Raw genomic sequence first — 57671 nt, 5'->3', positions numbered from 1 at the left:
TTTGAATAAACGTAACACCGATCTTGCACTTCGCCCATATCGTAATGTTTTGCCATAAAGGGTCACCCCCCAAGGTAAACGATATGCCGAGTGCTCAATTGACTCTTGAATTAGCAACTCAGAAATAGCACTTTGCATCGTATCGTCTAAAGCTTCGTCGGCATCGATAGACAACACCCAATCACCCGTAGCTTTATCCAAGGCTCTTTGCTTCTGTTTGCCAAAACCAGGCCAATCGGTAATAGTGATATTGTCAGTAAAGCGTTGGCAGATCTCAACAGTCTCATCAGTCGAGCCACTATCAAGCACAATAATTTCATCCGCAACACTCTTCACCGATTGTAAACAGCGCTCAACACGGTCAGCTTCATTCTTTGTAATAAGAATGACAGATAATGTTCTTTTACTCATTCGATTACCATTTCCAATAGCCTAACGACTTTCTAATTTTAATATTTCGCCATATATTCTTGGGCTTACGATCCCGCCAACCAGACTCTAACATCTCTGACACCGCCTTAAAAACCCTTGGTGCCGACTGGCCATCAAGATAGGGTGTAATCGATGGGCCATATGACGCAATTTGCTCTAACAGTTCAGAGGATGGACTTAGTGCTTGGTATATAGCACCTTCAAGCCCTTCCGCTTCTGTTATATTAATAAAGCTTGGCTGGACATCGCGGTTATTTACTGTGACTACCGGTTTCTGAAGTAGTAAAAACTCCTGAAAGATTGAAGAATTATCGCACACCATTACATCTGCACGATGCAGTAAATCAACCACATGACTGCTATCAAAAAATTGTAAATTCTCGTTTTCCAATTCACGGTATTTAACAACAGTCTCTGCTGCCATTTTGGGATGTAGGGTGATCAGCCAACGCCATTTATCATCTTGGCACAAAATCTTGAGTTGCTCATAGACAAGCTCCGCACAAGATAAGCTCGGTGTAAAAGTAGAGGCAAAAAGAATCTGCGGCCGCTGACGATCATCGGCTTCGCTCGTTTCGTGATTAAACAAGCTATCAAGCTTCAACCAACCAGTTTCAACAACGTTGAAATAACCGCGCTCCTCAGCCAATAATTGCAAAGTCCCCGTCCTTTCATGACCCTCGGTACAGTACAAGTCAAATAACCCGCGTTCAGGATAGGTATTTCCACGCTTGCTTTCATTGAGGCCATGAAAGACTTGAACTTTTAAGCCTGGAATAAATGCTGGGATCCGATCACCAGGCGCAAAAACAGCGTCAGGCATATAAGACACCGCTTCAGAAATTCCACTCAACCTATCTTCTTCTGGCAACAAGAAATCCTGAGAGACATCTTTACCAATGAGTAACCACTTCACCTCATGGCCGTGCGCTTTCACATAAGCTTGCAGTGGCCGAAGAATAGCAAACGAATAGTTTTGCTCAACATAGAACAAAAAACGATAAGGTTGAGTATTGTCCATATAAATATCTGCACCCTGATCCGTGAACTTCAGTATCAAGTAAATCCACGTTGGCTGTTGCGCCGAAAGCGATAATAATGCAGGCAATGATACCAGAAATTTAATCTTAACTTAGTTTTGAAGGTGAAAGTCACCTAAAAGACTTCAACTAATCACTGCATCCTTTAAACTGATACTGTTCTTACAACCGATATAATGGGGCGATATGCTTGTTCGTTGGATTTATACCCTACTTTTAACCCTCTCAGCTCCATTACTCCTCGCTGGTCTCTATAAAAAGAAGCCGGGTAAACCGACCTTTGGCTCTCGCTGGAAGGAGCATTTTGGTATGACTCCTGCCATCTCTGGTCAAAACCCTATTTGGATTCATGCTGTCTCTGTCGGTGAATCAATTGCAGCGATTCCAGTCATAAAAGCACTAAAAGCCCAATATCCAGAGCAAGCAATCATTGTTACCACCACCACCAGTACTGGTGCACAACAGGTAGAAAAGCTTGGTAATTTGGTTGAACACCGCTATATGCCGATTGACTTTGCCTGGTGTATCAAAGGGTTTATAAAAAAAGTAAAACCATCGGCAATGCTCATTATGGAAACTGAGTTGTGGCCAAACACATTAGCGACAGTACATCGCGCAGAAATTCCAGTTATCGTCATGAATGCCCGCTTATCTGAACGATCAGCCAAACGCTATGCTCGTTTCCAGACGGTGTTTAATCTAATCGCTAAACATATAGACCACTTCCTGTGTCTACATGCCGAAGATGCCAAGCGCTTTGAAAAATTAGGTGTACCTCAAGCACGGCTCAGTGTGACGGGTTCGGTTAAGTTTGATATCCAAATTGAGCCGCAGTTAGAGGTGCAATCACAACAACTTCGTCAGCAACTTGGCCAAGAGCGTCCCGTTTGGATTGCCGCCAGTACACATAGAGGCGAGGATGAACACATCCTTAATGCTTACAAAACCATGAAACCGCAACACCCAGACAGCCTACTAATTTTAGTTCCTCGCCACCCAGAACGTTTCGATGAGGTTGCTAAGCTTTGTCGCGATCAACAATTTAACTGTATACGCCGCACGACAGGACACGACGTCGACAGCAGTACTGACGTATATCTGGCTGATACCATGGGAGAGATGTTACTGCTAATGGGAGCGGCTGATATCACCGTCATGGGTGGCAGTTTTATTGGTGATAAAGTGGGTGGCCACAATATGCTAGAGCCAGCAGCACTCGCAAAGCCGATTCTTACCGGACCAAGTTTTTTCAACTTTACCGATATCACTCAGCAACTCGAAGCGGCAAATGCGTTAACTGTCTGCGCTGATGAGAATACACTCGCTCAACACTTATCAAGGTTATTCGCCGATCCTGCGCAATGCCAGGCGATGGGAGTAGCAGCACTGCAGGTCGTAAAACAAAACCAGGGTGCAGTCGCAAAAACACTCAAGATCCTTGAGCAACAACTCCAACGTTAACCCACACTATAGCCGTTTAGCAACCATTGCCAGCACTGCGCATCAAACGTGATATCTCGCTTGCCTTGCTCCTTAACAAAAGAGCGGTGCAAGCGGGATAGATTGTTCTGCTTCCAGTGTTCACCAGCCTGCTCATAGCATTTGTCAAAATCAATCAACCATACCTGCTGCTGACCGTCGAGCAGTATATTGTGGCTGTTCAAGTCTGTATGGCAAACTTGTAAGTCGTGCATCTTTCGGACCATTGTCCCAATCGCCCGCCAACTTTCTTCAGGCAATGCCGACTTCGCCAACAACGCAACCAAATCTTTGGCGTCAGCCACTTTTTCAACTAACAAATCAGCACGATAGGTTAGCCCTTGCCTGATAGCCCTTGCCGCAACAGGACGTGGTACCCTGACACCGCCTTGCGTCAATTTATTCAATAATTTGAACTCCTCAACGGCCCGGGTTTTATCCCAGCCAGTAAACCAGTAGGCGTCTTCCACCAATTTACCAAACAGACCACCACGGCGGTAATGGCGTAGAGCCATCTCAATATTGTCCCCTCGAACAAACCAAGTGGTCCCCCTCCCCTGAGCTGAACCAATAACCCTGCCTTGCTGCTGCCAAAAAGTTGGGTCGAAGCACTGTTGCGGATCTTCAGCCAATAATTCAGGGGCGAACCAGATCCTCTGGTTTCTAGTTGCTAACTGTTGCACGCTTTATCTCCAAGCTAAAGGGACAGAGTATTTTACAATCACTTGCTTCAACTGCATAATTTCCTATCAGAATCATTAACAGGTATTTGTCATGGCGCTTTTCAGCACCCCGCCACGCTCACTTTGTATTCTTAGGCTGTCTGCTATTGGCGATGTTTGCCATGCCATTGCCGTTGTCCAGGCAATTCAATCACACTGGCCAACGACTGAGATCACCTGGGTAACCGGTAAAATTGAAGCTCAGCTTATTGGCGATCTTCCCGGTATTAAGGTCGTTGTGTTTGATAAAAAAGCGGGGCTTGACGGAATGAAAGCCGTCTGGCACGCACTCAAAGGCCAGAAATTTGATGCGTTGCTGCATATGCAAGCCGCCCTACGAGCCAGTGTGCTTTCCCTAGGGATCAAAGCCCGATATCGGGTTGGTTTTGGTAGAAATCGTACCAAAGAGGGTCAATGGCTATTCACCAACCGCCACTTACCCAACACCGATAGCTTCCATGTTTTAGATAACTTCGCTGACTTTGCCCGCTACTTAGGCGTTCCTTTTGACAAGCCACACTGGAACATCCCACTGGACGATGAAGCACAAGCATTCGCCAAAGAGCAAACCCAAGGGCAACCCACACTGATCATCTCTCCTGCCGCAAGTAAAGACGAAAGGAACTGGCTAACAGAACGCTATGCCCAGCTAGCAGACTACGCAGCGGAAAAAGGTATACAGGTCATCCTTTGTGGCTCTCCTGCACCTCGCGAGCTGGCACTTGGGCAAGATATTGAGCAATTATCCAAACAACCGGTGACGAACTTGATCGGTAAGACTAGCCTCAAACAGCTGACGGCTCTACTTGGCGAAGCTGATGTTGTTGTCGCTCCAGATACAGGGCCAGCACACCTAGCAACCACACAAGGCACACCGGTTATCGGCCTTTATGCCCACAGTAACCCACAGCGTACAGGGCCTTATAATAGCTTGGATTTAGTCGCTAGTGTTTATAAGCAGCATGCAGAGAAACAGCATGGCAAAAAAATGGCAGCCTTGCCATGGGGAGCCCGAGTCAAAGGTGATAAGTTAATGCAAGATATCCAGCTGCATGATGTAACAGCTATGCTAGACAGAATTATTAATTAAGACTTTCAAATATTGGTGTTTTTTATGACAACCCGTGTTATCTACCCAGGTACTTTTGATCCTATTACCAATGGTCACCTTGATCTCATTGAGCGTGCCGCAGCTATGTTTGACCATGTCGTTGTCGGCATTGCCTATAGCCCAAGTAAGAAGCCGTTATTTGATTTACAGGAGCGGGTTGATTTAGCCAAGCAAATTACCCAGCACCTCGACAATGTCGAGATTGTCGGCTTTTCTGGTCTGTTGGTCGATTTTGCCAAAGAATATCAGGCCAACATACTTGTACGAGGACTCAGGGCAGTCTCTGATTTCGAGTATGAGTTTCAGTTAGCCAATATGAACCGCCGCCTGATGCCAGAGCTAGAAACCGTGTTCCTAACGCCGGCTGAAGAAAATTCCTTTATTTCTTCCACCATAGTGAAAGAAGTCGCGTTACATAAAGGCGATGTCAGCCAATTTGTTGACCCAATCATCACAGCAGCCTTACTGAAAAAATTAGGCAAAAGTTAATACATGAGATCAAAAAAGGAGGCTAAGCCTCCTTTTTCTCTTATCTAATAATTAAATCAAGCTTGATAGTAGTCGCGATACCAATCAACGAAAGCCTGTACACCCTCAGTCACCTTAACTTCAGGGGTGTAGCCTGTTGCATCAAATAGATCTTGCGTATCAGCATAGGTCGCATACACATCACCCGGCTGCATCGGCATAAAATTTTTCTTCGCCTCAATACCCAATGCTTTTTCGAGTGCATCGATGAAATCCATCAACTTAACTGGGCTACCATGGCCAATGTTATAGACGCGGTACGGCGCTGAACTTGTCGCAGGAGAGCCGGATTCAACTGTCCATTCAGGAGATGCTGTTGGAATCACATTCTGGATACGGATGATCCCTTCAACGATATCATCGATATACGTAAAGTCGCGACGCATGTCACCATTGTTATAGACATCAATTTGCTCACCATTGACAATTTTTTGGGTGAACTTGAATAATGCCATATCCGGACGACCCCACGGGCCATATACCGTAAAGAAACGTAGGCCCGTTGTCGGTACACCATAAAGATGCGAGTAAGTATGGGCCATCAACTCATTGGATTTCTTGGTCGCTGCATACAATGAAATAGGATGGTCAACGCTATCGGCAGTATCAAACGGCATCTTCTGGTTAAGCCCATAAACCGAGCTAGACGATGCATACACTAGGTGTTCAATTTTATGATGGCGGCAGCCTTCTAAAATCGTTAGGTGTCCAACCAGATTACTATCAGCGTACGCCATTGGGTTATCGATAGAGTAGCGGACACCCGCTTGGGCGGCTAAATGAATAACGCGGTCAAATTGCTGCTCGGCAAATAGGTTAGCGACACTGTCTCGATCGGCTAAGTCCAAAGCAATAAAGGTAAACTGAGGATGAGCAATACGAACGAGTCGATCTTGTTTCAAGGAGACATCATAATAATCATTAAGGTTATCGATGCCGATAACCTCGTGTCCCATCGCACATAAACGCTCAATAACAGCACTGCCAATAAAACCCGCTGCACCAGTAACCAGATACTTCATCATCTATCTACACCTTAAATTTATGCTAACTATAGCAATAAAAAATGCCATCTATGACAAGATCATAGCACTCACCCCCTATTGAGGACAGCTATCAACCACAAAAGCACCATCAATACCACTGAGCGCCAAGTTAAGAAATTCTGAACACTTAACGTCTTCTATTGCTGGCAGTTAGTACAAAAAACAGAAGCTCGCTGGCCGATCTTCATCTCTTCAAGCGGCTTATTGCACTTAGGGCAAGGCAGCCCAACTTTACCATACACTTGTAACTCTTGAGCAAAGTAACCCGGTTTTCCGTCGCTGTTCTTGAAATCTTTTAGCGTGGTGCCTCCTTGCTGGATAGCAAAAGCCAAAACAGCTTTAATGTCTTCGACTAAGAGCCTCAAACGCTCCGCTGAAATCGTCCCAGCGGCACATTTCGGGTGAATGCCTGCACTAAATAATGATTCATTGGCATAGATATTACCCACGCCCACCACGACATGATTATCCATAATAAATTGCTTTATCGTTGTTTTTTTACCTTTAGCTTTATTGAACAAATAATCACTGGTGAAAACATCACTTAAAGGCTCAGGACCAAGCTTAGACAGTACCGAGTGCTCACCCCCTTGTTCTTGCCACAACCATGCACCAAAACGGCGAGGATCGTTATAACGCAGCAACTCACCACTGGCTAAACACAAATCAACATGGTCATGTTTTTCAGGCGGGGTATCGGAAGGCAAAATGCGCAGGCTACCCGACATCCCCAAATGGACAATCGCGTAACCAATATCGGTCTCTAATAACAAATATTTTGCTCGCCGCGTAACATTACGGATCTCCTGCCCTTCAATCTGGCAGATCTCAGTCGGAATTGGCCAGCGAAGCTTTGGATTACGCACCACGATTTTACTGACTGTTTGACCGATTACATGCGGTGAGATCCCCATACGACTGACTTCAACTTCCGGTAACTCAGGCATAGTACCCTCTTCATTATTATTAAGTGATAATGGTGACTATCGCAGAATCAGTCCGCAACGGGAAACAAATAAGCCTCATTCACAGAAACCGCGAGCCATTTCCCTTGCCAGTTTTGAAGTAACCAAAACTTGGGTAACTGATAAATGGTCACTTGTGCAGGCTCTGGTTGTTGCTCGAACCAAACATCGACTTTTAGCGGTTGTATCAACTGTGGGGCAAGTTGATCCATCATCTCTGCAGTAACTGGCGTACCAGCCAATGTTCGCCAATGAGACACAAGCTCTGGTATATCAACACCAATTGCAGGCTCAGCAGCCCAGCCTGATAACTGTCGCTCAAGAGTGACGGTGGGCAGTTGCAATTTCACCACTTCAGCATCTATAGGCAATAATCGAGTCAGATTCTCATCATACGCAGTATCGACACTTGGCTCTGAACTTGAAAGCCGAGCTTTCAGCAACTCAGGCAGCTGGATTATCGCAATAAAACACACAACCCCAATGATAATGACGTTATTCCAGCCTCGGCGCGATAGCCTCATAGATACACTCCAATAAAAGACAAAATCATAGCATGGCAGTCATTCCACCACATGGCGATGTATACAGGCAATGCCACAGCAGATAACCGTGAAAAATATCTACAAGAAAGAGGTTGGTTTAGGTAGGAAACACAAAAAAAAGGTATAAAAAAACCCAGTTAGTAAACTGGGCTTTTATCAAAGGGCTGTAAATCAATTACTTGATTTTAGCTTCTTTGTACATAACGTGCTTACGAACAACTGGATCAAATTTCTTGATCTCAAATTTGCCCGGCATGTTACGCTTGTTCTTATCTGTAGTGTAGAAGTGGCCTGTACCAGCTGATGATACTAGACGGATCTTCTCACGAATGCCTTTAGCCATTCTTCAAATCCTCTTAAACGTTCTCGCCGCGAACACGCATCTCTGCAAGAACGGTATCAATACCTTTCTTGTCGATGATACGCATACCTTTAGCAGTAAGACGTAGTTTAACGAAGCGTTTTTCGCTTTCTACCCAGAAACGATGAGTTTGCAGGTTCGGCAGAAAACGACGCTTGGTGGCATTACGTGCGTGTGAACGGTTGTTACCCGTTACAGGACGCTTGCCAGTTACTTGGCATACTCGGGACATTACTGTCTTCTCCAAATCGTTTCAGCTCGATATCTACCATGATTAATTCAATGCGAAAAAGCTTTTCACATATAATCATAGCTATCAAAGGTCGCGCATTATACTAAGTCAAAACCAGTTGCTCAAGTCCCGAGCAGTCCTTTCTCAACTTTTTAAGCAAAATATGGCTATTTTATAGCCAACCTTGCTCTGCAAAAGAAGTGATTTCTCCGTCACCGACAACAAAGTGATCCAGAACCCGAATATCCACCAGCGCCAATGCATCACTGATGCGGCGGGTAATTCGACGATCTGCTTGACTCGGCTCAGCTACGCCTGACGGGTGATTATGCGCTAAAATGAGCGCGGCTGCATTAAGTTCCAGTGATCTTTTTACAACTTCTCGTGGATAAACACTCGCAGAATCGATTGTTCCTTCAAAAAGTACCTCTCCAGATAGCACCCTATGCTGGTTATCAAGAAATAAAACAAAAAAAGCTTCACGGTGACGATCGCGCAAAATACGGCTTAAATATTTTCGCGTAGACTCAGGGCTAGTCAGTGCATCCCCTTTTTTTATAATTTCTGCAAAATGACGCTCACTCATCTCCATTACCGCCTGTAATTGAACAAATTTCGCTGGCCCTAACCCTCGATGCTGACAAAACGCATCTTTATCAGCGCCTAATAATGCTCTTAACGAACCAAACTCATTAAGCAGATAGGTCGCCAATTCAATCGCATTCATCCCTGTTATGCCTGTGCGTAAAAAAATCGCCAACAACTCAGCATCTGACAATGCGCCAGCACCTCGTTCTAGCAGCTTTTCTCTCGGCCTTGATGCTACCGGTAATAACTTTAATGACATCGCACCCTTCTCGCCCTCTTCTTTATAGAAGGTTCAGCTCACGAGGAAAGTCGTTCTCAAACAAGTCGGCCTCATGGGTTTTCGAGCCCAGACGCAATAAATCAAAGTAAGGATGACGGATAACTAGCACGAACTGTTACTTCGTTCACACTTACTATTTACCTGCTTACCTTTCGTATTTCCCCTGAAGACGGAATACAGGGTTTATTTGGTGACAGGCTTTTTTTGATGGTAAAGTTTGCCGCAATGACATTTTGGATATCGATGAGCAGGCGGCAAGATGCAAACTTTGGCAGGAAAAAAAATACTTCTCGGGATCAGTGGCGGGATTGCTGCGTACAAATGCGCAGAGCTCACCCGACGCTTAATTGAACGTGGCGCTGAAGTACGCGTGGTCATGACCAAGGCGGCTCAAGAGTTTATTACGCCACTGACCATGCAAGCCGTCTCTGGCTATCCAGTCTCTGACAGTCTCTTTGATCCAGCCGCAGAGGCATCGATGGGACACATTGAACTCGCCAAATGGGCAGATTTAGTGCTGCTGGCTCCTGCAACCGCCGATCTTATTGCCCGTATTGCAGCAGGCATGGGCAATGATTTACTCAGCACCCTGTGCTTAGCCACCGACTCTCCAGTCGCTATCGCCCCCGCGATGAACCAACAAATGTACCGTAATGTCGCCACTCAAGAGAATATAGCAACCTTAGCACGCCGCGGTTATACCCTCTGGGGTCCGGCGAGCGGTGAGCAAGCTTGTGGTGATATTGGCCCGGGGCGTATGCTCGAGCCCATGCAGCTGGTTCATCATACTGAAGCGTTCTTTCAACCTGCTGATTGGCAAGGTATCAATATCACCGTTACCGCAGGGCCAACCTGTGAAGCTATCGACCCTGTACGCTACCTCACCAACCACAGCTCCGGAAAAATGGGCTACGCCATTGCTGAGGCCGCGGCAAAACGCGGTGCCAATGTAACGCTGATCAGCGGCCCTGTTAATCTTGCAACCCCGCAAGGGGTGAATCGTATTGATGTCCGCAGTGCCGAAGATATGCATCTCAGTGCCATGGCTCATGCGACACAAAGCGATATTTTTATCGCTTGTGCTGCCGTAGCGGATTTTCGTCCTGCCAATATAGCCGACCAAAAAATGAAGAAACAAGCCGGCGAAGACGAAATGATATTAAAACTGATCAAGAACCCAGACATTGTGGCTAGCGTGGCAGCACTCACGGATAACCGTCCGTTTACCGTCGGCTTTGCAGCAGAAACCCAAGATGTTGAACAATACGCGCGTGGCAAACTCACACGTAAGAACCTCAACCTGATCTGTGCTAATGATGTCTCACAACAGGGTCAAGGGTTTAATAGTGATAGCAATGCTCTTCACCTTTATTGGCCCGAAGGTGATAAAGCGCTCCCTCTCGCCAGCAAAAACCAACTCGGTCAGCAACTAATGGCGGAAATCGTTAGCTTGTACCAAAACCACAATTGCTAGCCTATTGCAGCGGTTCACCATCAAGTTGATGATGAATTAACCGAACAAGATCAAATATAAAGCCCAATCCTCAAGGTTGGGCTGTTTTTGTCGATAAAGAGATCACTATCAGTTAGCAACGCTTTTCACAGCAACAATCCACCGCTAAAATAAGCGGGTTTCATGCCCTCGGGTGGCAGTCTCAATTTGAAAAGGAACGGTTATTCATGGCTGGCAACAAGAAAAACAACCGCCGCGAAGAAATATTACAAGCACTGGCGCAGATGCTGGAATCAGCTCAAGGCAGCCAACGTATTACCACCGCTAAACTGGCTGCACAGGTCGGTGTTTCCGAAGCCGCTCTTTATCGCCACTTCCCAAGCAAGGCGAGAATGTTCGAAGGCTTAATTGAATTTATTGAAGATTCAATTACTACCCGCATCAACCGTATTTTAGATGACGAGAAAGACACGCTGAATCGCCTGCGTATGGTCTTACAGCTCATTTTGGGGTTTGCCGAGCGCAACCCGGGCTTAACTCGTATCATGACAGGTCATGCCTTGATGTTTGAGCAAGACCGCTTACAGGCGCGTATCAACCAGCTTTTCGAACGCATTGAAACCCAACTGCGTCAAATTTTGCGGGAACGAAGACTCCGTGAAGGTAAAGGCTTCCCGGTTGATGAAAGCATTCTAGCAGCACAGCTGTTGGGCCAAGTCGAAGGGAGTTTAAACCGCTTCGTGCGCTCTAACTTCAAACACAAACCAACGGCTAGCTTCGATGATTACTGGCGCCTGTTAAGCGCAGAGCTTGGCTAAGAGCAGAGGCGGGATCCTAGTTCCTAGAAATAGCGAACATAAAAAAGCGAGAGGTTTTCACCTCTCGCTTTTCTGTTTATGGTTCTGGCTTTTGCTTTTCCTAGGCACTAGAAACTAGGCTCTCGAACCTTACACGCCGTATTCAGCGCGGTATGCCTTCACCGCTTCAAGGTGTTCTTCCATACCCTGTTGCTCAGAAAGGTAGCTCACAACATCGCCCAGCGAGACAATCGAAATAACTGCACAACCAAAGTCGCGTTCAACTTCTTGAATCGCAGATAGCTCACCTTTACCTTTCTCTTGACGATCGATAGCCACCAACACACCAGCTAAGTCAGCACCATTCGCCTTAATGATTTCCATTGATTCACGAATGGCTGTACCTGCGGTGATCACATCATCAACCAACATGATACGACCTTCCAGTGGACTACCGACTAAATTACCGCCTTCGCCGTGGTTTTTCGCTTCCTTACGGTTAAAGCAGTATGGGGTATCAACATCATGGTGATCCGCTAACGCAACAGCAGTTGTTGTCGCGATTGGGATCCCCTTGTATGCAGGGCCGAACAGTACATCATAGTCAATTTTTGCATCCACCAAAGCCTCAGCGTAAAAACGGCCTAGTCGAGCTAAATCACGACCTGTATTGAATAGGCCCGCATTAAAGAAATACGGACTCTTACGGCCTGATTTCAGAGTGAACTCACCAAACTTCAATACACCTTTCTCTAGAGCAAATTCGATGAACTGACGCTGATATGCTTTCATGGTTTCTCCTTACATTTACGATAAAGTGCTTACAAACGCACACTAAATTTTTATAAAGCCACGGCACTTACAAAATTTAGACAAAAAAAAGCGGCTCCAATAGGAACCGCCTTAAAACTAACTAGCCAACGCTCGCTTCTGAACGTCGATAATGTCGTCAATGCCGCTCTTGGCCAGAGCCAGCATTGCCAATAATTCTTCATGACTAAAGGCTTCACCTTCTGCCGTGCCCTGAATCTCGATCATCTTACCTTCTTCGGTCATCACGACATTCATGTCGGTTTCAGCTGCTGAATCTTCTAGGTATTCAAGATCGCAGATCGGCTCACCGTTATAGATACCAACCGATACCGCAGCAACCATGCCTTTGAGTGGGCTTTTCTTGATCAGTCCTTTCTCAAGCATATAGCTAATTGCATCAACCAAGGCAACCATCGCGCCAGTAATCGCAGCAGTACGGGTACCGCCATCGGCTTGAATAACATCACAGTCAACCGTGATCATTTGCTCACCCAGCACTTCCAGATCTACCGCAGCACGTAAGCTACGAGCGATTAGGCGCTGAATTTCCATGGTGCGGCCACCTTGCTTACCACTTGCCGCTTCGCGGCGGTTACGCGAATGTGTCGCGCGCGGTAACATACCGTATTCTGCCGTCACCCAACCTTGGCCTTTACCTTTTAGCCAGCGCGGTACGTTTTCTTCTACGCTTGCCGTACAAATTACTTTGGTATCGCCAAACTCGACTAATACAGAGCCTTCGGCATGAGCTGTAAAATGACGAGTAATAGTAATAGGACGAACCTGGTTGGTACTTCTTCCGCTTGGACGCATCGGGGATTCCCTTTAGCTGGATGACATTAACCGGCGATTATAGCCACAACCGCTAGGTTGTGCACGCGAAACCCTTGCTCGGTTCAGCAAAGAGGCTGCCAATGCCGATTTTCCCACCAAGAAGGCAAGCGACCCTGAGATATCTTTTATAATCAATGGAAAGTATAATCAGCACTCCATAGAAACTGCGCTACCCGTTTTTTGTCATCGTTTAGGGGATCTCGCCACTAAATGAAATATGCAGTTATCTCACTTTTATTGAAAGGGCCATCAGCCAATGATTCATAGCATGACCGCTTATGCTCGTCGCGAAGTTAAAGGCGATTGGGGCACAGCCATTTGGGAAATCCGTTCGGTAAACCAACGTTACCTAGAAACTTACCTACGCATGCCAGAGCAATTTCGTAGCCTAGAGCCTGTTCTTCGTGAGCGTTTCCGTAAACGCTTAGCCCGCGGCAAAGTGGAATGTAACCTGCGCTTTGAAGCTAACCCTGCCGCTAGCAAAGAGCTAACGATTAATGAAGAGTTAGCCAAGCAAGTCATTAAAGCCGCAACATGGGTAAAAGACGCGTCAGGCGAAGGTAACATTGGTCCATTCCAAGTATTGAATTGGCCAGGTGTGATGGAAGCCCCAGAGCAAGACTTGGATGCTATCAATAAAGATTTACTTGTCGGCTTTGATGCTGCTGTTAATGATTTCATTGCCGCGCGAGCTAGCGAAGGCGAAAACATGAAAGATCTGATCGTCCAGCGTCTAGATGCTATTTCAGTAGAAGCCGCCACCGTACGCTCGATGATGCCAGAAGTCATTAAGTGGCAACGTGAACGCATCATGACTCGCCTCGAAGAAGCAAAAGTGGAACTTGATGCTAACCGCATTGAGCAAGAACTGATCATGATGGCACAAAAAAGTGACGTCGCAGAAGAGCTTGACCGTCTGGATTCACACGTAAAAGAAACCCAGAAAATCATGAAGAAAGGCGGGGCTTGTGGTCGCCGTTTAGATTTCATGATGCAAGAGTTCAACCGTGAGTCAAACACGCTGGCATCGAAATCAATCAATACCGAGATCACCGCAGCGGCTGTTGAACTGAAAGTTCTGATTGAACAAATGCGCGAGCAGATCCAAAACATTGAATAATTAGCACAGCATCGTGCAATCGAAAAAGGTGGCATCACGCCACCTTTTTCTTTTCAGCATCATGATTGGCATGAAATAGTGACAGAATCCATCTAGGCTTGATCTAACTGGCTGCAAAAAGATGAATTTTCAAGCAATCAGCCAATTTCAATTATGCGCAGTTCATGATAATCTGCGCGCCCTTCTATCACTGAGTGAAAATAGGCAATGAGCAAAGGTACTCTATACATCGTGTCGGCCCCAAGTGGCGCTGGTAAATCAAGTTTGATTAACGCACTCCTTGAAACTAATCCGACCTATGACATGAAAGTATCCGTCTCTCACACGACGCGTGGTATGCGTCCAGGTGAGAAGAACGGCGTTCATTACAATTTTGTCAGCGTAGAAGAATTTACTGAGCTAGCAGAAAAAAGTGCATTTTTAGAGCACGCTGAAGTATTTGGTAATTTCTATGGCACCTCTCGCCTTTGGATTGAAGAGCAGCTAAACAAAGGGATCGACGTATTCCTCGACATCGACTGGCAGGGTGCGCGTCAAATCCGCAAACAAATGCCACAAGCGAAAAGTCTGTTTATCTTGCCGCCATCAAAAGAAGAGCTAGAGCGCCGTCTAAATGCTCGAGGTCAAGACAGCGAAGCTGTTATTGCTCGCCGTATGCAAGAAGCGCGTGCAGAAATTTCTCATTTTAACGAATACGATTACGTGATCGTGAATGATGATTTCGATGCTGCCTTAATGGATTTTAAAGCCATTATTCGTGCAGAACGATTGAAGCAAGACAAACAAGCTGCTAAATATAACAGCATGCTAAATGCATTACTGGCGGAACAGTAAGTATTTTTGTACAATTTTCCCTCTTTATTTATAGATAACCACTGGAGTCCTCCATGGCACGCGTAACCGTTCAAGACGCTGTTGATAAAATTGGCAACCGTTTCGATCTGATCCAAATTGCTTCACGCCGCGCTCGTCAGATGCAAACTGGCGGTAAGGATCCATTGGTTCCAGAAGAAAACGACAAGTACACAGTGATCGCGCTTCGTGAAATCGAAGAAGGCCTAATCACTAAAGATATCCTAGATGCTCGCGAGCGTCAGGAACTGCAAGAGCAAGAAGCAGCAGAGCTAGCAGCAGTTAGCGCTATTGCAGGCGACCACCGTTAATTCAGGGAACCGGGCGAATTGTATCTTTTTGATAGCCTGAAAGAAGTCGCAACAGAATACCTGCCAGAGTCTCAAATTGAGGCTCTTAGGCAGGCCTATCTCGTTGCGCGTGATGCTCACGAAGGGCAGACTCGCTCCAGCGGCGAACCGTATATCATCCACCCCATTGCTGTAGCTCGTATCTTGGCGGAAATGCGCCTCGACTACGAAACGCTAATGGCAGCCCTACTCCATGACGTTATCGAAGATACTGAAGTCACCAAAGACGATCTCGATAGCCGTTTTGGCTCGACCGTAGCGGAACTGGTAGATGGTGTCTCTAAGCTGGACAAACTAAAGTTCCGCGACCGCAAAGAAGCGCAAGCCGAGAACTTCCGCAAAATGATCATGGCCATGGCCCATGATATTCGCGTTATCCTTATCAAACTGGCTGACCGCACGCACAACATGCGCACTCTCGGTGCCCTGCGTCCGGACAAGCGCCGCCGTATCGCCCGCGAAACGTTAGAGATATTCTCTCCGCTGGCGCATCGCCTTGGTATCCACAACATCAAAACCGAGCTTGAAGAGCTGGGCTTTGAAGCCTTATACCCAAATCGTTATCGGGTACTAAAAGAGGTCGTGGCTGCTGCAAGAGGTAACCGAAAAGAAATGATCAATAAGATCCACGCTGAAATCGAGGGCCGCCTCGAAGATGCGGGGATCATCGGCACGGTACTTGGCCGCGAGAAAAACTTGTATTCCATCTATAACAAGATGAAAAACAAAGAGCAGCGGTTCCATTCGATCATGGACATTTACGCCTTCCGCGTACTAGTTAAAGATCTGGATACCTGCTACCGCGTATTAGGACAAGTCCACAATTTGTATAAGCCTCGTCCAAGCCGGATGAAGGATTATATCGCCATACCAAAAGCCAATGGCTACCAGTCTTTGCACACCTCACTTGTTGGCCCTCATGGCGTTCCAGTTGAAGTACAAATTCGTACTGAAGACATGGATCAAATGGCAGATAAAGGGGTCGCGGCACACTGGGCGTATAAAGATGGCGAAAGCTCAAGCACCACAGCGCAAGTTAAAGCACAACGCTGGATGCAAAGCCTGCTTGAGCTACAGCAAAGTGCGGGTAGCTCATTTGAGTTTATCGAAAACGTAAAATCCGATCTGTTCCCAGACGAAATTTATGTCTTCACCCCAAAAGGACGCATTGTTGAACTGCCTGTTGGCGCAACAGCCGTCGACTTTGCCTATGCGGTACATACCGATGTCGGTAATGCTTGTGTAGGGGCGCGTGTTGAACGCCAACCTTACCCATTAAGCAAACCACTCAAAAACGGCCAGACCATTGATATTATCAGCGCACCGGGTGCTCGCCCGAATGCCGCGTGGTTGAACTATGTCGTCACCTCACGCGCACGGACCAAAATCCGTCAGGTGCTGAAAACCATGCGCCGCGAAGAATCAGTGACGCTTGGCCGCCGCCTGCTCAATCACGCATTGGGTGAGCTTAGTATCGATCAGATCGACGCTGACAACTTGCATCAAGTGTTGACTGACTTGCGCCTAGAAAACCTTGAAGATCTCTTAACAGAGATTGGCTTGGGTGAACTCATGAGTATTGTCATTGCCCGTCGTTTATTGGGTAGTAGCGATGAACTCTCAGAAAAAGAAACCGATCACCACTTGCCAATTCGCGGTGCTGACGGGATCTTGCTAACGTTTGCTAATTGTTGCCACCCGATTCATGGCGATCCGATTATGGCACACGTTAGCCCAGGCAAAGGCTTAGTGATCCACCGTGAAGAATGTTCCAACATTCGTGGTTATCAGAAAGAACCTGATAAATACATGGCGGTTGAATGGAGTGAAGACTTCGAGCAAGAGTTCGTCACCAACCTCAAAGTGGATATGCAAAACCACCAAGGTGCTCTAGCCGATTTAACCAATACCATTTCGGCAACTGGATCAAACATTCAAGGCTTGGCTACCGAAGAAAAAGACGGCCGCCTCTATACCATTACGGTAAGGCTCACCACCAAGAGTCGTATCCACTTGGCCGAAATTATGCGTCGGATCCGAGTTATGCCAAATGTGGTTCGCGTTTCTCGGCAGAAAAACTAACTAACGAAAGAGGCTTACATCTCTTTCGAACATCTACTCAAACGCCCGTTTTCGGGCGTTTTCTTTATGGCAGAAAGCAACACTATGACACCTGATCGCTTCGAACGAATTCAATCTGTTCTTGTTACTCGCCAGCCAGATCTCACGGTCTGCATGGAAGAAGTCCACAAACCTAATAACGTTTCAGCCATCATTCGTACGGCCGATGCCGTTGGGGTTCATAAAGTCCATGCAGTATGGCCGAAAGATGGTATGCGAGTCCTCAGCCACACCTCAGCAGGTGCTCGTAATTGGGTCGAACTCGAGACCCATGATTCAATGGTCAATGCTGTTAGCACGCTCAAAGCACAAGGCATGCAAGTACTCGCGACTAACTTATCTGACACCGCGATTGATTTTCGTGAAGTGGATTACACCAAACCGACTGCGATTATCTTAGGCGGCGAAAAAAATGGGATCACCGCTGAAGCCCTGTCGATGGCCGATCAAGATATCATCATCCCTATGGTTGGCATGGTACAGTCGTTAAATGTGTCTGTGGCCAGCGCATTGATCTTATATGAAGCACAGCGCCAGCGCCAAAATGCTGGTATGTATAACTTGGAAAAGACCCAGTTGTCGGATGAGGTCGTCCACCGTATTCTATTTGAACGCGGTCATCCCGTATTGGCGAAAGTTGCCCGCCGTAAGGGCTTACCTTACCCACCACTTGACGAAGCTGGCCAAATTGATGCCGATGAGCAATGGTGGAGCATTATGCAGGCAACGGAACCAAAGAAAACCAAACATTTACCCTAGATGGAATAAGTCATGAGCGGACAACTACTTGATACCATAGCCCTAACGGAATTATCTGGGGTCGGTGCCAAAATGGCAGAAAAGCTGGAGAAAGTGGGTTTGCACACCGTGCAGGATTTACTGTTCCACCTGCCGCTCCGCTACGAAGACCGCACGAGGATCTGGCCTATCGCCAGTGCCATGGCAGGTCAACACCTAACTATTCAGGGTGAAGTGCTCAACAGCAGCATTACTTTCGGCAAGCGCCGTATGTTCACCGTGAAAATAAGCGATCAGACCGGCAGTGCCACCCTGCGTTTTTTCAACTTTAATGCCGCAATGAAAAACAGCTTCGCAGACGGCAAACAAGTCAAAGCCTATGGCGAAATCAAACGCGGCAAGTTCGGTCTTGAAATTATCCACCCAGATTACAAAGTATTTTCCGAGCCCACCGAACTCAGTGTAGAAGAAACCCTAACCCCCGTTTACCCAACTACCGACGGTTTACGCCAGTTGACCTTGCGTAGCCTGACCGATCAAGCGTTACGACTACTCGATAAATCAGCCGTTCGTGAACTGTTACCAGAAGGGCTTTATGATCGCCAAATGACGCTTTCACAAGCGCTGCACCTTATGCACCGCCCTACGCCCGACGTATCGCTCGACCAACTAGATGAAGGTAAGCACCCTGCGCAGCAGCGATTAATCATGGAAGAACTACTGGCGCAAAATTTATCCATGCTCGCCGTTCGCCATAACAGTCAACGTCATGCTGCTTGGCCGCTTGCAAATAGTAATAAGCTAAAACAACAACTACTCGATAGCTTACCGTTTAGCCCGACAGGTGCTCAGCAACGCGTAGTCAATGATGTTGAAACCGACTTGCTTCAGCCTCACCCTATGATGCGTCTCGTCCAAGGTGATGTCGGCTCGGGCAAAACGCTCGTAGCAGCCCTTGCCGCTTTGAGAGCCATTGAGCATGGCTATCAGGTGGCGCTTATGGCGCCAACGGAACTCTTAGCAGAACAACACGCCATCAACTTTGCCAACTGGCTCAACCCAATGGGGATCAACGTGGGCTGGCTCGCAGGCAAGCTAAAAGGCAAGGCACGAGAGCGCGAGTTGGCGAACATCGAAAGCGGTGAAGCCAAAATGGTGGTCGGCACCCATGCTTTGTTTCAGGAGCAGGTGGTTTTTAATAATCTCGCATTGGTGATCATCGACGAACAGCACCGCTTTGGTGTACACCAACGATTAGAGCTACGTGAAAAAGGCGCCAATGATGGCCGCTTCCCACACCAGCTGATCATGACGGCGACCCCTATTCCACGCACATTGGCAATGACCGCCTATGCTGATTTAGAAACCTCAGTCATTGATGAATTACCGCCGGGACGTACCCCGATCCAAACCGTCGCACTACCCGACTCACGCCGCCAAGAAATCATCGAGCGTATTCGTGGTGCCTGCCTGAATGAAGAGCGCCAAGCCTATTGGGTCTGTACCCTCATTGATGAGTCAGAAGTTCTGGAAGCACAAGCAGCCTCAGATACAGCTGATGAGCTGACCGCACAGCTACCCGAGCTGAACATTGGCTTAGTTCATGGCCGTATGAAACCAGCAGAAAAGCAGACAGTCATGAAGCGCTTCAAAGACGGTGAACTGCATTTACTGGTCGCAACAACGGTGATTGAAGTGGGCGTCGATGTACCAAACGCCAGTTTAATGGTCATTGAAAACCCTGAGCGCCTTGGCCTTGCCCAACTCCACCAGCTACGAGGCCGTGTTGGACGAGGTAGTGTCGCTAGCCACTGTGTACTGCTCTATCATGCCCCGCTGTCAAAAACTGCCCAGAAGCGCCTAGGAGTATTGCGTGACAGCAGTGATGGTTTTGTTATCGCTCAGCGCGATCTCGAAATCCGAGGCCCAGGCGAATTGCTTGGTACTAAACAAACCGGTATTGCAGACTTTAAAGTGGCGGATTTAATTCGTGACCAGCACCTGATCCCTCAAGTGCAAAAGCTCGCTCGTTATCTACACGATAATTACCCAAGCAATGCGGCAGCCATTATCGACCGTTGGCTGGGCCAGCGCGACAATTACTCAAATGCTTAGCCTCTTTACGTCATTCAGTCGCAAATAAATATCAACAAAAAAGCCAGTGCATTACTGCACTGGCTTTTTATATAGTGAATCAATAAGCTACCAACAATAAACTAGCTTAGTTTCTTACCGCTAGTACTCACCAACGGTAAGCTCACTTGTACTTTTAAGCCACCTTGGCTGCGATTGGTCACTTGAATGCTGCCTTCGTGTTGGTCAATGATACGCTTCACGATAGCTAGCCCAAGCCCTGTACCTTCATTATCAGATCCCCTCGCTGAATCACCCCGAGTTAACGGCTGAAACATCTTTGCGACCTGATCAGGCGCAATGCCCGGACCATCATCCTCAACACAGTACCACGCCATTTTACGATCGGCGGTAACACCACTGGAAATTTTCACCCAGCCATTGCCATAACGCAGTGCATTCACCACCAAATTAGCAACAGAACGTTTAATAGAAACACCGTTGGCCTGAATAAAACCCTGAATTTCAGCAAGTTCAAGCTCAATTTTACGTTCGTAGCCACCTTCGGTTTCGGCGATCTCTTCCAGTAAAATATTAAGGTTAAGCTCTTCTTCCGCCTGCTTCTTGGTTGATTTCAGATATTCCATAAACTGACTGATGATCTCATTACACTCTTCCGTGTCTTTGATCATGCTCTCTGCCAAATAACCATCTTCCGGTGACATCATCTCTGTTGCCAAACGAATACGGGTCAAAGGCGTACGCAAGTCATGGCTAACACCTGCCAGTAGTAAAGCACGGTCGTCTTCGAGTTGCTTGATCCCTTCCGACATATGATTAAATGCCTTGGTTACCGCTCGAATTTCCGATGCACCACGTTCAGGTAACACGGGAGGCGTTTCGCCACGTGCTACTTGCAAGGCCGCATTTTCCAAAGCAACTAATGGCCGATTCTGAATTCGAATAAACAGCCACCCCCCCGCAATCACCATAAAAGCAATGATCAGGCTGTAATGAAACAGCGGAGAGAAGTCATCTTCTTGTAACTCTGATAGCGGGATCCGCATTAAGTAGCCAGGAATCGCGTCGCTTTTCATCCAGAGTACATAACTCTCGGTCCCGAGCACCAACCGCACCTCAGTCGGAGAATCAAGTTCATCCGTCATTTCATCACTGAGGTACTCAATAACCGTCGCCTTAGTAAACTCTTCGAGATCAACATCATGCTTCGGATCTGATCCGTCTTCAGCGTGTAATGTTACCCCTAGCTGCTCAAGTAACTGGCGTCTTAATGGCGTATCGAGGTGAAAAGAATGTCCGTCAGCAAGCTGAACATCTTCTTTGAGCATTAACCTGACTTCGTAGGCCAATATTCGATTAAATTGTTGAAGGCTCGGTAATAGCGCGTAATTTAAAACCGCCAGATACGAGAAAATCTGGCTTGAAATCAACAAGCCAGCCAACAAGATCAGCGTACGGGTGAAGGTACTGCGGGGCGAAAATCGCATGGCTTACGCCTCGCTACCATCCGGTACAAATACGTAGCCCAAGCCCCACACCGTCTGGATGTAGCGTGGACGACTTGGATCTTCTTCAATCATTCGGCGCAAGCGTGAAATCTGAACATCAATCGAACGTTCCATTGCTGAATATTCACGGCCTCGAGCCATGTTCATCAGCTTATCACGCGACATAGGCTCACGTGCATTGGTAACTAACGCTTTTAGGACAGCAAATTCGCCAGAGGTCAATGGCATCGATTCTTCGCCACGGAACATCTCACGCGTACCTAAGTTCAAGCGGAAGTCACCGAACTCGATCACTTTACTGTCAACACTTGGTGCACCTGGTGCTTCAATAGTTTGACGTCGTAGTACCGCACGAATACGGGCAAGTAACTCACGCGGGTTAAATGGTTTCGGCAGATAATCATCAGCACCGACTTCTAACCCAACAATACGATCAACCTCATCGCCTTTCGCGGTAAGCATTAAAATAGGCAGCATGTTATTGGCGTTACGCAAGCGGCGACAAATAGACAGGCCATCTTCACCTGGCAGCATCAAATCCAACACCATCAAGTGGAAAGTTTCACGCGATAATAAGCGATCCATCTGCTCACCATTGGCCACACTGCGCACCTGAAAACCTTGCTCAGATAGGTAGCGCTCAAGTAGCGCACGTAGACGCATATCGTCATCAACAACCAGAATCTTATAATTTTCCTGCATATATCACCTTACTTGCATCGATCTACATTATCGTGCTTTGTGCGTATTCTACTCGACACACCCATCGGTTAGCTGAAAATTGCCGCTAAAATAAGCGCAAAATTGTTACCGATTATGTCCAGCACGTCGGCATAACTGATATCACGATCTTATTACTTCACCGCGACAATATATCTTCTACCTATTAAACTAACTTAAATTCAACGAACTATCCAAAACAATACGTGTTACAAGCCCGAACTATTGATCTCTGTAACCCTTAGGTAGAGTATGGTGCATCTTTCATTTCTGTTCAGCTTTCACCCATTCAACAGGATCCGAGCCCAAGTATGAAAACCAATTTAATCACCCGTGAAGGTTACACCAAACTCAAAAAAGAGTTGGACTTCCTTTGGCGAGAAGACCGACCAGAAGTCACCAAGAAAGTGACTTGGGCCGCCAGCTTGGGCGATCGTTCTGAGAATGCCGATTATCAATACAATAAAAAACGCCTGCGTGAAATTGACCGCCGTGTTCGCTATCTTCGTAAACGACTCGAACAGGTTCAAGTTGTTGATTACTCGCCTCAACAAGACGGCAAAGTCTTTTTTGGCGCATGGGTCGAGATTGAAAATGAAGACGGTGAAAGCATGTCATTCCGCATCGTTGGACCTGATGAGATTTACGGCCGTAATGACTATATTTCAATAGACTCTCCAATGGCGCGTGCGCTGTTGAAGAAAGAAGTCGATGACGAATTCGAAGTCAGTACACCAGCAGGCAAAAAAGAATGGTTCGTCAATTCCATTCGCTACACCGATGCCCAGGCAATTTAAAGAAGCTCGACTCAACGAGAAAGTGCCGACTCAGTAACTGACAGGCTTCTAACACACCACTCCTTGTCTACGATAGAAACCCTCGTAGAATGGTTCCCTCAATAACAACATGAGAAACAAGCGGATGAGCAACACGATCAACCAGATGATTGCCAGTGAATTAAATGTTCGCAATGAGCAGGTCACGGCTGCAGTCACGCTGCTCGACGATGGCAACACCGTCCCTTTTATTGCCCGTTACCGTAAAGAAGTGACCGGCGGATTAGATGATACCCAACTCCGTAACCTTGAATCACGCTTAGGTTACCTGCGAGAGCTAGATGACCGCCGTCAGGTAATTCTAAAGTCCATTACTGAACAGGGTAAAATGACCCCTGCACTTCAAGCAGAAATTCATGATGCCGACAGTAAAACTCGCCTTGAAGATCTGTACTTGCCTTATAAGCCTAAGCGCCGTACCAAAGGACAGATTGCCATTGAAGCGGGTTTAGAGCCACTAGCAAACTCGTTATGGAATGACCCAAGCCAAACGCCAGAGACACTAGCAGCCCAGTATATTAATAGTGACAATGGTATTGCTGATACCAAAGCGGCCTTAGATGGTGCGCGTGCCATCTTGATGGAACGATTTGCTGAAGATGCAGCATTACTCGAAAAAATCCGCCGCCAGCTACAAAACAATGCAGAATTAACCTCTCGCTTGGTCGATGGTAAAGAACAAGAAGGTGCCAAGTTCAAAGACTACTTCGAATACAGTGAGGCGCTGAAGAATGTACCCTCTCACCGCGCGTTAGCACTCTTCCGAGGTCGTAATGAAGGTGTCCTGCAGGTTTCATTGAATGCAGATCCACAGCAAGAAGAAGGTGTCCGTGGTTCGTACTGCGAAATCATGATTGCCAACCACTACGGTATTACATTGGGCAACCAACCAGCCGATGCATGGCGCAAGCAGGTGATCAGCTGGGCATGGCGGATCAAAATTCTGATGCACATGGAAACCGAGTTGATGAGTGCATTGCGCGAAAAAGCCGAAGACGGTGCGATGCAGGTGTTTGCAGATAATCTCAAAGATTTGCTGATGGCTGCCCCTGCAGGTCCACGAATTACGCTGGCACTTGACCCTGGTTTACGTACTGGCTGTAAAATAGCTGTGGTAGACCAAACAGGTAAACTGCTTGATTTCGCAACTATTTACCCTCATACAGCACGCAGCCGTATTGCCGAAGCTGAAGCGACTCTGCTAGCACTCATCACCAAACATGGCGTTAACCTTATTGCGATTGGTAACGGTACTGCTTCACGTGAAACAGACAGTTTCGTGGCAGATCTGCTCAAAGACAATAACCTCAAAATACAAAGTGTCATGGTGAGCGAGGCAGGGGCATCGGTCTACTCTGCATCAGAGCTTGCCGCCAATGAGTTCCCGAACCTTGATGTATCAATTCGTGGTGCGGTATCTATTGGTCGCCGCCTGCAAGACCCACTCGCCGAGTTAGTGAAAATAGACCCTAAATCGATTGGCGTGGGTCAATATCAGCACGATGTCAGCCAAAGCATGCTTGCTAAACGCTTGGATGCGGTAGTTGAAGACTGTGTAAATGCCGTTGGCGTTGATGTAAACACCGCGTCATCAGCCTTACTCACCCGCGTGGCAGGTTTAAGTACCACCATTGCACAGAACATCGTCAACTATCGTGACGAAAACGGCCGCTTTGAAACGCGTACGACATTGAAAAAAGTCGCTCGTTTAGGGCCTAAAGCCTTTGAGCAATGTGCAGGCTTCCTCCGAATTATGGACGGCAAGAATCCATTAGATAGCTCTGCCGTTCACCCTGAGTCTTACGCGGTGGTGAAAAGCATTGCCGCAGCCAATAGCAAAGCGGTCGATGCCATTGTCGGCAACAGCGATTTCTTACGCAACCTCAAAGCGGCAGACTACACCGACGATAAATTCGGCCTGCCAACCGTCACTGATATTATTAGCGAGCTTGATAAACCAGGTCGTGACCCCCGCCCAGAGTTTAAAACTGCGACCTTTGCAGAAGGTGTTAATGAGGTAAAAGATCTGGTTCCAGGCATGGTACTAGAAGGCGTGATCACCAATGTCACCAATTTTGGTGCTTTTGTTGATGTGGGCGTCCACCAAGATGGGCTGGTCCATATTTCTGCGTTGTCTGATAAATTTATCTCAGATCCGCGTGAAGTGGTTAAGGCTGGTGATATCGTCAAAGTCAAAGTCATGGAAGTCGACTTACAGCGTAAGCGCATTGGTATGTCGATGCGACTGAACGATGAGCCTGGGCAAGAGAAACCCGCACGCAAACCACAAGGTCAACGCCAAGAAGCGCGCCAACCAGCACCGAAACCACGCAACGAGCGAACACCAAACGCATCAAATCCACCTATGGGCGGTGCCTTTGCAGCCGCTTTTGCGAATGCGAAACACAAGAAGTAGTCACTCGTAGCAAAACACGCTATCAAACGCAAAGAGCCAGCAAACATGCTGGCTCTTTTTGTATCTTTGCTTGCAGCTGGTATAAACGACTACAGCACAACTAAGTACTCAGTGGGCGGATTCGGTACTGTCGATTGCGCATATTTATGAGCAATCACCCCTTTTGTTCGTTCGGTAGTACTGATCTGCTCAAGCGCTTCAAGTACCTCTCGTGGCAACTTGATGTGCATCGAATAACCCAACTCAGTCACATCAGCCATATAAGTACCGGCCGAGAGTGCCTTAACTAACTGCTCAAATTCATCTTGATAACCATACTGTTTTTCCGTAGTGGCAAGATCATGATAATCAGGGTGCTCACTCGGATCCCATGCTGGTTTCTTGAGTTGCTTTTCTTCGCTACTGAAAGGCTTTTCACGAGCGGAAGCAGCCATTTCTGCGGGAGGAGTAATTTTATCACGTACACGATTATCCCGCGCAGCCTGTTCGGTTGGCGGATTGATCGAAGGTGCTATAGTGGGTGCACCGACTTGTACGGGGGTTACTAGCATGCTGATGCATTTCTCCGAACATCAGCCAATGGTAAAAAATCTAGACGATGGCCAATAATACCGTTGCGACTGTACCGATCGCAGAAAGCACCTGCCCGGCGGTATAGAAGTCATCAGTGTTATCTTTTACTTCATCAGGATGATCCATCCCTAGTACGCCATAGGCAAATGACTCGGTTTTACTGCCCTCGTCATTATCTGAACCATCAGCTTTTATCGCTTGTTGTGCTACGTCTTCTGCCTGCTTTTGTTTAGCTTCTTCAGAAATGGAAACCGTTGTCTGTGCGACTACAGGCTTCGCTTCACCCTGAGCACCTTGCCCAACTCGAGTGGAGGCCGCCGATGCCTTCAGGCTCGACGGCGTATACGTAGCGTTATTATTGATATTTCCAATTGTCATTATGGCCTCTCTATCCTAGAGCAACTCCATTTTTAAGTTATCGGCAACACTTCGCTAAAGTTTAAAAAAATGTTACCAACATGCCACACATGACGTCTCGCTAAATCTAACTTAGCGGATAAATCCCTTTAATACCTGAATAAATTCATCAGGATGTGAAATAAACGGTGCATGAGATGCAGAGGCAAAAATTTGCCGCTGAGACTCAGGGGCTAAATCATCCAGCGCTTTTGCAATTTTCACCGGCACCAAGCCATCAAGCCGACCATAAATACGTAGCCAAGGTTGGGTAATACCTTCAAGCTGATCACGTAAATCAACCTCTTCCAGCATCTTCAACCCCATAGCCAATGCCTCACGGTTTGGGGCAGGTCGCGATAAAACGGCCTCTTTCAGCCGCTTGATATCCTGCCTTGCCGTCGGGCTACCCATCGCTTGTAGCGCCAAGAAGCGCTCAACCGTTGCCTGAAAATCTTGATCCAGCTGACGTCTAAAATCCGCTAACACCTCGGGTTTGATCCCACGCCATGTGTGTTGTGCTGCAAACCGTGGTGAGCTCGCGACAGTGATCAGTTGGCCAACACGTTCAGGGGCAAGCAATGCCGCCTGAGTCGCAACCAATCCCCCCAATGACCATCCGAGCCACGTTGCAGACTCCGGTGAATTATCAAGCAATTGGCGTGCCATTCCTTCTACATCAGTCGCAGGTAGTTCATGGCTATGGCCATAACCCGGTAAATCGACAATATGTAACCGGTAATGCTTCGCCAGTGTAGGCACAAGCTGTTGCCAGGCCGCACCATTCATTCCCCAGCCATGAATGAGAACCAGATCGGAACCTTGACCTTCCGTTTGCCAGTAAAGCTTGGCTGTCATTTATATTTCCTTTATTTCAGCCTCAGGATAGTGGAATGGTATCGCCAATCACCAAGATAGCCAACACTCTGCTTACACCTCCATACTGCCAACTCTGCCGACTCCCCATCCCAAATGGAGGAAAGCTCTGGTGCCATCATTGCCGACAGCGGTTTCAACAAACCCCTTACTGCCAGCGGTGTGGCTCCAATACCCTCACCATGACCCCACATTGCGGACGATGCCTAACCAAGCCGCCACCGTGGCAACATTTTGTTCGGCTCGGTGAATACCAATTTCCATTGCGAACGCTGGTCCACCAGCTGAAATTTGAGCGTAAATTTTGGCTGGCACAACCGCTTGGCCATTTATTGGCAGCACAAATTCAAACTCCTGCCCCTGTTGTTATCCCCGTACCTTTGCATCCGCTTCGCCGGCTTTATCGCAGCTTTAACCAAAGTACGCTGCTGGCTGACGCCATTGCCGAGAAAACCCACAGCAATTGCTTGCCACAAGCGATCCGTCGCAAGCTATATACTCAACCACAGCACCAGCTAAGCCGGCAGCAACGACAGCGTAATCTGCACGGGGCATTTATACTCAAAGAACAGAGCCTTCCAAACCATGTGGCGATTGTTGATGATGTGGTGACCACAGGCAGTACCGTTGCCGCTATTGCAACCCTGCTACAGCAAAACGGCGTCGAACAAATCGATATCTATTGCCTGTGCTTCACTTCAAAAGTGGAAAGTCATAAAACACCACAAGAATCAGACTGAAATCATAGATTTTCGATTAGGGGGTGATAGATAGGGCATCAAAGAGTAGAATAGAATTAATCTTACTAATTAAGTCAGGTATTACGTCGTGTCTATGATTACTATTACTGATAATGCTCAACAGCATTTCGGCAAACTTTTGGCTCAACAACCAGAAGGTACAAACATCCGCGTATTCGTGGTTAACCCTGGTACTCAAAGTGCAGAGTGCGGCGTGTCGTACTGTCCGCCAGAAGCGGTAGAAACCACCGATACAGAAATCAAACTGGATCTATTCTCAGCTTATGTTGATGAGCTAAGCCTACCTTTCCTTGATGATGCTGAGATCGACTTCGTTACCGATAAAATGGGATCACAGCTAACACTGAAAGCACCCAATGCAAAAGTGCGAAAAGTGTCTGATGATGCAACATTGATGGAGCGTGTTGACTATGTGATCCAAACACAAGTTAACCCTCAACTAGCAGGCCACGGTGGTAATGTGTCTTTAGCTGAAATCACGGAAGACGGTATTGCAATCCTCCAGTTTGGCGGTGGTTGTAACGGTTGTTCAATGGTTGATGTAACGCTAAAAGAAGGTATTGAGAAAGAACTGCTTGCACAGTTTGTTGGTGAGTTAACAGGCGTTCGTGATATCACCGAGCATGCTCGTGGTGAACACTCTTACTACTAATCGCTAGCCAGTAAAAAGCCAGATACTAAAAAGCCAGCTGATGTTATCTCTTTCGAGTAAATAACATTCAGCTGGCTTTTTGCGTAATACCAATCTGAAAAGTAACCGTTCTGTTCACCATCATTCGGTCACAAAACGATTATTTTCAGGTTAGCTCAAATTACGTTTCAACCACGGTGATCGTCACACTACGACGACCCCAGTTGCGTGCAGCCTGAATATCTTTACCCATATAGATATCGATTTTCTTCGTCCAACGCTTGTTCATCTTGTCCATCACGACATATTCGCCCGGCAGACCTGAGATTTTCACTTTTGTGCCGTGCTTAAAGCCCATGCCCAGCAAATCTCGCGAGACAGCAATGACCTTCATACCCGGTTTCAGCCTGTCTCCCCAAGCCGCAATCGACGGGTTGGCATTGGTTTGTGCGCGGACGGAATTGTACGCCGTCGCGGTTACTTTAAATGTCTGTCCCTGGATAGCAGCACTTGCTGGCACACCCCAGCTCACCGCCATTATGGTCAATAAAATACCAAAAAATGCTTTCTTCATCTGTACTACCTATGCAAAAACTGCTCGTATTTTAAACAGATCCCAATTGCAATGGGTAGTTTTTTTTACCACAAAAATGGCATAACTTAGATGAAAAAACCTAACTATTTGTTTACACAGGCAGGTTCCAGAAAAATATTTTTTTGCCACTGATAGGCAAAAATAGCCGCAAGCCCAATCCCTCTTACCGCCATAAATCCCAGCATCGCCCCCCACAAGGCATGGTTACCAAAATCAGCTAACCACCACCAAATGACAAAGAAACTGCAGGTGGCAAAAAACATGCTGTTACGCATTTCGCGACCACGTGTGGCGCCAATAAAGATCCCATCAAGGAGAAAACACCACATCGATACCAAAGGTACAGCAGCCAGCCACGGTAAATAAATGGCGGCCTCTTGCTGCACTGCGGGAATATCTGAGATCAATCCAATAATCTCATGCCCAAACACGGTAAAGGCGAATGTAATGAACAAGGAAATCATCAGACTCCAAAACGTTGTGCCGATCATGGTTCGGCCTAATTCTTCACGGTTACGCGCCCCAATCGCTTTGCCCACCATGGCTTCCATTGCATAAGCAAACCCATCCATCGCATACGAAACCAACATCAAAAAGCTCATCAGTACCGCGTTGGCGGCAACGACATTGTCGCCTAAGGTCGCACCTTGGAAGGTCATAAAGGTGAAGGCAAGCTGTAAACACAGACTGCGTAAAAAGATGTCGCGGTTAAGCTTCAGTAACCGCCCGGCTCCCTGCCATACCGAGCTCAATTTCGTTTTTACCGCCGGAAGAGATTGGGCAAGCCATTGACGTGACACAAACCATAAACCAAGCAGTAACCCGCTATACTCTGCAATCACAGAAGCGGCGGCAGCCCCTTGCACTTTCCAACCGAAGCCAATCACAAATAATATATCCAGCACGATATTGACCACGTTAGTGATTATTAGCAGCCACATAGGTAACTTGGCATTTTGTGTGCCGAGCAGCCAGCCCATAATGACAAAATTCGCCAAAGCCGCTGGCGCTCCCCAAATACGGATAGAAAAATACTGCTCAGCGTAGGTTTTCACCTCATCACTCGCACTGCTGAATTGGAAGATCAATTGCGAAACAGGCTGGTGGAAGACAATCAAAATCAGCGCCAACAACCATGCCAAAGCGATGCCCTGAATAAAGACCGTAGCTTGGGCATCTTTATTTGATGCACCATACGCCTGTGCGCTTAACCCTGTGGTCGCCATGCGTAAAAAGCCTAGCAGCCAAAATGTCACATTGATCATGGTGCCGCCTACCGCGACACCACCGAGGTACCAAGCATAATCGAGATGACCAATCACCGCCGCATCAACCAGGCCGAGTAATGGTACGGTTATGTTTGATAGCACCATCGGCAGCGCCAGTGCAAACACCTGACGATGCAAAGAAATATCCCGTAATGCTTTAAACACAACCACCTCGACTCACGCTATATGCAAACCGCGATTATCTGGTTATTGCCCGAAAATAGAAAGCCCCCGCACCGATTGATCCGTTGCGGGGGCGAAAAAAGGCATGAAACGCAATAGGGATTACAGTGCTACTCAAGTAAGTTGATCAGCCAGTGGTCAGCAAGCAGCACCACGAATAGCGCTAGCAAATGCCATATTGAATACTTAAATGTTGCCCATGCATGTCCGGGTTGGTCGGCAAATTTCAACTTAAGAGCGTAACCGATAAAGCCAAGGTTAATCACGCTGCTACCCACGAGGTACAGCAAACCATTCATCCCTGTCAGCCACGGCAGTAAACCAACTACGGCCAGAATTACGGTATAGAGTAGAACCATGGTTTTGGTAAATTCAATACCATGCGTGACAGGAAGCATCGGTATACCGGCCTTGGCGTAGTCATCTTTCCGGTGTATCGCTAACGCCCAAAAATGCGGCGGGGTCCACGTAAACACTAACATAACCAACAGCAACGCATGGGGATCTAGCTGTCCAGTGACGGCAGTCCAACCTAGTAACGGAGGAGCAGCCCCAGCCAAACCGCCGATAACGATATTTTGCGGTGTCGCATGTTTTAACCACACCGTGTAGATCAGCGCATAGCCAATCAGACTGGCAAAAGTAAGCCAAGCGGTTAGCGCATTTAGCTGCCACAGCATGACAAAACCCACCACCATCAGTGCCGTGGCAAAGATCACCGCTTTATATGTTTCTACTCGACCCTTCGCTAACGGGCGATGGTACGTTCGGGCCATTTTTGCATCAAAACGTCGGTCTAAAATATGGTTGAAAGCCGCCGCCGCTGCCGATTGAAAGCCTATCCCCAACAACCCCAACACGACTGCCTTTAAAGGAGGGATCCCCGGTACCGCTAAACACATCCCCACCAAGGCGGTGAGCAGTAACATCGCAACCACTTTCGGCTTGGTCATCGTTAGGTAGTCTTGCCAGACTGGCACCCACCCCCGCGTTGTAACACGTGGTTTAATACTGCCTTTAGCAGTCAATTGTCCTTTTTCCATGGTTTAGCTCTCCCTTGCCTCTGAGCCAGCAGTCGCTCGGTGCCAGCCTGACCTTGTTACTCGTAAACAATAGATACGATAGTTAACAGCAACCATCATCAACAACAGCACGACCCCAACCACGTTATGTCCAACCGCAACAAACAGCGGCAAGCTGGCTAACACATTGGTGATCCCTAAACAGACTTGAACACTTAGTATTCCGACTGTCATCACGGCAGCAGCACGCAACTGCGCCTGGCACCACAACCGCCATGCCAAGATCAACAACAACACACTGGTTATTATCGCCCCAATCCGATGCACGGCATGGATTGAAACGCGTTGTTGAAAGTTAAGCACCCCATACTGATAACTGTCATGTTTCGGCTGAATGAGATGAAAAGCACTGGCATCAAATTGCTGGAGCCAGTTAACTTCACAGATAGGGAGCTGGGTACATACCAATGCCGCGTAATTGGCTGCAGTCCAGCCACCGAGTGCAATCTGGCATCCGACCACAAACAAACAAAACGCGGCAAAGAATTGAAGCCCTTTCGTGGGGTGATTAGTTTGAATAAGTGGCCTTGGCTTTTTCTGTAATCGCAGCACCAATAACAACAATAAACAAGCGGTGGTGAAGCCTCCTAGCAGGTGCCCCATCACAACCACGGGCATCAATACCAGAGTGACGGTCCACATACCTAACAATGCTTGAAAGATCACCGTCACCAGCAGTAAAGCAGGCAAAACCCGAGGACGCCCAGGCTTACGCCATGCCACGATATTAATCAGTAATATCAACAGCCCTAACGTGCCAGCAATGTAGCGATGCAGCATTTCATTCCATGCTTTTTCAGCCTCAACAGGCAAATCAGGAAATAACGCTGACGCCTTGTCCAATTGCTCCGCCGTTTGCGGGACCGCAGCAAAACCATAGCAACCCGGCCAATCGGGACACCCCAACCCCGCTTCGGTCAAGCGGGTATAAGCCCCCAATGCAATCACACATAGCGCGAGGGCAAGGGTGAATTTGACCAAGGACTGAAAACCTAACCATTTCATATCCAGCCCTCCTTAACCGATTTTAGAAATTTTTAGCAACCGCTTGAGATCCCGCAGCAAGTCTTTACCTTGTGCGAGAATTTCCACTTTCCCCTTAACCAAAGGGTATGCCATCATCACATTACCCAGCGGATCAGCGATATAGATTGCCTTCGCACCGTACTCAAGGGTTTTAAGTTGAGTAACCACATGCTCAGGCACTTGCCGCTGCTCGACCCCTTCAACTTGCTGGCGGATGTTATCTGGTTGTGTCGACAAGCTTTCTGCTGAGACCAATAACAAGCTACTAACTCTGGATTGCTCTGCGCCTACCGCTTGTGGAATTTGGCGTAGGTTAAACAACGCGCCAGAACACTGTTCATCGCATTGTTCTGGAAGCAGGTAAATTAATTGCCATTGCTCAGTTTCACCAAGCCATTCAGAGGTCAATGGGCTCTCCAGCAATTCACCACGATTGGTAACCCCTCCTTGATACCAATTAAGGTCAAGAACTAGCTTCGCCAATATCACAGGCAGTGCAAACGCACCAAGCAGTAATAACAACGTTCCATGTTTCTTCATACCTTGTTGCTCCTTTTTAACCACCACAATGCCGAACCAGAGACAGCTATCGCCAGCAAAAACCATTGCAAGGCATAGGCGTAATGTTTTTGCGGCCCCATCACAACGGGTTGCCATGTTTGCTGTAATGCAACAGGACTATCAGGTTCAATTTGCAATATCCACGGCTTGAGTGGCAGTGACATTTTTTCCCCGAGTGTTGCCAAATCTAAGTTTTGTACTCGTGCTGGCCACTGCGTCCCCCATTGTTCAGGCGCCAATTCCAGTAGGTTTGAAGGGGGAGCAATAATACCGGTTACCTTCAGTTCGCCGTGGTGCTCAGGTAACGTAGGGATTTGATCACGATAGGTAGGAGCGGCTATCCAACCAAGGTTAACCAAAACCCAGCCATTATCAGCCGCAAAAGGATACAAAACGTGATAACCGGGTCGACCTCGGTATAGCTGGTTATCCAGCAGTACCGCTTTACTATGGTCGAATTCACCAACTAACGTCAGGCTGTACCAGCGAGGGTCGCGGGGTAAACTCGCCAGACTGTAATAGACCTGCTCACTGCGGAACTTAAGAGCATGACTTAGGCTTTCTTTTTCCTGTGCGCGTGACATTTGCCATAAGCCAAGCTTGACCAATGTCACGAGTACCGCCAAAGTAAAAAGTATGAAACCGATCCTTCGCATAACCACCTATCAATTTCTGGAGGCTGTCCATGTTGCTAAAAGCCCTAATCGTCTGCTTATTGGTATTCATCATCTTTAATTTATTCAGATCATTACCGATGATGTTAACGGGTAAACAAACCCAGCCGATGTCGCGCTTTCTCGGCCGCCGTATTCTCTTCTCGGTGCTACTGTTTGTGCTTTTACTATTAGCATTGGCGGGCGGTTATATCACCCCGAATCCCCGCCCCTACTAATTGGCCCCCTCGCTAAGGTTTACGCTGCTTCCGGTTAAAGGATGTAGACAAAGACAAACAAGCCCAGCCACACCACATCAACAAAATGCCAATACCACGCGCCAGCTTGAAACGCGAAATGTTTCTCTGGGGTGAAATGTCCACGCAAAACCCGCAGCCACACAATAAACAGAATCAACGTTCCTAATGAAACGTGTATCCCGTGGAACCCAGTTAGTAAGAAGAAAGTATTCCCATATACCCCTGAATCTAACGTTAGCCCCATATCTTGATAAGCGTGAATATATTCCACCCCCTGCAGATACACAAACAAGCACCCGAGCAGAACGGTCAGTAACAAAAATAACTTTAAGCGTGGGCGATTATCTTGCTCTAGCGCTGTATGCGCAAAATGAACGGTGACCGAAGAGGTGAGCAGAATCAGAGTGTTATATAAAGGAAGTCCAATCGGACCCATTGCCTGAGTGACGCCCCCATCAGGGGTGGTGACTAATGGCCATTGGGCAATGAATTCGGGCCACAGTACTGCATGGGTCATTTCATTATTGCCAGCCCCCCCTAGCCAAGGCACTGCAATCATTCGGGCATAGAACAGCGCCCCAAAAAAGGCAGCAAAAAACATCACCTCCGAGAAAATAAACCAGCTCATTCCTTGCCGAAAAGACCGATCCATCTGGTGGCTATACAGTCCCCCCATCGACTCGGTGATCACATCTCGAAACCAGCCAATGAGCATCAGTAATAGCAAACCAGCGCCAGTTAATAACAACCACGGCCCTTGTCCATTAAACAAATTACCAACAGTTGCTCCCGCCCCCATGGCAATCAGAAATAGTGCGATAGCCCCCACAATTGGCCATGCACTGGCCTCAGGAACATAGTAGTGCTCATGTGGAGTTTTCATTGATTCATCGTGTTCAGAATATGGATTCGCCATTATTCAACCTCATTGTGTTTTCGCCGTCACAACCGGCTTGGCGTTGTATAAGGTATAAGCCAATGTCAGGGTATTAATGTCCTCAGGCAGCTCTGGGTCGACATAAAACACCAGCGGTAAGCTGGCTGTCTCTCCAGCCGCTAAAGGCTGATGATTAAAGCAAAAGCATTCAATTTTATTGAAGTACTTCGCCCCTAAACCGGGGCTAACAGAAGGCACTGCCTGACCAATCGTTTCGATTGCCGTCAGGTTGCGCGCTTTGTAATTAATGGTGTGGGTTTGGCCGGGATTAACGACCACCGACTTGATTTCAGGCTCAAATGTCCACTTCATGCCGGGATTGATATAAGACACGAACTCAACGGTCACTTCTCGGCTTCTATCAACGCGATCGCTACTTTCAACCGCTATATTTGCTGTTTTACCGTTAATACCCGTAATGTCGCAAAACACGTCATACAGTGGAACAAGTGCAAACGCAAAGCCAAACATCAGCACAGACATCAACACCAGCGACCATACCGATCGCTGTTTGTTTTTCGCCGTAGTACTCGATTTAGATGCCATAACACCATCTCCTAATCAATTTTAGGGGGCGTTGAAAATGTATGGTGTGGCGCAGGTGATGGCACGGTCCACTCCAGCCCTTCTGCACCATCCCACGGTTTCGCTGCGGCTTTTTCACCGCCACGAGCACACTTAATCACGACCGCAAGGAAAATAAACTGAGATAAGCCAAACATGAAACCACCGATACTCACCACCGCATTAATATCAGCAAATTGCAGTGCATAATCGGGGATCCGACGCGGCATACCCGCTAACCCTAGGAAGTGCATTGGGAAAAAGAGGATATTGACTGAAATGATTGAGCACCAGAAATGCCATTTCGCCAATTTCTCATCAAACATATAGCCCGTCCACTTGGGTAGCCAGTAATAGGCCGCGGCCATAATCGAGAAGATGGCCCCCGACACCAGCACGTAGTGGAAATGTGCCACGACAAAATATGTATCATGGTATTGGAAGTCTGCAGGTGTAATTGCCAACATCAACCCAGAGAAACCGCCGATGGTAAACAACACAATAAAGGCGATGGCAAACAGCATAGGCACTTCAAACGTTAACGAGCCACGCCACATCGTCGCGACCCAGTTGAACACCTTCACCCCTGTTGGCACTGAAATAAGCATGGTGCAATACATAAAGAACAGCTCTGCGGCCACAGGCATTCCGGTGGTGAACATATGGTGCGCCCAAACCAAAAAGCTCAAACCAGCAATGGATGCTGTGGCGTACACCATTGAGCTATATCCGAAGAGTTTTTTACGTGAAAATGCGGGGATAATCGCTGAAACAATACCGAAGCTCGGCAATATCATGATATAGACTTCAGGGTGACCAAAGAACCAGAAAATATGCTGGAACATCACCGGATCACCCCCACCAGCCGCATCAAAGAAGCTGGTGCCAAAATACTTATCGGTCAGTACCATGGTTACTGCCCCGGCCAGCACCGGCATAACCGCGATAAGTAAAAAGGCAGTAATAAGCCATGTCCAAACAAACAAAGGCATCTTCATGTAAGTCATGCCCGGCGCACGCAGGTTCACAATTGTGACAATGACATTGATCGCCCCCATGATGGAGCTTATTCCCATGATATGGATAGCAAAAACAAACAAGCCTGTACTTTCAGGGCTGTACGTCGTCGATAATGGCGCATAAAAGGTCCAGCCAAAGTTTGGACCGCCACCCTCCATAAATAACGAAGCTAACAACATGCTGAAAGCAAAAGGTAAAATCCAGAAGCTCCAGTTATTCATTCGTGGCAACGCCATATCCGGCGCACCAATCATCATTGGGATCATCCAGTTTGCCAAACCGGTAAATGCAGGCATAACCGCACCAAAAACCATGATCAGGCCATGAACGGTGGTCATTTGGTTAAAAAAGTTAGGTTCCACTAATTGCAATCCAGGCTGAAACAACTCAGCACGGATCACCATCGCCATTGCCCCACCAATCAGAAACATGGCAAAGCTAAACATTAAATACAGTGAACCAATGTCTTTGTGATTGGTGGTAAACAACCAACGTTTTAAGCCTGTTTGGTGGTGATCGTGATGCTCATGCTCGGTCTGGGTTTCCTCGACCTCGGTTTGCTCACGTAACATATCCGTCATTGTTACTCTCCCTAAAAGTCTTCACCGTCCATAACAGCTTGCACTTCCGCAGCTTGGATCGTTTCACCCGTATTATTTCCCCACGCATTACGCTCATACGTGATCACTGCCGCCAACTCCTTCAAACTGAGCTGAGGCCCAAAGGCCTGCATGGCCGTTCCTTGACGACCATGGACGACCACACTGACATGCTCTAACTTAGCCGCAGGGTCGATAGACACCCCTTCTCCAGCCAATCCAGGAAAAGCACCCGGTATGCCCTGACCATTGGCCTGATGACACATCGCACAACGGGTGTTATAGACTTTTTCACCCAAATCCATCAGCTCTTCCATCGACATTTGCATTGACAGCAAGCGTTGTTCTTCTTCTCGTGCTTCATGCTGAGCCACTTTGGTTATTTGTAACCAATCGTCATAATCGCTCTGAGATTTCGCGATAACGACAATCGGCATAAAGCCATGATCTTTACCGCACAACTCGGCGCATTGCCCGCGATATATCCCCGGCTTATCAATACGGGTCCACGCTTCATTAATAAAACCTGGGTTTGCATCTTTCTTCACCGCAAAATCTGGTACCCACCAGGAGTGAATAACATCTTGCGATGTGATCAGAAAACGGACTTTCTTACCAATGGGCAGTACCAACGGACGATCAACCTCTAGCAGGTAATTCGTGCGTTTTTCACGTTGATTGGTAATTTGTGCTGAAGAGGTGGCGAGGTGTGAATAAAATTGGACGTCTTCTTCGAAGTAGCTGTAATGCCACTTCCATTGTGAACCCGTGACTTGCACTGTCATATCCGCCTTTGAGGTATCTTCCATCGCTAGCAGCGTTTGCGTGGCAGGCACTGCCATCACAATCAGGATGACAAACGGGATCACCGTCCAGAGAATTTCAACTTTGGTACTTTCATGAAATGAAGCGGCTACCGCTCCTTTGGATTTACGGTGATGAATAATGGCCCAAAACATCACCCCAAACACCACCAAACCAATCACTACACAAATGTAGAAAATGGTCATGTGAAGTTCAAACACACGCTGACTGACCTCAGTTACCCCTTGAGTCATATTCAGCGTCATAGATTGAGTTTCGGCGTACAACGGCACAGCAAATAAAGCGCCCAAAACGCAGATCAATTGGCGAATCATCATCACCCGGATCCCTCCTGTCCTTTCCTGTTTTTAAGCACCTCCAACACTAGGAGGCGAAAAATCGCACAGCTTAATTAACACTCTGTTTACAATTAACTTAGGACAGGTTTGACGTAATACCAATAAATTAGCAGGAAAAAAACATGATTCAGGTCATGAAAGAACCCAACATGATAGTGATAGATATGGAGGGTAAGTAACTCTATAGATGAATGTGCATAAGCGTGGGTAATAGACGGTATTTCAAGCTAGGAATTTTCGCGATCCAACGCTGCCACGACCGCCAGCGAGAGCACGGATTATCTAATGGACTATAGCGGCTGACCGACGCCGCCCACGGTAACCAATCTAGTAGCTGCCGTTGTGGGTCGACGTAACCATGTAAATAATCACCACCCCCCATTTTTTTAGCCAATGCCGTGTGGTTCAAGCTTCCAGCCAACACCACACACACTTCAGCTTGGCCGTAATGACAACCAACGGTCTGCAGAAAACGGGATACCGCAGCATGATCACAGTGTAGTAATGCTTGGTCGCATAAGATCAGCACTGGCGTCGCTGCAGTATTAGGTAACTCATTTAGCCAAGCCAGATCGGTAATAGAACCCGTCACCATTCGATAACGCTCACTGCGATGGAATAATCGCTGCCGCCAAAGTAGGTTCTCGGTGATATCAATGTCGAACCATCGGCATAAACCATTATCAATTCGGTAGAAACGGGTATCTAAACCGGCACCGATATTAATGATGCGGCCATTTGGATGACGGCGAAGAAAATGCTTAACCTGGCGATCACACAGTCTGGCCAAACTCGCATGCAGTAATTGCTGTTCCGAAATATAGCCAGAAAGGCAGTCAGGCTTGAGGCTGCACTGACGGCATGCAACAGCCGCGACAGGATCATAGATCAAACGATCATCATCCAAGCTCTCGCGGCTACGGAGCCAAAGAGGTTGGAGCAGGTCGGATGGGATATCGTAGCGTGTGGGATCTGTCATCATCATCTCCTAGCAAGTAAAGAAGATGATAATGACTATCATTACCAAATGCAAAGTCTGGACATAACATTCTTACGACCCACTACACATTCAGCATAAAATGCTGTGTGGTAATTACATCCAGTCGGTATTGCGGATCACCCCAACAGCAATGCCTTCAATACTCAAATGCTGAGCATTTAGATCAACCACTATCGGTGAAAAGTCGTCGTTTTCAGCATGTAGCAACACTTGAGAACCATTTTTCTCTAGCCGCTTCACCGTCACGTCATCATCGACACGCGCAACAACAACCTGCCCGTTATGGACATCCTGAGTCTTATGCACAGCAAGCAGATCGCCATCCATAATACCAATGTCTTTCATGCTCATGCCATTTACGCGAAGCAAGAAATCGGCACGAGGCTTGAATAAAGTGGGGTCAACCTCGTAATGGGTCTCTACGTGCTCTTGAGCCAAAATGGGCTCACCGGCAGCAACTTGGCCAATCAATGGCAAGCCAGACTCATTAGTTTCATCGTTATTAACCAGTAAGCGGATCCCTCGAGAGGCTCCTGGGATAATCTCGATGACTTCTTTACGGGCCAAAGCCTTGAGGTGCTCCTCAGCGGCGTTGGCAGAGCGGAAACCTAATTCACGGGCTATTTCAGCACGTGTTGGCGGCATTCCAGCATCTTCAATTTTTGCTTTGATTAAATCAAAGACTTCTTGTTGGCGCGGCGTTAACGGCTTCATATCCTACCCTGTCTTTTTATACAGTCCACTGTGAGTATATCCAGTGTTAAGTCGCTTGAAAAGGCCATTGTTTAGGAAAACAGCAATTTTAGCCGGAATGCAGGCAAAGCCAGCAAACTCAAAATACATAATCGGTTACTATTTGACACCAAACATAAAATAGCTAAAAACGATCTTTAAAATGATATTTCCCTATCAAGATGTGCTATTTCGCTGCTTATAGCCTCTCTTTTTCTGCTATCCTTGCCTCGCATTAAGAATTCGAGGCTAATACAAAATATGTCAAGTTGGCAGAAAATCTATCAAAAAATACTGGATTTGCCGCTTTCTCTGCTGGTTAAAACCCATTCAATCCCCGCAGATCCGGTTACCGACCTAGAGCTTGATTTAGAACGACCGATTGTTTATATCCTGCCGTTCCGCTCCAATACCGATCTGATGACCTTGCGCAGTAGCACCATAAAGCTAGGCTTACCTGACCCTTTGTCTCCTCTTGAGATCGGCGGTCAACTTTACACTCGCTATGTCTATATTTCAGACGGCCCAAGTGTTTTTGGCTCTAATAGTGAATTACCGCAGGCATCTATCGAGCTATTTACCGCTCTACTGGAGCAACATAAACAAGACAGCGAGCTTGATATTCAAGTCGTGCCAGCCTCTATCTTATGGGGCCGCAAACCGGGCAAAGAAGATAATCACCGCCCGATCCTACGACCGCTGAATGGCCCTGAGAAACTCTTTACCATCTTGGGCCACGGCCGCGATTGTATGGTGCGTTTAAGCCCATCCGTTTCACTACGCTATATGGCAGACCATCACGGTACTGATGACTCAATTGCCAACAAACTCGCACGTGTTGCACGCATTCACTTTTCACGTCAACAACTTGCCGCATCGGGGCCAAAACTGCCTGATCGCCAAGCCCTGTTCAAACGCTTATTGGCATCTAAAGCCATCGAAAAGGTCGTTGCAGAAGAAGCAGCTAACCGAGATGTGCCAATAGAGAAAGTGCGTAAAGAAGCCATCGATATGATGGAAGAAATTGCGACAAACTTCTCATACCCACTGATCAAGCATGGTGAGCGCTTCCTTGGCTGGTTATGGAATAAGCTCTATCAGGGGCTTAACATTAATAATGCCCAGCGAGTACGTAGACTGGCACAAGATGGTCATGAAATTGTTTATGTTCCGTGCCATCGTAGTCACATGGACTACCTACTGCTGTCTTATGTTTTATACCGCGAAGGACTTGTGCCGCCACATATTGCTGCTGGTATCAACTTGAACTTCTTCCCCGCAGGGCCAATTTTCCGCCGCGGCGGTGCGTTCTTTATCCGCCGTAGCTTCAAAGGCAACCGCCTGTATTCAACGGTTTTCCGTGAATACCTGGCCGAACTGTTTGCTAAGGGTTACTCGGTAGAATACTTCAGCGAAGGTGGCCGTTCTCGTACCGGGCGACTATTGCCTGCCAAGACTGGCATGCTATCAATGACCATTCAGGCGATGTTGCGAGGCCTTAACCGCCCCGTGACATTAGTACCGGTTTATATCGGCTACGAGCATGTTATGGAAGTCGCCACGTATGCCAAAGAGCTGCAAGGCAAACGAAAAGAAAAAGAAAATCTTGGCCAAATTGTCCGTATGTTGCGTAAGCTACGTAACCTTGGTCAAGGCTACGTTAACTTTGGTGAGCCTATCCCACTCAACCACTACCTTAACGAGCACGTGCCAGAATGGCATAAAGACATCAACCCTATCGAGCCTCAGCGTCCACAATGGTTAAACCCTGTGGTGAACGATTTAGCGGTGAAAATGATGACTCACATTAATGATGCGGCGGCGACCAACGCCCTCACCCTGTGTGGTTTGGCATTGTTATCATCGCGCCAACGTGCGTTAAGCCGAGAAGAGCTGGAACAACAAATTGACTGTTACCTACAGCTGATGCGCCATGTGCCGTACTCTGATCAATTCACCGTGCCTGATGAAGACGCCAAAACGATGGTTGAACATGCTATCGAGATGGATAAGTTTGTGGTTGATCGTGACAGCCTTGGTGAAATGGTGTCACTAAATCGCCAGCAAGCGATTCTGATGACCTATTACCGTAACAACATTATTCACTTGTTTGCGTTGCCATCATTGATCGCCAATATTGTGATCCAGCATCAACGACTGCCTGCGCGCGCGATTGTAGAGCAAGTAACACTGCTCTACCCGTTCCTAAAAGCAGAGCTATTCCTGCGCTTTGATGACAGCGAACTTGACGCGGTCATTAAATCACAAATCGAAGAGCTGGTTCGTCAACGTTTAGTATTACGTGACGGTGATGACATCGCGCTTAATAACGCGCGTATCGGCCCACTGCATTTGCTGGGGCGTACGATCACCGAAACATTACAACGTTATGCAATCGCACTGACACTGCTTCGTTCTGAACCACAGCTAATGAAAAGTGACTTAGAGCAGCAAAGCCAGATGATGGCGCAACGACTAAGTCGATTACACGGCATTAATGCGCCGGAATTCTTTGATAAAGGCGTATTCTCCACGTTAGTAAAAACATTGCGCAGCGAAGGCTACCTCAACGAAGATTGCCACGCGGTGTCACAACCTGTGGAGCACCTTGCCGATTTACTCGCAGCCCTGGTTTCACCGGAAGTTAAGCTGACAATTCAGGCAGTCATGAACCGTGAAGAGCGTATTGAAGAGCATGATACCAACGCTTAATGCTGGCTTCTCCGTAACATAAAAAGACGAACGGGCTGCCTTGCAGCCCGTTTTTATATCTATATCAAGCTTAAAAGTATTACCGCTCTACATCTTTCGGCACGGCAAAGTGCATCACTCATAAAAAAAGCGCCCATAGGCGCTTTTTTCAATATGAACGAGGGCGTTTACCAACACACACTAATTGCAATCCCGATACACACCAGCATACCGACATAGTTATTGTTGAGGAACGCTTTAAAACATGGCTCACGCTCACGACCACGGATCAGCATTTGTTGATAGACAAACAATGAAGAAGCCAATAACAATAACCAGAAATATATCTGCGGTAAGGCAAGTAGTGCGCCAATAATAATCAACAACACGACGGTTCCCAACTGAAGCAAACCGACAATCATCTTATCGAAACGACCAAATAAAATTGCAGTCGATTTGATCCCGACATTCAAGTCATCATCACGATCAACCATTGCATATAACGTGTCGTAGGCAATCGTCCATAAAATATTCGCAGCAAACAACAACCAAGCGACCAAAGGCAACTCACCCGCTTGAGCGGCATATGCCATCGGGATAGACCAACCAAACGCTATGCCCAGCACCAACTGAGGCAAATGGGTATAACGCTTCATGAACGGATATGCTGCGGCCAGCACTAACCCGACGACAGAGAGCATGATCGTCAAGGTGTTCATGGTTAACACTAGCAAGAAAGACACTAGCACTAACAAGCCAAACAGGGCCAGAGCCTCACGTTCAGAGATCTTACCAGAAGGCATTGGTCGCTTCGCCGTGCGTTTAACATGACCATCAAAATTTCGGTCGGCAAAATCATTGATGACACAACCTGCCGCTCGCATGAAAATCACACCAAGTACAAATACCACCAGCACATGCGGATCAGGAATGCCATCAGCGGCTAAAAATAACGCCCACAGTGTCGGCCACAGTAACAATAAACTCCCGATCGGGCGATCAAAGCGTGCTAACTGCCAAAATGCTTTCGCTTTGGTCATTTCCAATGTTGAGTCTCCTTATACATAGGTGCATCCTGCAAAAATAATTCGGCCACCAGCATGGGTTTATCATTGATCCATAAACGAGAGCGACGCGCCCACAGCGGGTCTGGACCAGTGCTGACATTCGCAACCACCAAGGCATCTCGGCGGGCAGTGCGATCAGTAAAAATACGAAAGCCCAACGGCATTTCACCGAGCTGAGCTAAATCTTGTTCTTGCCCTGTTAATGTTGTTACAGGGATCAAAGTACGAGCAAACACCCAAGGTTGCCCGTCACCCAACAGCACAACTTTACGGAGCAAACAGGCACTATCGCCAATTAATGCTCGCTCATCTGGTTGAAGCTGTTCTTGTTCTATTTTTACCTGTTCAATCAATGACACTGTAAATTGAGTACAATGTCGCTCAAAACGACGGGATAACGAATCAAGTTCAAGCAACCAATGCCCAAACTCAGTCCCTTCTATAGCTGCTTCGTGCGGTGCTTGCCATTGGGCACCATCCAGCAAGGGCTTGTACAACTGCTTGAATTTCGACATTTTTCCAATAAAAACTCGACCAATAACAGATCAAATGCTTGGTAGAATCCAGTTAATTTATTACCATGAAGAAACACTATTGTAGCAAGCTGTAACGTGTACGAATATCGTTACGATCGAAAGATGGCAATTCATCACCAGAAAAACATGTAACCCAATGAGTGTACTAATGAAATCAATTCTCTCTAGCATCATGATACTGTTTGCAGCATTTACGACCTCTTTACCTGTTTGGGCAGAAACAAGCGCCCCTTCAGCACAGTACACTTACTACACCCTTGCCCCAGATATCACCACCAATTACATCACGCAAGGTAAAACGCTGGGGTACTTGCGTCTACAAGTTGATTTAATGGTTGCCGATCCCCAGTTGGTTAAATATGTTGATCACCATGCCCCATTAATCCGTGATGCCATAATCAGTATCATAAGTCAGCAATCGGAAGCCCGTGTTAAGTCACTGGCAGGAAGAGAAGAAATTCGTCAGGCATGCTTGGCGAAAGTCAATGAACTGCTGATCACCGAAACTAACCAGAAAATTGTTACCGAGCTGCTATTTACCAAGTACCTTTACCAATAAGACTCGCAGAACCAGTCTCTTAAAAACAACAAAGGCGCTTAAAAGCGCCTTTGTTGTTTTTGACTTGGTATCACACACCGTTAAGCTGCTGGTTGCCGAGCCGCACGTTGGGATTCAATATATTCAGCCACTGCCAGCTTTTGCTGTTCATTGAGATACAGTCCGACCTTGCTGCGGCGCCATAGGGCATCTTCGGCATCGCACACAAACTCATGCTCAATCAAGTAATCAAGCTCACGCGCATAAAACCCTTCGCCAAAATGCAGACCCATATCCGACTCCTGCTTCACCCCAACCAAGAGTGGTTCAGTTCGGCTGCCATAGTTTGTGACCAAGCGTGTTGCCGTTAGCGATGTCATCCATGGGTAGGTACGTGTGAGCATTTTGATCCGCCATTTGGCGTCAAATCCAGCTTCACCACCGGGCAAAAAGCTATCAGCAGTCCAAGGCTGTTTCATCGCCGGGAAGAAAGGATTTAACTTACTCATCGCGCTTTCCGCTAGCTTACGATAAGTCGTTAGTTTGCCACCAAAAATCGACAACAATGGCGCTTCATTGCCTTGCTGTTCAAGATCCAGCGTGTAGTCACGGGTAATGGCTTGCGGAGAGTCTGACTCATCATCGCATAGTGGGCGTACCCCGCTGTAAGTCCAAACAACATCTTCACGCGCTAGCTTACTCATGAAATGGTGATTATAAACATCAAGCAGATAGCCGATTTCAGTTTCATCAATCGCGACCTCTCGTGGATCGCCCTGATACTCGACATCCGTGGTGCCGATAATAGAAAAGCGATCGAGGTACGGAATAACAAAGACAATACGGTTATCTTCATTTTGCAAAATATACGCCTGCTCCTGCTCATGCACACGAGGCACAACAATGTGCGAACCTTTAATCAAGCGGATATTGCGCGGCGAAGGGGTGTCTAAGCTTTGATCATAAAATTCTTTAACCCAAGGGCCCGCGGCATTTACCAGAGCGCGACTACGTCGCTCAAGGACTTCTCCCGTGAGCATATCTCGCAGCGTTACCAGCCAAAGATCATCTTGGCGCACTGCCTTTTCAACCTTACAGCGGTTACGTACTTCACCACCACGCTCTGCCACTTCCATCGCATTTAGTACGACTAAACGGGCGTCATCCACCCAACAGTCTGAATATTCAAATCCCTTGGTGATTTCTGGCACCAACACAGAATCAGAACCAAATTTTAAGCTACGACTTGCAGGTAATGTCGTGCGCTTGCCGAGATTATCATAAAGGAATAACCCCGCGCGGATCATCCATGCCGGACGTAAGTGAGGGCGATGCGGTAAACGGAAGCGCATTGGTCGGGCAATATGAGGTATTTTACGTAATAGTACCTCACGTTCAGCCAATGCTTCCCCGACTAAGCGAAATTCATAGTGTTCAAGGTAGCGTAATCCACCATGGATTAACTTTGAGCTGGCCGAAGAGGTTGCTGAGGCAAAGTCTTTCGCTTCATATAGACCAACATTTAGACCGCGACCCGCAGCATCAGCTGCAATGCCTGCTCCATTGATCCCGCCACCCACAACAATAATGTCTAGAATATCACTTGCCACAGCCATGCATTCACCCCAACCGAAAATATAAAAGTTCCAAAACGCGCATAAATGCTCGATAACGAACATAATAGGTGATTGATTGATTAAGATCATCATTTATATTTTCGTTTTTTCACATATTCATGACCGTGATAACATTTTGGCAAAAAAAAGGCGACCTAAGGCCGCCTGTTTAGCTGTTCATCATTAGCGTTAAAACTAAAGAATAATCTCAGTGTGGATATCATGTTCGGCCAAACGCTTTGCCAATTGCTCTGGTGGCTGTGCGTTGGTAAACAGCATATCAACCTGGCTAATATCACCAAGGTTCACCATCGCATTACGGCCAAATTTAGTATGGTCAGCCCCCAACATAACGCAACGACTGTTTTCAATAATCGCCTGCTTTACCCGTACTTCATGGTAATCAAAGTCAAGCAGCGAGCCATCAAGATCGATACCGCTGATCCCCAAAATACCGAAATCCAAACGGAACTGGGAAATAAAATCTAACGTCGCCTCACCGACAATGCCGCCGTCGCGATTACGTACTTCACCGCCGGCAAGGATCACGCGAAAATCATCTTTTCCCGTTAAGATACTCGCAACGTTAAGGTTATTCGTCACAATGCGTAAGTCACTATGCTCTAGTAACGCACGGGCGACAGCTTCAGGTGTTGTACCGATGTCGATAAACAATGTTGCCCCGTCAGGGATATGTTGCACCATTGCTTGGGCAATGTTGTCTTTTTCCGTCAGCTGCATCACTTTACGTGTGCTATACGATGTATTCACCGAGCTGGACGGGATCGTTGCCCCACCATGATGACGGCGAATTTTATTATCAGCAGCCAACTCATTAAGGTCGCGACGAATAGTTTGTGGGCTCACATTAAAACGCTCAACGAGATCGTCAGTGCTGACATACCCTTGCGTTTTAACGAGGTCAATAATTTCCTGATGGCGTTTGCTCTGCTTCACTGCTGGTGCGGCTCCTATTTCATCCAAAACCCTGGCATAAAAACAAGGCTCCGCAATTGCGAAGCCTTAGCATATTACCTAGTGCCACCTAAAGATGCCAACGATGGCGCCTTCAATTATCCATTTTGTTGTGCTTGCTCACTAAGGCGCTCGCGATGCACTTTATTTTCACCTATCAAGGCTAAAACAAGGAAGAAAATGGATAAGCCACATGATGCAGTAAGCACCATAAAACCACCGTCCCAGCCAAAATGGTCAACGGTGTAACCCAAGATGGCGTTTGCCGCAACGGCGCCGCCAAGGTAACCAAATAAGCCCGTTAAACCCGCCGCGGTACCTGCCGCTTTTTTCGGTGCCAACTCCAGAGCATACAAACCAATCAGCATAACAGGGCCGTAAATCAAGAAGCCGATAGCCACCAACGCCATCATATCAATCGTTGGATTACCTGCTGGATTAAACCAATAAACCAAAACAGCAACCGTCACCAGCACCATGAACAAGATACCGGCAGGCGCACGACGACCTTTGAAGAATTTATCTGACATCCAACCGCACAATAGCGTGCCCGGAATACCCGCCCACTCATATAAGAAATAAGCCCATGATGATTTATCAACCGAGAAGTCTTTCACTTCACTGAGGTAAACTGGTGCCCAGTCCAAAACGCCATAGCGGATCAGATAAACAAAGGCATTGGCAATTGCAATAAACCATAGCAGCTTGTTGTTAAATACATACTTAAAGAAGATTTCCTTCGCCGTCATCTCTTGTTCATGCGATGCATCGTAACTATCAGGATAGTCATTTTTATGCTCTTCAATCGCAGGAAGACCGCAAGATTGGGGGGTATCGCGCATGACTAGCAGGGTAAAGGCAGCAACCAACAAAGCAAAAAATGCCGGTACATAAAAAGCGGATCGCCAGTCATCATTAAATGCCCACAGGCCCAGTAAGAACATCGGCCCAATTAAGCCACCGCCCACGTTATGGGCAACATTCCACACCGAAACTATCTCGCCCCGCTCTTTGCGTGACCACCAATGCACCATGGTTCGGCCACAAGCAGGCCAACCCATGCCTTGGAACCAACCATTAAGGAACAATAGAATAAACATGGCCGCGATGCTGCCCGTTGCCCACGGCATAAAACCGAAGCACAGCATAATCAACGCTGACATCGTTAAACCCGCGGCGAGAAAGTAGCGCGGGTTAGAACGATCCGAAACACTCCCCATCAAAAATTTAGATAAGCCATAAGCAATCGAAACGGCTGCCAGTGCCACACCAAGATCACCTCGGCTGTAGCCATATTCCTCAATCAGGTATGGCATTGCCAAGCTAAAGTTTTTACGAACAAGGTAATACCCGGCATAACCAAAGAAAATACCAATAAAGAGCTGCCAACGAAGACGTTTGTAAGTAGAGTCCACCTGCCCATCGGGTAGACGCTCCCGATGCATAGCTGGTGTAAAAATACCAAACATATGATGTTCCTTTTTTATATTGTTTATACGTTATTTTGTTCAAACGAGCGCAAGGTGAGCGAAAGTAACCAACATTGCGCAGTGAACGCAAATTATTGCTCTAAAAAAGGTAATTAAATGTGAATAGAATCAAATATGCAGAGATATTCACTAGGATAAAGGACGGTTTTGCAGCTTTTTATCTAAATACTTGATCAGTGACGACATATAAACAAAAAAGGTGAACGCAGGATCTGCATTCACCTTCCATGAATCGGAATAAGTCTTACGATGAAGAGCGAGCCTTAACGTTAAACAAGGCTAAACCACAGCCGCTGAGTAACCCAAACAGGTGTGCCATGTTCGCAATTGCCATAAAGGGTTGAACAAAGCCAATCACGAGCCAAGCCAACATGAAAGCGACATAAGGGCGAGGTAGCGACAACCCTTGTTGCGGGTTTAACCAGCCCATCCACCAAATGTAACCCATTAAGGCATATACAACCCCAGATAAGCCACCAAAGTAAATGCTTGAGGCCGGCTCGCTCAACCAGAATTGAGCGAAGCCAGAAACCAGCGCGGAGATCAAAAACACCTGTACCAATTTAGCAACGCCACTGTGTTGCTCTAACTGACCACCCAAGATCCACCACCATAGGCAGTTAAACACAATATGCATGGTGGAAAAGTGGATCAATGAATGGGAGAAAAAGCGCCAAAGTTGCCACTGATCGCCATTCATTGCCGGAAAATGCATCAGGGAAAAGATTGACTCTCGCATTCCCAATAGCCATAACACATAGATAATTATCGATACGGCCATTACCATCAGGGTAAATGGCCCCGCCTGTGATTTCACTAATTTCAGCAGGTTTGGGTTATTGTAATAAAATTGAGCAGTACGGCTTTCTGCAACCTCCCACGAGGCGGCTTGATACTTAGTTGCACTAGGGTCAGCTAAAAACAAGTGAAGTTCGGCCTCGGCCTCAACGAAGTTCTCACTATTTTCGAGCCAAATTGCAAAGCGCCCTTCAGGTTCTGGCGCAAGGCTCAAAGCGATCCCCCTTGAGGCCATATAATCAATAAAAGCCTGTGCCTGACGCGGGTTACTTAATCCGGCTAAGCGCTGCATTCCACTCTCCACTGGGTCGGTCTATATGACGCCAAGAGTAACAGGCAAGGCCTACTCTCTTAAGCGGCTTGAATACATGGGTATGATTGGCGCTTCCAAGCATCAAAACCGCCATCAAGACTGTAAACACAGTCATACCCTTGGTTGATAAGGTATTGTGCCGCACCTTGACTACTAATACCGTGATAGCACATCACGATAACAGGCTGCTCAAAATCCACCTCATCCATAAAGGCGACCATTGTATCATTGGTTAGGTGAAAGGCACCTTCAGGGTGAGCCAAGGTGTGTGATTGCGGGTCTCGAATATCGACCAGCACGGCATTTGAGGTTTGTTGGCAAAGTAATTCGTACGCCTGCTCGGCGCTAATGTGTTCAAACTGATCCATTTCGGTACTGACTCTCTATTATTGTGATCAAACGCTACGATCCTTCGAACGGTCAAAACGTGACGATCGTCCGCTTTTAAGATCGGGCATCCATTCAGGCTTACTTCTATTGTACCCCACCAAGTTACTCACAACCCCATCGAGAATGTATGGGTTAATCCTTTCCTGAACATACTGCTCAAAGCCAGTCAGGGCAAGGCTCATGTTATCGAGATAATCACGGCACGAACGACAGAGTTCAATTTTCAACCAGCTGTGGAAAAAGCTGTGGATTGCGTTGATAATGTGTTTCTTCAAAAAAGGATCCACTATATGTAGTTAGGATCATAATAAAAGCTGTGGATAAAACCTACGAGATATCCTCAATCACACCTGTTCTGTGAACTATCTCTCAGATTTTTAGCATAAAAAAACCAGCCAATGGCTGGTTTTTTTGAAATCCGATTTGTGGATAGTTTTTAAAGATCCTAGATTGAATCACCCACAGCTTCTTTGAGCTTTTTCATCGCATTTTTTTCTAGCTGACGGATCCTCTCAGCAGAGACACCGTAGTGATCAGCCAGTTCCTGCAATGTGGACTTGTTATCTTCAAGCCAGCGAGAGCGAACAATGTGTTGGCTACGCTCATCAAGCCCAGCTAACGCAGATGACAGGCGATTATTGGCATGACTTTCCCAATTACTTTCTTCGTAGCCCAACGCTACATCTGAAGATTTATCTTCAAGAAAATAAACGGGTGCTGTGTAGCTATTGTCACGATCATCATCTTCTGATGGCATTTCGAAGGCAGGATCTTGGGCAGCCAAGCGCGATTCCATTTCCCGCACATCACTGGCGTCGACACCTAGTTGCTCTGCAACCATCTCGACTTCAGCGTTGTTAAACCAACCTAGACGTTTTTTCGACTTACGTAAATTGAAGAATAATTTACGTTGTGCCTTGGTGGTCGCAACTTTCACAATACGCCAGTTACGTAACACATATTCGTGAATTTCAGCTTTGATCCAATGAACAGCAAACGATACCAAACGAACGCCAACTTCTGGGTTGAAGCGCTTAACCGCCTTCATTAGTCCAATATTACCTTCTTGAACCAAATCAGCCATTGGCAGGCCGTAACCAGAGTAGCCGCGTGCGACATGCACAACAAAGCGTAAGTGTGACATTACCATTGCTTTCGCTGAGTTAATATCACCATCAAAGTGAAGACGCTCAGCTAACTCGCGTTCCCGCTCCGCTGACAGCATTGGATAGCCGTTAACGCTCTGGATATAACTATCCAGACTATCAGCAGAAACTAAAGCCATTGAAGTCATCTCTTGTGCCATTCAACAAACCCCGTGTGTTTTTTGTACCAAAGCGAAATTGCTAGAACCCGCAATAATGCCCCGAAAGTGAACGTCATTGCAAGTCGGTGGCGTAATTTACACTATTTATAGAACGAAAAACGTCAGATAGGTTCAATTTCTTTTAGGTGGCGTCCTGCAGAAAGGCGCGCAGCCAATAAACCAAGGAATACCGAGATCATTAACAAGATCATGGTTTCATCCCAGCTTAGCCCGACCAAACGGAACTGGCTGGCATATAAATCAGCTAGCGTTGCCACCGCCCCATCAAGCAGTACTGTGACTAAGGCCGTTAAAATCCATGCCCCCGTACCACCGATCATGCCATACCATGCCCCGGTATATAGGTAGGGGCGGAGTATAAAACTATCGGTAGCCCCGACCAGTTTCATGACCTGAATTTCATCTTTTTGGTTGAGCACTTGAAGACGTAACGTATTGCCGACAATTAAGAAAACAGCAAAAAGCATCAAACCAGAAATGAGTATTGCTAAGGTTGTCGCCAATTGCTTAATCGCGTCGAGGCGCTGCAGCCAATCACTGTCTAACCTGACTTCTTCTACCGCTGTTTCGAGGCGAAGTTTAGCCGCCAGTTGACTGGCTTTATCACTGGTTTGCCATGCTTGTTGCGGACGGACAATCAGTACCGCCGGTAAGGGATTATCATCTAGCAAACTCAGCGCTTGGTCGAAACCCGCTTGTTGTCTAAATTCAGCAAGACCTTGTTGCGGAGAAATATATTCAACCGAGGCCACTTCTGCGCGGCTCGTTAGCTGATCACGCACGTTGTTAGCAATGGCCTCTGTCGTTCCCTGCTCTAGGTATAGCGTTAATTGCGTAGGGCTTTGCCATACTTGAGCGACCAAGGTAATGTTCTTTGAAAACAGATAGAAACTCGCCGGCAAGGTTAATGCAAAGGCTAAAACCGCTAGGGTTAAAATATTCCCTAATGGCCGGCGAAACATATCAGTCAGTGCTTGCTTACATTGCTGTTTATGCAAGCTGAAAAAACCAGTTTTGTTACGCGCCACGGGCGATCTCCCTTAGCATTCCCTGATGTAAATCCAGTCGGCGATAGTTATGAGTTGTTAATAACGAGGTGTCATGGGTTGCCATTAACACGGTTACCCCTACCCGGTTAAACTCTTCAAATAACCCCATGATTTGATTAGATAAAGCCGCATCAAGATTACCTGTTGGCTCATCGGCCAATAGGACAAGTGGCTTATTAACAATCGCACGGGCAATGCCTACACGCTGCTGCTCACCACCTGAAAGTTGGATCGGTAAACAACGCGCTTTATCCAGCAGGCCGACTTTATCAAGCGCAGCCGAGACCCGCCGCTTGATCTCATTTTCTTGGGCCTGTTCCACCCGTAATGGCATCGCAACATTGTCATAAATACTGCGATTCATTAGCAGTTTATGATCTTGAAAAATGATTCCAATATTACGTCGTAAAAACGGGATCTGTTTATTGTCGATCCGAGTAACATCGTGGCCATTGAACCAAATCTTACCGTCACTAGGACGCTCAATCGCACAGATCAGTTTCAGCAGAGTACTTTTACCTGCACCTGAATGCCCGGTTAAAAACGCCATGTCTGCGGGTTGCAGATGAAAGTCTACTTTTTGCAGGGCCTGACGCCCACCTCGATAAGCTTTACTTACCTGCTGAAACCGAATCACGATTTATTCCTCGTCACTAAATAGCGCTTCAATAAACTCATCAGCAGCAAAAGGACGTAAATCTTCGATCCCTTCACCAATACCGATATAGCGGATTGGGATAGTAAACTGATCCGCGATGGCAAAAATAACCCCACCTTTCGCTGTACCGTCGAGTTTAGTCAGGGTGATCCCCGTGACTGGCGCAACATCACTAAACAGTTTTGCTTGGCTAATGGCATTTTGCCCCGTACCTGCATCGACTGTTAGCATAATTTCATGTGGAGCCTCAGGATCAACCTTTTTCATCACTCGCACAATTTTGCGCAGCTCTTCCATCAGGTTGCCTTTATTCTGCAGGCGACCTGCGGTATCGGCAATCACGACATCCACATTTTTTGCTTTTGCCGATTCAATCGCATCGAAAATCACAGATGCACTGTCGGCGCCAGTATGCTGAGCAACAACTGGGACATCATTACGCTCACCCCAGACTTGAAGCTGTTCAACGGCTGCCGCACGGAATGTATCACCTGCAGCCAACATGACAGACTTGCCTTCATTCTGGAACTGCTTGGCCAGTTTACCGATAGTGGTTGTTTTACCCACACCGTTCACGCCAACCATTAAAATAACAAACGGCTTCTTGCTAGTGTCAACAACCAAGGGTTGTTCAACTTTTGCCAGCATCTCACCAAGTTCATCTTTCAATAAGCCATACAATGCTTCACCGTCTTGCATGTCTTTACGACTTGCTTTGTCGGTCAGGTTTTCAATGATTTTTAGCGTGGTATCCATGCCGACATCAGCAACCAGTAGTTGCTCTTCCAGCTCTTCAAACAGCTCATCATCAATTTTCTTCCCGCGGAACAACCCCATAAAACCAGAACCAAAATTAGTTTTAGTTCTTTTCAGGCCATTCATCAAACGAGCAAAAAAACCTTCACTTTTTGGTTTTTCTTGTTCTACAACGTCGTCGTGACTGACGCTGCTGATAGCAGGATCAGTTTCGGCTTCTTCCTCGGCCGCTGCTTTGGCTACCGCTTCTGCTTCCGCCTCGGCTGCTGCTTTGGCTACCGCTTCTGCTTCCGCCTCGGCTGCTGCTTTGGCTACCGCTTCTGCTTCTGCCTCGGCTGCTGCTTTGGCTACTGCTTCCGCTTCTGCCTCGGCCGCTGCTTTGGCTACCGCTTCTGCTTCTGCCTCAGCTGCTGCTTTAGCTACCGCTTCTGCTTCTGCCTCGGCTGCTGCTTTGGCTATATCTGCGTCAGCATCCACATCCGCATGAGTGTTCTTTTGTTCGGTTTGCTCGGCTTGCTCTTCAGAGCCAAAACCCAGCCACGAAAATAATCCGCGTTTCTTTTTTTCTGCCATTGGCAAATCCTAGGGCTTGATTGGTACAATTTGCAGCTTAAAAACAAGTGTATACCTTAAGAGGTTTCCTAAATCGCGCATCTTAAGGTGGTTTGGGTATACTATCATTTTCTAAACGGTCGAAGAAATCTATGACGAGACGCAAACAACAAACAGGCCAAAATATGCCAAATAATCGCCGTGAAGGGTTCGTAAGGATCATCAGCGGGCGCTGGCGTGGGCGTAAATTACCCGTTCATGATGTTGAAGGTCTTCGGCCAACAACCGATCGCGTCAAAGAAACCGTCTTTAACTGGTTGGCTCAAGATTTGTTTGAGGCCAATTGCCTCGACCTATTTACCGGTAGTGGTAGCTTAAGTTTCGAAGCACTGTCACGTGGTGCAAGCCATGTCACCATGCTTGAACTGGATAAAAAGGCTGCTGAGCAACTGGAAAAAAACCGAGTTATGATTGGCGCTGATAATGCAAAAGTACACAATATGGATAGCTTGGCATTTCTAAAACAGCCAGGCACACCTTGTGATATTGTTTTTATTGATCCGCCATTTCGCAAAAACCTACTGCCAGAGGTTTTTGCCTTACTGGAAAAAAATAACTGGCTAACACCACACGCAGTTATTTACATAGAAGCAGAGAAAGAACTCGGAGAGCTAAAGACTCCAGAGAACTGGTATATGAACAAGGAAAAAACAGCCGGACAGGTCTGTTACCGTTTATTTGAAAGAGAAGAAGCATGAAAGCATTAATATTACTCGCCAAAGCTGCCATTGGTTTTGTTTGGCTCGTCCTATTGTTTAATATTTTCCACCCGTTTCCTGGCGTTGCCGCAATGGCGCTATACATTATGACAGCCTTTTTGTTCATGATGCATGGCCTACAAATGCTGATTTTTATTGGTGCTTTTGGCGATAAAATCACGATGTCGCGCTGGGAGAAATGGTCAATTTTGATTTTTGGTATCTTCGCTTTGCTCGATATCCGTCGTAAACATATGATGTAAAAAAACAAAAGCGAGGCTCTGATAGCCTCGCTTTTTTATTTGTTATCTCAGGTATTAACCTCACCAAGACACTGGTATCTAGTGACTACACATGCGATCACGATTTGCAGCTATATACTCACCTTGCTGAACAACTTTGCGGCGATCAAGCAAGAAAGACAACAAAGCATCAAACGTTAGATCTTGCTGACTACAAGTATGGAAACGAACCTCTTCGCCATATTCGTTTACCACTGCCTGCTTTAGGCTTGCTAAGGTATAGGTTGCATCATCAGCTAACAGCATATTCAAGACAGTATGGGCATGGATCTGGGTCATTGCAGCGACTCTCATTGTTTATCAGTCAATCATCACAGTGTAAAACACCCTGTGAACCACTCATTGACGCAAAACAATAAACTGCATTTTAAATGTATGTTATGAGTTATTCGTCGAATCATGCACTTGCCCGCATTGCCAGCACAACTCAAATTGGCCCTCATTTAACTCGCCACATTGATGACAGTACCATTGCGGATAATCCGTTTTTTCATAGTTACTGATCAAGTTTTGAGCCTGAACATACTGGGCACTATCAACCCACAATGTCACTTCAACCACTTCCATTGGGAGCTCTCCTGCAGCGGCAGACAGCCCTTCACCACGCAGTTGAACATCGACCCCTTCACTTTCGAGCATTCCTTTAACACAGTGTGCTTCTAGCGCATTGATCGCTTTATAAACCTGATACCATTTATCTGATGACATGTGTGCCTCCTGCCATTGAAATCGCGACCTTCACTGCATAACAATCGCCTCTTAACAAAGACGATGAGTACTTAGCTAACCAAGCAGACTAGCAACAAACAATGATTGGGCAGCAAAATAGCTCCCCATCACAAGAACCGTTGCTGATTTAAATGGCCCACGGAAGCGGTTAATGGCCAAACAGATATCCGACACCATAAAAATGAGTGCCCCGCAGAATGCCAATAAAGCCGCCGTCGTTCCAGATGTGAGCCAGTATTCACCTGCCGCCCAACCCATTTGAACT

General features: G+C 47.1%; 63 protein-coding genes (2 of these 63 cut by a window edge). 20 read left to right on the top strand and 43 right to left on the bottom strand.

The genetic code is table 11. The features are described 5' to 3' along the window. Both L4D09_RS06095 and L4D09_RS06090 read right to left on the bottom strand, forming a co-directional pair. Positions 1-411: the 5' portion of a glycosyltransferase family 2 protein gene (locus tag L4D09_RS06095; RefSeq protein WP_428456595.1), read on the bottom strand. Its footprint begins 354 nt before the window's first position; only the first 411 of its 765 coding nucleotides appear in the window; its start codon is at positions 409-411; the stop codon falls past the left edge of the window. A gap of 4 nt (positions 412-415) precedes the next feature. Further along, positions 416-1453: a CDP-glycerol glycerophosphotransferase family protein gene (locus L4D09_RS06090; RefSeq protein WP_428456594.1), complete on the bottom strand. Its 1038-nt coding sequence runs from the start codon at positions 1451-1453 to the stop codon at positions 416-418. Between the two features lie 205 nt (positions 1454-1658). Here L4D09_RS06090 and waaA point away from each other — a divergent pair, with 205 nt between their 5' ends. Beyond that, positions 1659-2933 (top strand): lipid IV(A) 3-deoxy-D-manno-octulosonic acid transferase, encoded by a 1275-nt coding sequence (gene waaA, locus L4D09_RS06085; RefSeq protein ID WP_428456593.1) that lies wholly within the window; start codon positions 1659-1661, stop codon positions 2931-2933. Here waaA and L4D09_RS06080 read toward each other — a convergent pair. Then, on the bottom strand, positions 2930-3634 hold the full coding sequence (locus L4D09_RS06080) for a 3-deoxy-D-manno-octulosonic acid kinase (protein WP_428456592.1): 705 nt from the start codon (positions 3632-3634) through the stop codon (positions 2930-2932). The two genes, waaA and L4D09_RS06080, sit on opposite strands and share 4 nt — an antisense overlap. Before the next feature lie 91 nt (positions 3635-3725). On the opposite strand from L4D09_RS06080, the gene L4D09_RS06075 reads away from it, so the two are divergent. Together L4D09_RS06075 and coaD are read left to right on the top strand one after the other, a co-directional pair. Next, on the top strand, positions 3726-4763 hold the full coding sequence (locus tag L4D09_RS06075) for a glycosyltransferase family 9 protein (protein WP_428456591.1): 1038 nt from the start codon (positions 3726-3728) through the stop codon (positions 4761-4763). A gap of 24 nt (positions 4764-4787) precedes the next feature. After that, on the top strand, positions 4788-5273 hold the full coding sequence (gene coaD, locus L4D09_RS06070; RefSeq protein ID WP_428456590.1) for a pantetheine-phosphate adenylyltransferase: 486 nt from the start codon (positions 4788-4790) through the stop codon (positions 5271-5273). Between the two features lie 56 nt (positions 5274-5329). On the opposite strand, the gene L4D09_RS06065 is transcribed toward coaD, so the two are convergent. The 6 genes from L4D09_RS06065 to radC all read right to left on the bottom strand — a co-directional run bounded on the left by L4D09_RS06065 (position 5330) and on the right by radC (position 9308). Beyond that, positions 5330-6334 carry an NAD-dependent epimerase gene (locus L4D09_RS06065; RefSeq protein ID WP_428456694.1) on the bottom strand — a complete coding sequence of 335 codons (1005 nt, stop codon included), beginning with the start codon at positions 6332-6334 and terminating at the stop codon, positions 5330-5332. A 161-nt stretch (positions 6335-6495) separates the two neighbouring features. Further along, positions 6496-7305 (bottom strand): bifunctional DNA-formamidopyrimidine glycosylase/DNA-(apurinic or apyrimidinic site) lyase, encoded by an 810-nt coding sequence (gene mutM / locus L4D09_RS06060; RefSeq protein WP_428456589.1) that lies wholly within the window; start codon positions 7303-7305, stop codon positions 6496-6498. Between the two features lie 47 nt (positions 7306-7352). After that, positions 7353-7847, bottom strand: a complete 495-nt coding sequence (locus L4D09_RS06055) for a hypothetical protein (protein WP_428456588.1) — start codon at positions 7845-7847, stop codon at positions 7353-7355. Between the two features lie 196 nt (positions 7848-8043). Then, complete coding sequence (gene rpmG, locus L4D09_RS06050) at positions 8044-8211, bottom strand: 50S ribosomal protein L33 (RefSeq protein ID WP_004405486.1); 168 nt, start codon at positions 8209-8211, stop codon at positions 8044-8046. A gap of 13 nt (positions 8212-8224) precedes the next feature. Further along, the gene (rpmB, locus tag L4D09_RS06045; protein WP_045039707.1) at positions 8225-8461 is read right to left on the bottom strand and encodes a 50S ribosomal protein L28; all 237 of its coding nucleotides are present in this window, start codon (positions 8459-8461) and stop codon (positions 8225-8227) included. A 172-nt stretch (positions 8462-8633) separates the two neighbouring features. After that, positions 8634-9308, bottom strand: a complete 675-nt coding sequence (gene radC / locus L4D09_RS06040; RefSeq protein ID WP_428456587.1) for a RadC family protein — start codon at positions 9306-9308, stop codon at positions 8634-8636. A 280-nt stretch (positions 9309-9588) separates the two neighbouring features. On the opposite strand from radC, the gene coaBC reads away from it, so the two are divergent. Together coaBC and slmA are read left to right on the top strand one after the other, a co-directional pair. Further along, positions 9589-10803 (top strand): bifunctional phosphopantothenoylcysteine decarboxylase/phosphopantothenate--cysteine ligase CoaBC, encoded by a 1215-nt coding sequence (gene coaBC / locus L4D09_RS06035; protein WP_428456586.1) that lies wholly within the window; start codon positions 9589-9591, stop codon positions 10801-10803. A 206-nt stretch (positions 10804-11009) separates the two neighbouring features. Next, the gene (slmA, locus tag L4D09_RS06030) at positions 11010-11600 is read left to right on the top strand and encodes a nucleoid occlusion factor SlmA (protein WP_428456585.1); all 591 of its coding nucleotides are present in this window, start codon (positions 11010-11012) and stop codon (positions 11598-11600) included. Positions 11601-11729: 129 nt separating this feature from the next. Here the strand turns inward: slmA and pyrE are convergent, their stop codons facing one another. Together pyrE and rph are read right to left on the bottom strand one after the other, a co-directional pair. Beyond that, on the bottom strand, positions 11730-12371 hold the full coding sequence (gene pyrE, locus L4D09_RS06025) for an orotate phosphoribosyltransferase (RefSeq protein WP_428456584.1): 642 nt from the start codon (positions 12369-12371) through the stop codon (positions 11730-11732). A 117-nt stretch (positions 12372-12488) separates the two neighbouring features. Beyond that, complete coding sequence (gene rph, locus L4D09_RS06020) at positions 12489-13205, bottom strand: ribonuclease PH (RefSeq protein WP_428456583.1); 717 nt, start codon at positions 13203-13205, stop codon at positions 12489-12491. A gap of 277 nt (positions 13206-13482) precedes the next feature. Between rph and L4D09_RS06015 the strand changes: the two genes are divergently transcribed. The 6 genes from L4D09_RS06015 to recG all read left to right on the top strand — a co-directional run bounded on the left by L4D09_RS06015 (position 13483) and on the right by recG (position 20522). Continuing rightward, positions 13483-14346, top strand: a complete 864-nt coding sequence (locus L4D09_RS06015) for a YicC/YloC family endoribonuclease (RefSeq protein WP_428456582.1) — start codon at positions 13483-13485, stop codon at positions 14344-14346. 207 nt (positions 14347-14553) lie between these two features. Beyond that, positions 14554-15180, top strand: a complete 627-nt coding sequence (gmk, locus tag L4D09_RS06010) for a guanylate kinase (RefSeq protein ID WP_428456581.1) — start codon at positions 14554-14556, stop codon at positions 15178-15180. A gap of 53 nt (positions 15181-15233) precedes the next feature. Next, entirely contained in the window at positions 15234-15509 is a 276-nt protein-coding gene (rpoZ, locus tag L4D09_RS06005) for a DNA-directed RNA polymerase subunit omega (protein ID WP_036821454.1), read from the top strand. Positions 15510-15527: 18 nt separating this feature from the next. Beyond that, complete coding sequence (gene spoT / locus L4D09_RS06000; protein WP_428456580.1) at positions 15528-17630, top strand: bifunctional GTP diphosphokinase/guanosine-3',5'-bis pyrophosphate 3'-pyrophosphohydrolase; 2103 nt, start codon at positions 15528-15530, stop codon at positions 17628-17630. Between the two features lie 84 nt (positions 17631-17714). Beyond that, positions 17715-18428, top strand: a complete 714-nt coding sequence (trmH, locus tag L4D09_RS05995; protein WP_428456693.1) for a tRNA (guanosine(18)-2'-O)-methyltransferase TrmH — start codon at positions 17715-17717, stop codon at positions 18426-18428. Between the two features lie 12 nt (positions 18429-18440). Continuing rightward, positions 18441-20522: an ATP-dependent DNA helicase RecG gene (gene recG, locus L4D09_RS05990; RefSeq protein ID WP_428456579.1), complete on the top strand. Its 2082-nt coding sequence runs from the start codon at positions 18441-18443 to the stop codon at positions 20520-20522. Positions 20523-20623: 101 nt separating this feature from the next. Here recG and envZ read toward each other — a convergent pair whose 3' ends face one another. Further along, positions 20624-21988, bottom strand: coding sequence for a two-component system sensor histidine kinase EnvZ (gene envZ, locus L4D09_RS05985; protein ID WP_428456578.1), 1365 nt, complete (start codon positions 21986-21988; stop codon positions 20624-20626). Between the two features lie 3 nt (positions 21989-21991). Then, positions 21992-22711, bottom strand: coding sequence for an osmolarity response regulator transcription factor OmpR (gene ompR / locus L4D09_RS05980; RefSeq protein ID WP_428456577.1), 720 nt, complete (start codon positions 22709-22711; stop codon positions 21992-21994). A 329-nt stretch (positions 22712-23040) separates the two neighbouring features. Here ompR and greB point away from each other — a divergent pair, with 329 nt between their 5' ends. Together greB and L4D09_RS05970 are read left to right on the top strand one after the other, a co-directional pair. After that, the gene (gene greB / locus L4D09_RS05975) at positions 23041-23526 is read left to right on the top strand and encodes a transcription elongation factor GreB (RefSeq protein ID WP_428456576.1); all 486 of its coding nucleotides are present in this window, start codon (positions 23041-23043) and stop codon (positions 23524-23526) included. Positions 23527-23650: 124 nt separating this feature from the next. Continuing rightward, positions 23651-25981 carry a Tex family protein gene (locus tag L4D09_RS05970; protein WP_428456575.1) on the top strand — a complete coding sequence of 777 codons (2331 nt, stop codon included), beginning with the start codon at positions 23651-23653 and terminating at the stop codon, positions 25979-25981. Between the two features lie 89 nt (positions 25982-26070). Here the strand turns inward: L4D09_RS05970 and L4D09_RS05965 are convergent, their stop codons facing one another. The 3 genes from L4D09_RS05965 to bioH form a co-directional block, all read right to left on the bottom strand. Further along, on the bottom strand, positions 26071-26532 hold the full coding sequence (locus L4D09_RS05965; RefSeq protein ID WP_428456574.1) for an ATP-dependent Lon protease: 462 nt from the start codon (positions 26530-26532) through the stop codon (positions 26071-26073). A gap of 40 nt (positions 26533-26572) precedes the next feature. Then, positions 26573-26932 (bottom strand): hypothetical protein, encoded by a 360-nt coding sequence (locus L4D09_RS05960; RefSeq protein WP_428456573.1) that lies wholly within the window; start codon positions 26930-26932, stop codon positions 26573-26575. 111 nt (positions 26933-27043) lie between these two features. Continuing rightward, a complete protein-coding gene (bioH, locus tag L4D09_RS05955) occupies positions 27044-27808 on the bottom strand; it encodes a pimeloyl-ACP methyl ester esterase BioH (RefSeq protein WP_428456572.1) in 765 nt (254 codons plus the stop codon). A gap of 35 nt (positions 27809-27843) precedes the next feature. On the opposite strand from bioH, the gene L4D09_RS05950 reads away from it, so the two are divergent. Both L4D09_RS05950 and nfuA read left to right on the top strand, forming a co-directional pair. Then, positions 27844-28566, top strand: a complete 723-nt coding sequence (locus tag L4D09_RS05950; RefSeq protein WP_428456571.1) for a ComF family protein — start codon at positions 27844-27846, stop codon at positions 28564-28566. A gap of 94 nt (positions 28567-28660) precedes the next feature. After that, positions 28661-29239 (top strand): Fe-S biogenesis protein NfuA, encoded by a 579-nt coding sequence (gene nfuA, locus L4D09_RS05945; RefSeq protein WP_428456692.1) that lies wholly within the window; start codon positions 28661-28663, stop codon positions 29237-29239. A gap of 160 nt (positions 29240-29399) precedes the next feature. On the opposite strand, the gene L4D09_RS05940 is transcribed toward nfuA, so the two are convergent. The 6 genes from L4D09_RS05940 to L4D09_RS05915 all read right to left on the bottom strand — a co-directional run bounded on the left by L4D09_RS05940 (position 29400) and on the right by L4D09_RS05915 (position 34547). Continuing rightward, entirely contained in the window at positions 29400-29792 is a 393-nt protein-coding gene (locus tag L4D09_RS05940; protein WP_428456570.1) for a 3D domain-containing protein, read from the bottom strand. Positions 29793-29896: 104 nt separating this feature from the next. Next, positions 29897-31246: an MATE family efflux transporter DinF gene (gene dinF, locus L4D09_RS05935; protein ID WP_428456569.1), complete on the bottom strand. Its 1350-nt coding sequence runs from the start codon at positions 31244-31246 to the stop codon at positions 29897-29899. Between the two features lie 128 nt (positions 31247-31374). Continuing rightward, positions 31375-32307, bottom strand: coding sequence for a heme o synthase (cyoE, locus tag L4D09_RS05930; RefSeq protein ID WP_428456568.1), 933 nt, complete (start codon positions 32305-32307; stop codon positions 31375-31377). A gap of 3 nt (positions 32308-32310) precedes the next feature. Then, the gene (locus tag L4D09_RS05925; protein WP_428456567.1) at positions 32311-33351 is read right to left on the bottom strand and encodes a COX15/CtaA family protein; all 1041 of its coding nucleotides are present in this window, start codon (positions 33349-33351) and stop codon (positions 32311-32313) included. Between the two features lie 12 nt (positions 33352-33363). After that, positions 33364-33912, bottom strand: a complete 549-nt coding sequence (locus L4D09_RS05920; protein ID WP_428456566.1) for a cytochrome oxidase — start codon at positions 33910-33912, stop codon at positions 33364-33366. Further along, positions 33909-34547, bottom strand: coding sequence for an SURF1 family protein (locus L4D09_RS05915; RefSeq protein ID WP_428456565.1), 639 nt, complete (start codon positions 34545-34547; stop codon positions 33909-33911). Before L4D09_RS05915 ends, L4D09_RS05920 begins: the two co-directional genes overlap by 4 nt. A gap of 71 nt (positions 34548-34618) precedes the next feature. Between L4D09_RS05915 and L4D09_RS05910 the strand changes: the two genes are divergently transcribed. After that, entirely contained in the window at positions 34619-34825 is a 207-nt protein-coding gene (locus tag L4D09_RS05910; RefSeq protein ID WP_428456564.1) for a DUF2909 family protein, read from the top strand. A gap of 34 nt (positions 34826-34859) precedes the next feature. Here the strand turns inward: L4D09_RS05910 and L4D09_RS05905 are convergent, their stop codons facing one another. The 6 genes from L4D09_RS05905 to lexA all read right to left on the bottom strand — a co-directional run bounded on the left by L4D09_RS05905 (position 34860) and on the right by lexA (position 40843). Then, entirely contained in the window at positions 34860-35762 is a 903-nt protein-coding gene (locus L4D09_RS05905) for a cytochrome c oxidase subunit 3 (protein ID WP_428456563.1), read from the bottom strand. A 9-nt stretch (positions 35763-35771) separates the two neighbouring features. Further along, positions 35772-36329, bottom strand: coding sequence for a cytochrome c oxidase assembly protein (locus L4D09_RS05900; RefSeq protein WP_428456562.1), 558 nt, complete (start codon positions 36327-36329; stop codon positions 35772-35774). Positions 36330-36340: 11 nt separating this feature from the next. Next, positions 36341-37948 carry a cytochrome c oxidase subunit I gene (gene ctaD / locus L4D09_RS05895; RefSeq protein ID WP_428456561.1) on the bottom strand — a complete coding sequence of 536 codons (1608 nt, stop codon included), beginning with the start codon at positions 37946-37948 and terminating at the stop codon, positions 36341-36343. Between the two features lie 11 nt (positions 37949-37959). Further along, a complete protein-coding gene (coxB, locus tag L4D09_RS05890) occupies positions 37960-39105 on the bottom strand; it encodes a cytochrome c oxidase subunit II (RefSeq protein WP_428456691.1) in 1146 nt (381 codons plus the stop codon). A 205-nt stretch (positions 39106-39310) separates the two neighbouring features. After that, positions 39311-40108 (bottom strand): class I SAM-dependent methyltransferase, encoded by a 798-nt coding sequence (locus L4D09_RS05885; protein WP_428456560.1) that lies wholly within the window; start codon positions 40106-40108, stop codon positions 39311-39313. 114 nt (positions 40109-40222) lie between these two features. Further along, the gene (gene lexA, locus L4D09_RS05880; protein WP_428456559.1) at positions 40223-40843 is read right to left on the bottom strand and encodes a transcriptional repressor LexA; all 621 of its coding nucleotides are present in this window, start codon (positions 40841-40843) and stop codon (positions 40223-40225) included. A gap of 279 nt (positions 40844-41122) precedes the next feature. On the opposite strand from lexA, the gene plsB reads away from it, so the two are divergent. Further along, entirely contained in the window at positions 41123-43573 is a 2451-nt protein-coding gene (gene plsB, locus L4D09_RS05875; RefSeq protein WP_428456558.1) for a glycerol-3-phosphate 1-O-acyltransferase PlsB, read from the top strand. 167 nt (positions 43574-43740) lie between these two features. On the opposite strand, the gene ubiA is transcribed toward plsB, so the two are convergent. Further along, positions 43741-44592 (bottom strand): 4-hydroxybenzoate octaprenyltransferase, encoded by an 852-nt coding sequence (gene ubiA / locus L4D09_RS05870; protein WP_428456690.1) that lies wholly within the window; start codon positions 44590-44592, stop codon positions 43741-43743. Then, positions 44589-45134, bottom strand: a complete 546-nt coding sequence (locus tag L4D09_RS05865) for a chorismate lyase (RefSeq protein ID WP_428456557.1) — start codon at positions 45132-45134, stop codon at positions 44589-44591. Before L4D09_RS05865 ends, ubiA begins: the two co-directional genes overlap by 4 nt. A gap of 169 nt (positions 45135-45303) precedes the next feature. Here L4D09_RS05865 and L4D09_RS05860 point away from each other — a divergent pair, with 169 nt between their 5' ends. After that, on the top strand, positions 45304-45714 hold the full coding sequence (locus L4D09_RS05860) for a flagellar basal body-associated protein FliL (RefSeq protein WP_428456556.1): 411 nt from the start codon (positions 45304-45306) through the stop codon (positions 45712-45714). An 80-nt stretch (positions 45715-45794) separates the two neighbouring features. Here the strand turns inward: L4D09_RS05860 and glpD are convergent, their stop codons facing one another. From glpD to ftsY, 10 genes are all read right to left on the bottom strand, one after another. Further along, entirely contained in the window at positions 45795-47309 is a 1515-nt protein-coding gene (gene glpD, locus L4D09_RS05855; protein WP_428456689.1) for a glycerol-3-phosphate dehydrogenase, read from the bottom strand. A 195-nt stretch (positions 47310-47504) separates the two neighbouring features. Next, the gene (locus tag L4D09_RS05850) at positions 47505-48266 is read right to left on the bottom strand and encodes a DeoR/GlpR family transcriptional regulator (RefSeq protein ID WP_428456555.1); all 762 of its coding nucleotides are present in this window, start codon (positions 48264-48266) and stop codon (positions 47505-47507) included. Positions 48267-48382: 116 nt separating this feature from the next. Continuing rightward, positions 48383-49753, bottom strand: coding sequence for a glycerol-3-phosphate transporter (gene glpT, locus L4D09_RS05845; protein ID WP_428456554.1), 1371 nt, complete (start codon positions 49751-49753; stop codon positions 48383-48385). A gap of 265 nt (positions 49754-50018) precedes the next feature. Continuing rightward, on the bottom strand, positions 50019-50864 hold the full coding sequence (gene glpG / locus L4D09_RS05840; protein ID WP_428456553.1) for a rhomboid family intramembrane serine protease GlpG: 846 nt from the start codon (positions 50862-50864) through the stop codon (positions 50019-50021). Between the two features lie 59 nt (positions 50865-50923). Further along, positions 50924-51253: a thiosulfate sulfurtransferase GlpE gene (glpE, locus tag L4D09_RS05835; protein WP_428456552.1), complete on the bottom strand. Its 330-nt coding sequence runs from the start codon at positions 51251-51253 to the stop codon at positions 50924-50926. A gap of 27 nt (positions 51254-51280) precedes the next feature. After that, the gene (locus L4D09_RS05830; protein WP_428456551.1) at positions 51281-51550 is read right to left on the bottom strand and encodes a hypothetical protein; all 270 of its coding nucleotides are present in this window, start codon (positions 51548-51550) and stop codon (positions 51281-51283) included. A 170-nt stretch (positions 51551-51720) separates the two neighbouring features. After that, positions 51721-52581, bottom strand: a complete 861-nt coding sequence (gene rpoH / locus L4D09_RS05825) for an RNA polymerase sigma factor RpoH (RefSeq protein ID WP_428456550.1) — start codon at positions 52579-52581, stop codon at positions 51721-51723. Positions 52582-52703: 122 nt separating this feature from the next. Next, the gene (gene ftsX / locus L4D09_RS05820; RefSeq protein WP_428456549.1) at positions 52704-53630 is read right to left on the bottom strand and encodes a permease-like cell division protein FtsX; all 927 of its coding nucleotides are present in this window, start codon (positions 53628-53630) and stop codon (positions 52704-52706) included. Then, positions 53620-54288: a cell division ATP-binding protein FtsE gene (ftsE, locus tag L4D09_RS05815; RefSeq protein ID WP_428456548.1), complete on the bottom strand. Its 669-nt coding sequence runs from the start codon at positions 54286-54288 to the stop codon at positions 53620-53622. Before ftsE ends, ftsX begins: the two co-directional genes overlap by 11 nt. 3 nt (positions 54289-54291) lie before the next feature. Beyond that, positions 54292-55638, bottom strand: coding sequence for a signal recognition particle-docking protein FtsY (gene ftsY, locus L4D09_RS05810; RefSeq protein ID WP_428456547.1), 1347 nt, complete (start codon positions 55636-55638; stop codon positions 54292-54294). Positions 55639-55769: 131 nt separating this feature from the next. Between ftsY and rsmD the strand changes: the two genes are divergently transcribed. Continuing rightward, the gene (gene rsmD / locus L4D09_RS05805; protein ID WP_428456546.1) at positions 55770-56375 is read left to right on the top strand and encodes a 16S rRNA (guanine(966)-N(2))-methyltransferase RsmD; all 606 of its coding nucleotides are present in this window, start codon (positions 55770-55772) and stop codon (positions 56373-56375) included. Continuing rightward, positions 56372-56638 (top strand): DUF1145 domain-containing protein, encoded by a 267-nt coding sequence (locus tag L4D09_RS05800; RefSeq protein WP_428456545.1) that lies wholly within the window; start codon positions 56372-56374, stop codon positions 56636-56638. Before rsmD ends, L4D09_RS05800 begins: the two co-directional genes overlap by 4 nt. Before the next feature lie 78 nt (positions 56639-56716). Here L4D09_RS05800 and L4D09_RS05795 read toward each other — a convergent pair whose 3' ends face one another. The 3 genes from L4D09_RS05795 to L4D09_RS05785 all read right to left on the bottom strand — a co-directional run. Then, positions 56717-56956, bottom strand: coding sequence for a YecH family metal-binding protein (locus L4D09_RS05795; protein WP_428456544.1), 240 nt, complete (start codon positions 56954-56956; stop codon positions 56717-56719). Between the two features lie 99 nt (positions 56957-57055). Then, positions 57056-57385, bottom strand: coding sequence for a putative signal transducing protein (locus L4D09_RS05790; RefSeq protein ID WP_428456543.1), 330 nt, complete (start codon positions 57383-57385; stop codon positions 57056-57058). Positions 57386-57460: 75 nt separating this feature from the next. Next, positions 57461-57671: the final stretch of a lysoplasmalogenase gene (locus L4D09_RS05785; RefSeq protein WP_428456542.1), read on the bottom strand. Its footprint extends 413 nt past the window's final position; 211 of the gene's 624 nt are visible here — the last part of the coding sequence; the start codon falls outside the window, past its right edge — the gene reads right to left on this strand; its stop codon occupies positions 57461-57463.

The sequence above is a fragment of the Photobacterium makurazakiensis genome (assembly GCF_050336715.1).
Lineage (GTDB): Bacteria > Pseudomonadota > Gammaproteobacteria > Enterobacterales > Vibrionaceae > Photobacterium > Photobacterium makurazakiensis.
This window is presented reverse-complemented; position numbering and strand designations above follow the sequence as displayed.

Coding starts and splice junctions, on each gene's coding strand:
- L4D09_RS06090 (WP_428456594.1), bottom strand. CDS start 1,453: ATGGACAATACTCAACCTTATCGTTTTTTGTTCTATGTTGAGCAAAAC.
- waaA (WP_428456593.1), top strand. CDS start 1,659: ATGCTTGTTCGTTGGATTTATACCCTACTTTTAACCCTCTCAGCTCCA.
- L4D09_RS06075 (WP_428456591.1), top strand. CDS start 3,726: ATGGCGCTTTTCAGCACCCCGCCACGCTCACTTTGTATTCTTAGGCTG.
- coaD (WP_428456590.1), top strand. CDS start 4,788: ATGACAACCCGTGTTATCTACCCAGGTACTTTTGATCCTATTACCAAT.
- L4D09_RS06065 (WP_428456694.1), bottom strand. CDS start 6,334: ATGAAGTATCTGGTTACTGGTGCAGCGGGTTTTATTGGCAGTGCTGTT.
- mutM (WP_428456589.1), bottom strand. CDS start 7,305: ATGCCTGAGTTACCGGAAGTTGAAGTCAGTCGTATGGGGATCTCACCG.
- L4D09_RS06055 (WP_428456588.1), bottom strand. CDS start 7,847: ATGAGGCTATCGCGCCGAGGCTGGAATAACGTCATTATCATTGGGGTT.
- rpmG (WP_004405486.1), bottom strand. CDS start 8,211: ATGGCTAAAGGCATTCGTGAGAAGATCCGTCTAGTATCATCAGCTGGT.
- rpmB (WP_045039707.1), bottom strand. CDS start 8,461: ATGTCCCGAGTATGCCAAGTAACTGGCAAGCGTCCTGTAACGGGTAAC.
- radC (WP_428456587.1), bottom strand. CDS start 9,308: ATGTCATTAAAGTTATTACCGGTAGCATCAAGGCCGAGAGAAAAGCTG.
- coaBC (WP_428456586.1), top strand. CDS start 9,589: ATGCAAACTTTGGCAGGAAAAAAAATACTTCTCGGGATCAGTGGCGGG.
- slmA (WP_428456585.1), top strand. CDS start 11,010: ATGGCTGGCAACAAGAAAAACAACCGCCGCGAAGAAATATTACAAGCA.
- pyrE (WP_428456584.1), bottom strand. CDS start 12,371: ATGAAAGCATATCAGCGTCAGTTCATCGAATTTGCTCTAGAGAAAGGT.
- rph (WP_428456583.1), bottom strand. CDS start 13,205: ATGCGTCCAAGCGGAAGAAGTACCAACCAGGTTCGTCCTATTACTATT.
- L4D09_RS06015 (WP_428456582.1), top strand. CDS start 13,483: ATGATTCATAGCATGACCGCTTATGCTCGTCGCGAAGTTAAAGGCGAT.
- gmk (WP_428456581.1), top strand. CDS start 14,554: ATGAGCAAAGGTACTCTATACATCGTGTCGGCCCCAAGTGGCGCTGGT.
- rpoZ (WP_036821454.1), top strand. CDS start 15,234: ATGGCACGCGTAACCGTTCAAGACGCTGTTGATAAAATTGGCAACCGT.
- trmH (WP_428456693.1), top strand. CDS start 17,715: ATGACACCTGATCGCTTCGAACGAATTCAATCTGTTCTTGTTACTCGC.
- recG (WP_428456579.1), top strand. CDS start 18,441: ATGAGCGGACAACTACTTGATACCATAGCCCTAACGGAATTATCTGGG.
- envZ (WP_428456578.1), bottom strand. CDS start 21,988: ATGCGATTTTCGCCCCGCAGTACCTTCACCCGTACGCTGATCTTGTTG.
- ompR (WP_428456577.1), bottom strand. CDS start 22,711: ATGCAGGAAAATTATAAGATTCTGGTTGTTGATGACGATATGCGTCTA.
- greB (WP_428456576.1), top strand. CDS start 23,041: ATGAAAACCAATTTAATCACCCGTGAAGGTTACACCAAACTCAAAAAA.
- L4D09_RS05970 (WP_428456575.1), top strand. CDS start 23,651: ATGAGCAACACGATCAACCAGATGATTGCCAGTGAATTAAATGTTCGC.
- L4D09_RS05965 (WP_428456574.1), bottom strand. CDS start 26,532: ATGCTAGTAACCCCCGTACAAGTCGGTGCACCCACTATAGCACCTTCG.
- L4D09_RS05960 (WP_428456573.1), bottom strand. CDS start 26,932: ATGACAATTGGAAATATCAATAATAACGCTACGTATACGCCGTCGAGC.
- bioH (WP_428456572.1), bottom strand. CDS start 27,808: ATGACAGCCAAGCTTTACTGGCAAACGGAAGGTCAAGGTTCCGATCTG.
- L4D09_RS05950 (WP_428456571.1), top strand. CDS start 27,844: ATGGTATCGCCAATCACCAAGATAGCCAACACTCTGCTTACACCTCCA.
- nfuA (WP_428456692.1), top strand. CDS start 28,661: ATGATTACTATTACTGATAATGCTCAACAGCATTTCGGCAAACTTTTG.
- L4D09_RS05940 (WP_428456570.1), bottom strand. CDS start 29,792: ATGAAGAAAGCATTTTTTGGTATTTTATTGACCATAATGGCGGTGAGC.
- cyoE (WP_428456568.1), bottom strand. CDS start 32,307: ATGGAAAAAGGACAATTGACTGCTAAAGGCAGTATTAAACCACGTGTT.
- L4D09_RS05925 (WP_428456567.1), bottom strand. CDS start 33,351: ATGAAATGGTTAGGTTTTCAGTCCTTGGTCAAATTCACCCTTGCCCTC.
- L4D09_RS05920 (WP_428456566.1), bottom strand. CDS start 33,912: ATGAAGAAACATGGAACGTTGTTATTACTGCTTGGTGCGTTTGCACTG.
- L4D09_RS05910 (WP_428456564.1), top strand. CDS start 34,619: ATGTTGCTAAAAGCCCTAATCGTCTGCTTATTGGTATTCATCATCTTT.
- L4D09_RS05905 (WP_428456563.1), bottom strand. CDS start 35,762: ATGGCGAATCCATATTCTGAACACGATGAATCAATGAAAACTCCACAT.
- L4D09_RS05900 (WP_428456562.1), bottom strand. CDS start 36,329: ATGGCATCTAAATCGAGTACTACGGCGAAAAACAAACAGCGATCGGTA.
- ctaD (WP_428456561.1), bottom strand. CDS start 37,948: ATGACGGATATGTTACGTGAGCAAACCGAGGTCGAGGAAACCCAGACC.
- coxB (WP_428456691.1), bottom strand. CDS start 39,105: ATGATTCGCCAATTGATCTGCGTTTTGGGCGCTTTATTTGCTGTGCCG.
- L4D09_RS05885 (WP_428456560.1), bottom strand. CDS start 40,108: ATGACAGATCCCACACGCTACGATATCCCATCCGACCTGCTCCAACCT.
- lexA (WP_428456559.1), bottom strand. CDS start 40,843: ATGAAGCCGTTAACGCCGCGCCAACAAGAAGTCTTTGATTTAATCAAA.
- plsB (WP_428456558.1), top strand. CDS start 41,123: ATGTCAAGTTGGCAGAAAATCTATCAAAAAATACTGGATTTGCCGCTT.
- ubiA (WP_428456690.1), bottom strand. CDS start 44,592: ATGACCAAAGCGAAAGCATTTTGGCAGTTAGCACGCTTTGATCGCCCG.
- L4D09_RS05865 (WP_428456557.1), bottom strand. CDS start 45,134: ATGTCGAAATTCAAGCAGTTGTACAAGCCCTTGCTGGATGGTGCCCAA.
- L4D09_RS05860 (WP_428456556.1), top strand. CDS start 45,304: ATGAAATCAATTCTCTCTAGCATCATGATACTGTTTGCAGCATTTACG.
- glpD (WP_428456689.1), bottom strand. CDS start 47,309: ATGGCTGTGGCAAGTGATATTCTAGACATTATTGTTGTGGGTGGCGGG.
- glpT (WP_428456554.1), bottom strand. CDS start 49,753: ATGTTTGGTATTTTTACACCAGCTATGCATCGGGAGCGTCTACCCGAT.
- glpG (WP_428456553.1), bottom strand. CDS start 50,864: ATGCAGCGCTTAGCCGGATTAAGTAACCCGCGTCAGGCACAGGCTTTT.
- glpE (WP_428456552.1), bottom strand. CDS start 51,253: ATGGATCAGTTTGAACACATTAGCGCCGAGCAGGCGTACGAATTACTT.
- rpoH (WP_428456550.1), bottom strand. CDS start 52,581: ATGGCACAAGAGATGACTTCAATGGCTTTAGTTTCTGCTGATAGTCTG.
- ftsY (WP_428456547.1), bottom strand. CDS start 55,638: ATGGCAGAAAAAAAGAAACGCGGATTATTTTCGTGGCTGGGTTTTGGC.
- rsmD (WP_428456546.1), top strand. CDS start 55,770: ATGACGAGACGCAAACAACAAACAGGCCAAAATATGCCAAATAATCGC.
- L4D09_RS05800 (WP_428456545.1), top strand. CDS start 56,372: ATGAAAGCATTAATATTACTCGCCAAAGCTGCCATTGGTTTTGTTTGG.
- L4D09_RS05795 (WP_428456544.1), bottom strand. CDS start 56,956: ATGACCCAGATCCATGCCCATACTGTCTTGAATATGCTGTTAGCTGAT.
- L4D09_RS05790 (WP_428456543.1), bottom strand. CDS start 57,385: ATGTCATCAGATAAATGGTATCAGGTTTATAAAGCGATCAATGCGCTA.